Origin of the sequence: Lentibacter sp. (genome assembly GCF_965657785.1) — a bacterium.
GTDB lineage: Bacteria > Pseudomonadota > Alphaproteobacteria > Rhodobacterales > Rhodobacteraceae > Lentibacter.
Map to the genome: position 1 here is coordinate 57,248 of NZ_CBFHPP010000005.1, position 56,324 is coordinate 113,571.

At 60.1% G+C, this 56,324-nt stretch carries 54 protein-coding genes (2 of these 54 running past the window's edge); 19 read left to right on the top strand and 35 right to left on the bottom strand.

Annotated elements, in window-relative coordinates; genetic code table 11:
- Positions 1 to 721 carry the 5' portion of an aspartate aminotransferase family protein gene (locus ACTF58_RS04655; RefSeq protein ID WP_438990912.1) on the bottom strand. It extends 464 nt beyond the left edge of the window, so 721 of the gene's 1,185 nt are visible here — the first part of the coding sequence; the start codon lies at positions 719 to 721; its stop codon lies beyond the left edge, outside the window.
- A 252-nt stretch (positions 722 to 973) separates the two neighbouring features.
- Here ACTF58_RS04655 and ACTF58_RS04660 point away from each other — a divergent pair, with 252 nt between their 5' ends.
- The 3 genes from ACTF58_RS04660 (at position 974) to ACTF58_RS04670 (ending at position 3,415) form a co-directional block, all read left to right on the top strand.
- Entirely contained in the window at positions 974 to 1,873 is a 900-nt protein-coding gene (locus ACTF58_RS04660; RefSeq protein ID WP_438990804.1) for a DMT family transporter, read from the top strand.
- Positions 1,874 to 1,972: 99 nt separating this feature from the next.
- Positions 1,973 to 2,587: a GcrA family cell cycle regulator gene (locus tag ACTF58_RS04665; protein WP_438990805.1), complete on the top strand. Its 615-nt coding sequence runs from the start codon at positions 1,973 to 1,975 to the stop codon at positions 2,585 to 2,587.
- Between the two features lie 111 nt (positions 2,588 to 2,698).
- The gene (locus ACTF58_RS04670) at positions 2,699 to 3,415 is read left to right on the top strand and encodes an NAD(P)-binding domain-containing protein (RefSeq protein WP_438990806.1); all 717 of its coding nucleotides are present in this window, start codon (positions 2,699 to 2,701) and stop codon (positions 3,413 to 3,415) included.
- Here ACTF58_RS04670 and ACTF58_RS04675 read toward each other — a convergent pair.
- Positions 3,390 to 4,019, bottom strand: a complete 630-nt coding sequence (locus tag ACTF58_RS04675) for a sugar transferase (RefSeq protein WP_438990807.1) — start codon at positions 4,017 to 4,019, stop codon at positions 3,390 to 3,392. The genes ACTF58_RS04670 and ACTF58_RS04675 overlap by 26 nt on opposite strands.
- Positions 4,016 to 4,828, bottom strand: a complete 813-nt coding sequence (locus ACTF58_RS04680) for an NAD-dependent epimerase/dehydratase family protein (protein ID WP_438990808.1) — start codon at positions 4,826 to 4,828, stop codon at positions 4,016 to 4,018. The genes ACTF58_RS04675 and ACTF58_RS04680 overlap by 4 nt, the downstream gene beginning before the upstream one ends.
- Before the next feature lie 73 nt (positions 4,829 to 4,901).
- Between ACTF58_RS04680 and ACTF58_RS04685 the strand changes: the two genes are divergently transcribed.
- Entirely contained in the window at positions 4,902 to 6,014 is a 1,113-nt protein-coding gene (locus tag ACTF58_RS04685; RefSeq protein ID WP_438990809.1) for a polysaccharide biosynthesis/export family protein, read from the top strand.
- 72 nt (positions 6,015 to 6,086) lie between these two features.
- Here ACTF58_RS04685 and speB read toward each other — a convergent pair whose 3' ends face one another.
- From speB to ACTF58_RS04705, 4 genes are all read right to left on the bottom strand, one after another.
- The gene (gene speB / locus ACTF58_RS04690) at positions 6,087 to 7,046 is read right to left on the bottom strand and encodes an agmatinase (protein WP_438990810.1); all 960 of its coding nucleotides are present in this window, start codon (positions 7,044 to 7,046) and stop codon (positions 6,087 to 6,089) included.
- Positions 7,043 to 7,876, bottom strand: coding sequence for a C40 family peptidase (locus ACTF58_RS04695; protein WP_438990811.1), 834 nt, complete (start codon positions 7,874 to 7,876; stop codon positions 7,043 to 7,045). The genes speB and ACTF58_RS04695 overlap by 4 nt, the downstream gene beginning before the upstream one ends.
- The gene (locus tag ACTF58_RS04700; protein WP_438990812.1) at positions 7,873 to 9,255 is read right to left on the bottom strand and encodes a leucyl aminopeptidase family protein; all 1,383 of its coding nucleotides are present in this window, start codon (positions 9,253 to 9,255) and stop codon (positions 7,873 to 7,875) included. The genes ACTF58_RS04695 and ACTF58_RS04700 overlap by 4 nt, the downstream gene beginning before the upstream one ends.
- A 77-nt stretch (positions 9,256 to 9,332) precedes the next feature.
- Complete coding sequence (locus ACTF58_RS04705; protein WP_438990813.1) at positions 9,333 to 9,713, bottom strand: hypothetical protein; 381 nt, start codon at positions 9,711 to 9,713, stop codon at positions 9,333 to 9,335.
- Positions 9,714 to 9,868: 155 nt separating this feature from the next.
- Here ACTF58_RS04705 and ACTF58_RS04710 point away from each other — a divergent pair, with 155 nt between their 5' ends.
- The 3 genes from ACTF58_RS04710 to ACTF58_RS04720 are packed head-to-tail and all read left to right on the top strand — an operon-like array spanning position 9,869 to position 11,860.
- Entirely contained in the window at positions 9,869 to 10,516 is a 648-nt protein-coding gene (locus ACTF58_RS04710) for a carbonic anhydrase (RefSeq protein WP_438990814.1), read from the top strand.
- A gap of 54 nt (positions 10,517 to 10,570) precedes the next feature.
- Positions 10,571 to 11,545 (top strand): sodium-dependent bicarbonate transport family permease, encoded by a 975-nt coding sequence (locus tag ACTF58_RS04715; protein WP_438990815.1) that lies wholly within the window; start codon positions 10,571 to 10,573, stop codon positions 11,543 to 11,545.
- A 3-nt stretch (positions 11,546 to 11,548) separates the two neighbouring features.
- Positions 11,549 to 11,860, top strand: a complete 312-nt coding sequence (locus ACTF58_RS04720; protein WP_089892458.1) for a P-II family nitrogen regulator — start codon at positions 11,549 to 11,551, stop codon at positions 11,858 to 11,860.
- A gap of 155 nt (positions 11,861 to 12,015) precedes the next feature.
- On the opposite strand, the gene ACTF58_RS04725 is transcribed toward ACTF58_RS04720, so the two are convergent.
- The 14 genes from ACTF58_RS04725 to ACTF58_RS04790 form a co-directional block, all read right to left on the bottom strand.
- Positions 12,016 to 13,650, bottom strand: coding sequence for a DUF4139 domain-containing protein (locus ACTF58_RS04725; RefSeq protein ID WP_438990816.1), 1,635 nt, complete (start codon positions 13,648 to 13,650; stop codon positions 12,016 to 12,018).
- A gap of 242 nt (positions 13,651 to 13,892) precedes the next feature.
- Positions 13,893 to 14,915 (bottom strand): aspartate-semialdehyde dehydrogenase, encoded by a 1,023-nt coding sequence (locus tag ACTF58_RS04730; protein ID WP_438990817.1) that lies wholly within the window; start codon positions 14,913 to 14,915, stop codon positions 13,893 to 13,895.
- A 109-nt stretch (positions 14,916 to 15,024) separates the two neighbouring features.
- Positions 15,025 to 16,203 (bottom strand): MFS transporter, encoded by a 1,179-nt coding sequence (locus tag ACTF58_RS04735; RefSeq protein ID WP_438990818.1) that lies wholly within the window; start codon positions 16,201 to 16,203, stop codon positions 15,025 to 15,027.
- A 230-nt stretch (positions 16,204 to 16,433) separates the two neighbouring features.
- Positions 16,434 to 17,180, bottom strand: coding sequence for an SDR family oxidoreductase (locus tag ACTF58_RS04740; RefSeq protein WP_438990819.1), 747 nt, complete (start codon positions 17,178 to 17,180; stop codon positions 16,434 to 16,436).
- A gap of 34 nt (positions 17,181 to 17,214) precedes the next feature.
- Complete coding sequence (locus ACTF58_RS04745; RefSeq protein ID WP_438990820.1) at positions 17,215 to 17,982, bottom strand: hypothetical protein; 768 nt, start codon at positions 17,980 to 17,982, stop codon at positions 17,215 to 17,217.
- A 75-nt stretch (positions 17,983 to 18,057) separates the two neighbouring features.
- Positions 18,058 to 19,509: an aldehyde dehydrogenase family protein gene (locus tag ACTF58_RS04750; RefSeq protein ID WP_438990821.1), complete on the bottom strand. Its 1,452-nt coding sequence runs from the start codon at positions 19,507 to 19,509 to the stop codon at positions 18,058 to 18,060.
- 12 nt (positions 19,510 to 19,521) lie between these two features.
- Positions 19,522 to 21,114, bottom strand: coding sequence for an ABC transporter ATP-binding protein (locus ACTF58_RS04755; RefSeq protein WP_438990822.1), 1,593 nt, complete (start codon positions 21,112 to 21,114; stop codon positions 19,522 to 19,524).
- A complete protein-coding gene (locus tag ACTF58_RS04760; RefSeq protein WP_438990823.1) occupies positions 21,111 to 21,926 on the bottom strand; it encodes an ABC transporter permease in 816 nt (271 codons plus the stop codon). Before ACTF58_RS04760 ends, ACTF58_RS04755 begins: the two co-directional genes overlap by 4 nt.
- Positions 21,923 to 22,870 (bottom strand): ABC transporter permease, encoded by a 948-nt coding sequence (locus tag ACTF58_RS04765; RefSeq protein ID WP_438990824.1) that lies wholly within the window; start codon positions 22,868 to 22,870, stop codon positions 21,923 to 21,925. Before ACTF58_RS04765 ends, ACTF58_RS04760 begins: the two co-directional genes overlap by 4 nt.
- Positions 22,871 to 22,970: 100 nt before the next feature.
- Positions 22,971 to 24,446: an ABC transporter substrate-binding protein gene (locus ACTF58_RS04770; RefSeq protein WP_438990825.1), complete on the bottom strand. Its 1,476-nt coding sequence runs from the start codon at positions 24,444 to 24,446 to the stop codon at positions 22,971 to 22,973.
- 272 nt (positions 24,447 to 24,718) lie between these two features.
- Positions 24,719 to 26,008 (bottom strand): acetylornithine deacetylase/succinyl-diaminopimelate desuccinylase family protein, encoded by a 1,290-nt coding sequence (locus ACTF58_RS04775; protein WP_438990826.1) that lies wholly within the window; start codon positions 26,006 to 26,008, stop codon positions 24,719 to 24,721.
- 58 nt (positions 26,009 to 26,066) lie between these two features.
- A complete protein-coding gene (gene rpe / locus ACTF58_RS04780; RefSeq protein WP_438990913.1) occupies positions 26,067 to 26,753 on the bottom strand; it encodes a ribulose-phosphate 3-epimerase in 687 nt (228 codons plus the stop codon).
- Entirely contained in the window at positions 26,743 to 27,798 is a 1,056-nt protein-coding gene (gene fba / locus ACTF58_RS04785; protein ID WP_438990827.1) for a class II fructose-bisphosphate aldolase, read from the bottom strand. The genes rpe and fba overlap by 11 nt, the downstream gene beginning before the upstream one ends.
- Before the next feature lie 252 nt (positions 27,799 to 28,050).
- On the bottom strand, positions 28,051 to 28,989 hold the full coding sequence (locus tag ACTF58_RS04790) for a class 1 fructose-bisphosphatase (protein ID WP_438990828.1): 939 nt from the start codon (positions 28,987 to 28,989) through the stop codon (positions 28,051 to 28,053).
- A 163-nt stretch (positions 28,990 to 29,152) separates the two neighbouring features.
- Between ACTF58_RS04790 and ACTF58_RS04795 the strand changes: the two genes are divergently transcribed.
- From ACTF58_RS04795 to ACTF58_RS04830, 8 genes are all read left to right on the top strand, one after another.
- Positions 29,153 to 30,787 (top strand): long-chain fatty acid--CoA ligase, encoded by a 1,635-nt coding sequence (locus tag ACTF58_RS04795; RefSeq protein WP_438990829.1) that lies wholly within the window; start codon positions 29,153 to 29,155, stop codon positions 30,785 to 30,787.
- Positions 30,787 to 31,605, top strand: a complete 819-nt coding sequence (locus ACTF58_RS04800) for an SDR family oxidoreductase (protein ID WP_438990914.1) — start codon at positions 30,787 to 30,789, stop codon at positions 31,603 to 31,605. Before ACTF58_RS04795 ends, ACTF58_RS04800 begins: the two co-directional genes overlap by 1 nt.
- On the top strand, positions 31,605 to 32,069 hold the full coding sequence (locus ACTF58_RS04805) for a MaoC family dehydratase (RefSeq protein WP_438990830.1): 465 nt from the start codon (positions 31,605 to 31,607) through the stop codon (positions 32,067 to 32,069). Before ACTF58_RS04800 ends, ACTF58_RS04805 begins: the two co-directional genes overlap by 1 nt.
- A complete protein-coding gene (locus ACTF58_RS04810) occupies positions 32,069 to 32,734 on the top strand; it encodes a histidine phosphatase family protein (RefSeq protein WP_438990831.1) in 666 nt (221 codons plus the stop codon). The genes ACTF58_RS04805 and ACTF58_RS04810 overlap by 1 nt, the downstream gene beginning before the upstream one ends.
- A gap of 7 nt (positions 32,735 to 32,741) precedes the next feature.
- Positions 32,742 to 33,773: a phosphotransferase family protein gene (locus ACTF58_RS04815; protein ID WP_438990832.1), complete on the top strand. Its 1,032-nt coding sequence runs from the start codon at positions 32,742 to 32,744 to the stop codon at positions 33,771 to 33,773.
- On the top strand, positions 33,770 to 34,186 hold the full coding sequence (locus ACTF58_RS04820; protein ID WP_438990833.1) for a PaaI family thioesterase: 417 nt from the start codon (positions 33,770 to 33,772) through the stop codon (positions 34,184 to 34,186). The genes ACTF58_RS04815 and ACTF58_RS04820 overlap by 4 nt, the downstream gene beginning before the upstream one ends.
- Positions 34,183 to 35,223 (top strand): NADP-dependent oxidoreductase, encoded by a 1,041-nt coding sequence (locus tag ACTF58_RS04825; RefSeq protein WP_438990834.1) that lies wholly within the window; start codon positions 34,183 to 34,185, stop codon positions 35,221 to 35,223. The genes ACTF58_RS04820 and ACTF58_RS04825 overlap by 4 nt, the downstream gene beginning before the upstream one ends.
- A 249-nt stretch (positions 35,224 to 35,472) precedes the next feature.
- On the top strand, positions 35,473 to 36,870 hold the full coding sequence (locus ACTF58_RS04830; protein WP_438990915.1) for a D-alanyl-D-alanine carboxypeptidase family protein: 1,398 nt from the start codon (positions 35,473 to 35,475) through the stop codon (positions 36,868 to 36,870).
- Between the two features lie 9 nt (positions 36,871 to 36,879).
- Here ACTF58_RS04830 and ccoS read toward each other — a convergent pair whose 3' ends face one another.
- The 8 genes from ccoS to ccoN form a co-directional block, all read right to left on the bottom strand.
- A complete protein-coding gene (gene ccoS / locus ACTF58_RS04835; protein ID WP_438990835.1) occupies positions 36,880 to 37,041 on the bottom strand; it encodes a cbb3-type cytochrome oxidase assembly protein CcoS in 162 nt (53 codons plus the stop codon).
- Positions 37,042 to 37,044: 3 nt separating this feature from the next.
- Positions 37,045 to 39,222, bottom strand: coding sequence for a heavy metal translocating P-type ATPase (locus ACTF58_RS04840; RefSeq protein ID WP_438990836.1), 2,178 nt, complete (start codon positions 39,220 to 39,222; stop codon positions 37,045 to 37,047).
- Between the two features lie 9 nt (positions 39,223 to 39,231).
- Complete coding sequence (locus tag ACTF58_RS04845; protein ID WP_438990837.1) at positions 39,232 to 39,939, bottom strand: FixH family protein; 708 nt, start codon at positions 39,937 to 39,939, stop codon at positions 39,232 to 39,234.
- Positions 39,939 to 41,375, bottom strand: coding sequence for a cytochrome c oxidase accessory protein CcoG (gene ccoG, locus ACTF58_RS04850; protein ID WP_438990838.1), 1,437 nt, complete (start codon positions 41,373 to 41,375; stop codon positions 39,939 to 39,941). The genes ACTF58_RS04845 and ccoG overlap by 1 nt, the downstream gene beginning before the upstream one ends.
- 279 nt (positions 41,376 to 41,654) lie before the next feature.
- Positions 41,655 to 42,530: a cytochrome-c oxidase, cbb3-type subunit III gene (ccoP, locus tag ACTF58_RS04855; protein ID WP_438990839.1), complete on the bottom strand. Its 876-nt coding sequence runs from the start codon at positions 42,528 to 42,530 to the stop codon at positions 41,655 to 41,657.
- A gap of 3 nt (positions 42,531 to 42,533) precedes the next feature.
- Positions 42,534 to 42,734 (bottom strand): cbb3-type cytochrome c oxidase subunit 3, encoded by a 201-nt coding sequence (locus tag ACTF58_RS04860; protein WP_438990840.1) that lies wholly within the window; start codon positions 42,732 to 42,734, stop codon positions 42,534 to 42,536.
- A gap of 12 nt (positions 42,735 to 42,746) precedes the next feature.
- Positions 42,747 to 43,475, bottom strand: a complete 729-nt coding sequence (ccoO, locus tag ACTF58_RS04865) for a cytochrome-c oxidase, cbb3-type subunit II (protein WP_438990841.1) — start codon at positions 43,473 to 43,475, stop codon at positions 42,747 to 42,749.
- A 13-nt stretch (positions 43,476 to 43,488) separates the two neighbouring features.
- Positions 43,489 to 45,093, bottom strand: coding sequence for a cytochrome-c oxidase, cbb3-type subunit I (ccoN, locus tag ACTF58_RS04870; protein ID WP_438990842.1), 1,605 nt, complete (start codon positions 45,091 to 45,093; stop codon positions 43,489 to 43,491).
- Between the two features lie 194 nt (positions 45,094 to 45,287).
- Between ccoN and ACTF58_RS04875 the strand changes: the two genes are divergently transcribed.
- A complete protein-coding gene (locus ACTF58_RS04875; RefSeq protein WP_438990843.1) occupies positions 45,288 to 46,127 on the top strand; it encodes a universal stress protein in 840 nt (279 codons plus the stop codon).
- Positions 46,128 to 46,266: 139 nt separating this feature from the next.
- Here ACTF58_RS04875 and fnrL read toward each other — a convergent pair whose 3' ends face one another.
- Complete coding sequence (gene fnrL, locus ACTF58_RS04880) at positions 46,267 to 47,013, bottom strand: transcriptional regulator FnrL (RefSeq protein ID WP_438990844.1); 747 nt, start codon at positions 47,011 to 47,013, stop codon at positions 46,267 to 46,269.
- 66 nt (positions 47,014 to 47,079) lie between these two features.
- On the opposite strand from fnrL, the gene hemN reads away from it, so the two are divergent.
- A complete protein-coding gene (hemN, locus tag ACTF58_RS04885) occupies positions 47,080 to 48,435 on the top strand; it encodes an oxygen-independent coproporphyrinogen III oxidase (protein WP_438990845.1) in 1,356 nt (451 codons plus the stop codon).
- 134 nt (positions 48,436 to 48,569) lie between these two features.
- On the opposite strand, the gene ACTF58_RS04890 is transcribed toward hemN, so the two are convergent.
- From ACTF58_RS04890 to ACTF58_RS04910, 5 genes are all read right to left on the bottom strand, one after another.
- The gene (locus ACTF58_RS04890) at positions 48,570 to 50,174 is read right to left on the bottom strand and encodes an ABC transporter ATP-binding protein (RefSeq protein WP_438990846.1); all 1,605 of its coding nucleotides are present in this window, start codon (positions 50,172 to 50,174) and stop codon (positions 48,570 to 48,572) included.
- Complete coding sequence (locus ACTF58_RS04895) at positions 50,171 to 51,277, bottom strand: ABC transporter permease (protein ID WP_438990847.1); 1,107 nt, start codon at positions 51,275 to 51,277, stop codon at positions 50,171 to 50,173. The genes ACTF58_RS04890 and ACTF58_RS04895 overlap by 4 nt, the downstream gene beginning before the upstream one ends.
- The gene (locus ACTF58_RS04900) at positions 51,277 to 52,359 is read right to left on the bottom strand and encodes a microcin C ABC transporter permease YejB (RefSeq protein ID WP_438990848.1); all 1,083 of its coding nucleotides are present in this window, start codon (positions 52,357 to 52,359) and stop codon (positions 51,277 to 51,279) included. Before ACTF58_RS04900 ends, ACTF58_RS04895 begins: the two co-directional genes overlap by 1 nt.
- A 4-nt stretch (positions 52,360 to 52,363) precedes the next feature.
- Positions 52,364 to 54,295 carry an extracellular solute-binding protein gene (locus ACTF58_RS04905; RefSeq protein WP_438990849.1) on the bottom strand — a complete coding sequence of 644 codons (1,932 nt, stop codon included), beginning with the start codon at positions 54,293 to 54,295 and terminating at the stop codon, positions 52,364 to 52,366.
- Positions 54,296 to 54,469: 174 nt separating this feature from the next.
- Positions 54,470 to 54,997: a c-type cytochrome gene (locus ACTF58_RS04910; RefSeq protein WP_438990850.1), complete on the bottom strand. Its 528-nt coding sequence runs from the start codon at positions 54,995 to 54,997 to the stop codon at positions 54,470 to 54,472.
- A 121-nt stretch (positions 54,998 to 55,118) separates the two neighbouring features.
- Here ACTF58_RS04910 and ACTF58_RS04915 point away from each other — a divergent pair, with 121 nt between their 5' ends.
- Both ACTF58_RS04915 and rpiB read left to right on the top strand, forming a co-directional pair.
- Complete coding sequence (locus ACTF58_RS04915; protein WP_438990851.1) at positions 55,119 to 55,949, top strand: prephenate dehydratase; 831 nt, start codon at positions 55,119 to 55,121, stop codon at positions 55,947 to 55,949.
- Positions 55,949 to 56,324, top strand: partial view of a ribose 5-phosphate isomerase B gene (gene rpiB / locus ACTF58_RS04920; RefSeq protein ID WP_438990916.1) — the 5' portion only. It continues 74 nt past the right edge of the window; the window shows 376 of its 450 coding nt (coding positions 1-376); it begins with the start codon at positions 55,949 to 55,951; the stop codon falls past the right edge of the window. The genes ACTF58_RS04915 and rpiB overlap by 1 nt, the downstream gene beginning before the upstream one ends.

Sequence of the window (56,324 nt, forward strand, 5' to 3'; positions counted from 1 at the left end):
CCATCATGATATCAGGCTCGATCCCTGACCACTCATGGGCAAAAAGCTTGCCCGTGCGGCCCACACCACATTGCACCTCATCCAGAATGAGCAGCGCGCCCACCTCGTCACACAAGTCGCGCAGCCCCTTGAGGCACTGGTCAGGCAGCGGACGAATACCGCCCTCCCCCTGCACAGGTTCGATCAGGATCGCAGCGGTCGTCTCGCTCACAGCCGCGCGCAAAGCCTCGTGGTCACCCCAAGGCAGATGCGTGAACCCGCCCAGCACAGGCCCGAAGCCCTTGGTCATCTTCTCACTGCCCGCCGCCGCAATCCCTGCGGCCGAACGGCCATGAAACGAGCCTTCAAAGGTGATGATCTCGACCCGTTCGGGCTGGCCCTTCTCATACCAGTATTTGCGCGCCATTTTGACGGCCAGCTCACAGGCCTCTGTGCCCGAGTTCGTAAAAAAGACAGTGTCGGCAAATGTCGCCTCGACAAGCTTCTCCGCCAAAGCCTGCTGCTGCGGGATTTGATAGAGATTGGACAGGTGCCAGAGTTTCCCCGCCTGCTCCGTCAGCGCCCCGACCAACGCGGGGTTGGCATGGCCCAAAGCGTTTACAGCAATCCCTGCCCCAAGGTCCAAAAAGCGTCGCCCGTCCGCTTCCGTCAGCCAGCTGCCCTCGCCTGAGACAAAGCTCAAAGGCGCGCGGTTATAGGTCGGCAGAAGTGAAGGGATCACAGCAGGAGTCATGGTCTTGTCCTTATAAGAAGCCCGATAAGTGCCGAAGCAGGCGGGCATAGTCAACATGGGGGAAGAAAAGAGCGCCTTATGGCCGCGCCCATAGCCGTGCAATCGCCGAGCTTAGGCTCGTCGACGTCGCGCGCAAAAAGAGATCACTGCGGTGCACATAGAGGCCCTTTAGCAGCGCCCCTGCCGCAAGGGAAGCAAAAACAGCTTGCCCCTGCGCGCGGCTCCTCTATCGCTTGCCCCATGAAAGCTCTCGCCCTCCCCAACGCACGCCTCGCCGTCGCGCTCATGCTCATAGCAACCTTCTTTATCGCCAGCTCCACGCTGATGGCCAAGCTCGCCTCCGACCCAGGCTTCGGAACACCGCTGCACCCCCTCCAGATCAGCCATGGCCGCTTTCTCTTCGCCTTTGTTCTGATCACCACAGTGGTGACAGCCACCCGCCAGAAGATTTCGCACCCAAACCTGCGCCTTCACGCCGCCCGCTCCCTACTCGGCTGGAGCGGCGTAACACTGATGTTTGCCGCCGTGGCTTTTGTGCCGATGGCCGATGCCACAGCGATCAGCTTCCTCAACCCCGTGTTTGCGATGGTCTTTGCCATTCCGCTTCTGGGCGAGCGGGTCGGCCCCGTCCGCTGGAGCGCCGCCGCCATTGCCTTTCTGGGGGCGCTGATCCTCCTGCGCCCCTCGCCCGCCAGCTTTGAGGCCGGTGCCCTCTTGGCGCTCGGCGCAGCACTCTTCATGGGCCTTGAGGTGATCCTGATCAAGCGTCTCTCGGGCCGCGAACCGCCGCTGCAAATCCTCTTTGTCAACAATACCATAGGCCTGACCATCGCCAGCCTCGCCGTGCTCCCCGTCTGGCAGATGCCCAGCCCCGCCCAATGGCTCATCCTCGCGGGCGTCGGCTCCGCTATGGCCATGGCCCAGTTCTTCTTTGTAAGCGCCATGGCCCGCGCCGAAGCAAGCTATGTCGCCCCCTTCGCCTTCACCACGCTGATCTTCGCAGCCGCCTATGATGCGGCTCTCTTCGGGGCCTGGCCCGATGCCGTCACAACGCTTGGCGCGCTCACCATTCTCTCAGGCGCAGGCCTGCTGGCGTGGCGCGAAAGCCATCTCAAGGCCGCCACATCACCCCCCAAGTGATTCTGCACCTTGTATCTGCGCCCGTGATGCTTAGAATAGGGCGCTGACCCAAGTTCTGGCCCGCCCCGTGCGCGCGCCCCCCAACCTCAAGGAAACCGGATGTCCTGGACAGACGAACGCGTAGAAGTATTGAAAAAAATGTGGGGCGAAGGCCAGTCGGCCAGCCAGATCGCCAAAGAGCTTGGTGGCGTCACCCGCAACGCCGTGATCGGCAAGGTGCACCGCCTCGGCCTGTCCAACCGCACCACGACAGCGGCAGCCAAGCCCGATGCCAAAGCAGCAGCGCCCACCGCTGCGCCCAAAAAGCCCTCAAAGCCCAAGGCCGCCCCGCCCAAGCCCGCCGCGAAACCCGCCGAGCCAGCCCCCGCGGCTGAGCCTGTTGCCGACGCCGAAGTCGAGGTCGAAGCCAAACCGATCCCCAAAAGCCCTGCCCGCCGCGCCATCATTCCCGCAGGCCAGCCGCTCCCGCCACAACCCTCCCACAACGAGATCAGCGCCGAAGCCCTCGCCAAAGTCAGCGCCATCGAGAAAAAAGCCAAAAAGCTGACCCTGATGGAGCTGACCGAACGCACCTGCAAATGGCCCGTGGGCGATCCTGCAACAGATGATTTCTGGTTCTGTGGCCTCTCCACCCAGGCAGGTAAGCCCTATTGCGAGGCCCACGTCGGCGTCGCCTTCCAGCCCATGTCGTCCCGCCGCGACCGCAAGCGCTGATCTGCTCTTCCTCTTTCTAAAAATATCCTGGGAGAGCGCGAGAGGGCAAAGCCCTCTCGCCCCACCGCGATTTGGCAAAGCCAAAGCGCAATCCCTCGCAAGGAGCGCCTCATGAGCCTCGGATTTCTCGGCACAGGCACAATCGCAACCGCCGTGGTGCACGCCCTCGCCCCTCTCGGCCACCAGATCACAGTCTCCGAGCGCTCCGCGAGCAACGCCGCAGCCCTCAGCGCTGCCTATGACAACGTCACCATCGCCGCCAATGCCGATGTCACCGCCACAGCCGATGTGCTCTTCCTCGGCCTGATGCCCGATACGGCCCGTGAACTGCTCCCCAAGCTACCCTTTCGCGCGGGCCAGCGGGTGATCTCCTTTATTGCCGATCTGCCCTTGAGCGAAGTGCAGGCGCTGATCGGCCCCGCCCAAGCCGAGAGCCTTGTGCTCCCCTTCCCGGCCATAGCCCACACTCGCTCGCCGCTGATCGCCTACCCTGAGTCTGATCTCGTCGCCGAGATTTTCGCCGCTCATGATGTCTTCGCCATGGCCTCCGAGGCCGAGTTCAAAGCCATGCTCTCGGCCCAAGCCGTGCTCTCCCCCGTGGTGCAAATGCTGCTCACTGCCGCCGATTGGGCAGCCACACAGGGCGCCGAGGCGACCAAAGCGCAAGATTTCCTGCGCAGTCTGATCGCCGCCAACCTCACGGCCAGCCCGCTCGCGCCCCTGCTCGCCTCGCTGAGCACAGAAGGCGGCTACAACGCCCGCTTGCGCGCCCATATGGACAGCGCCAACAGCTTCACCGCCCTCAAAAGCGGCCTCGACGCGCTCTAAGCGGCATCCGCTTAAAAACTGTCGCCACCATCAGCTGCAGATCATAGCAAAGCCCCTGCTCGCGCGCATAGATCAAATCAAGCCGCGCCTTCACAGGCACACAGCGGCGCATATAGACAGCCTCGGTCTCCTCAGCACTCTCACAGCCTGACAACAAGACCTCCTCGCGGCGATGAAACGCCAGCGTCGCCAGCCCCGTCACCCCGGGGCGCGTCTTCAAGACCTCGCCATAAAGCTCGGGATAGAGTTCGACATAGCGCCTCAGCGGCGGGCGCGGCCCGACAAAGCTGATATCCCCGCGCAAAATGTTGAGCAATTGTGGCAACTCATCCAGCCGCCTGCGCCTCAGAAAACGGCCCACAGCCGTGATCCGCACGGCCTTATCCCCGCCAGACACGCCCGCATCCCCCTGCGCCGCGCGCATGGTGCGAAACTTCCAGAGCATAAAGGGCCGCTCCACAGCGCGCATCCGCTCGGCGATATAAAAGATATCGCCCCCGTCCGACAGCTTGATCAGCACAGCAATCACAAGAAAAAGCGGCCAAAGCACCAGCAGCAGCAAAACCGCCAGCCCGATGTCCATCGCCCGCTTGCCCCGCCTCATGACCAGCCCCCATAGTCCCGCCAGGCCGCAACCATATCCGCCGCCCGCGCCTCGGGCAGCGATATAATCTGTCCCAAAGCGGTGAGATCAAGCTCAACCCGCGCCACAGCGCCCGCGCGCGGCACAGCCCAGGCGATCTCCCGCTCCGCCGCCATGGCAATCTCGGCCATATCCAAAGCTTTCGGCTGCGCGACATTCAAGACAGCGGGCAAAGCCTCAAGCGGTAGCGCGATCAAAGCCTCAAACACCTGCGCCAGCTCGGGCAGGGCAATATAACTGCGCAGAGGCCCACCGCCTGTGTCAAACCTGTCGATCTGCAAGGGCGCATCCCCTGCCAAAGCCCGAAACAAGCTGTCACAGCCCGCCACATTCGCAAGCCGCACGACACAATTGCCCACAGGCCCGCCGAGCCGCGAAATTCGCGCTTCCATATCGGCCTTGGCCTGCCCGTAAGCGCCCAAAGGCCGCAACGGGTCCGCCTCTGCAAAGCCCGCCGCCCCCGCGCCGTAAACCGCCGCGCTGGAGAGATGCAACACCCGCGCCGCCCCCGTCGCCCGCGCAATCATCACAGCCGCCTCCGCAAGCGCCGTGTTCTGCGCAAGCTGGGCCTCATCGCCCGATGTAACCCCCCAAAGTGCAATCACAGCACTGGCCTCAGGCAAAGGCGCGTCCAAATCGCCTCGCCCGACCCAATGAGGCCGAAAGCCCGCTGGCGGCGCCGCGCGCCACACCCGCGCCAAAGCACGGCCCAGCTTGCCAGTCTTTCCAAGGATCAGAACCGTTTTCAAAAAGTAACCTTCCAATAGCATTGGGGCTTTCTAGCACCCGATATCCTGTGTAAACAAATATAAGTGCCCAAAAAATGTCTTGGGGGAGGATTTCGTGCGCGTGTTTATGCGGTTTTATTTTGTGTTGTTTTTGTCTCTGTCCCTAACGGCCTGCTCGCTGCCCCGTGGCGCGGCGCTCATGCAAGAAGTCGTGCGAGAAACCAAAGCCGACAGCCCCAGCTTTCAAGTGATCGAGGTGACACGCACAGAGCTTGCCACCGTCGCACAATGGCCCCGCGCGGCCAAGCAAACCAAAACATATTGGCCCAAAGCCTCCAAAGGCCCCAATTCCAGCACAATCCGCGCCGGCGACACCGTCGACCTGATCATCTGGGACAGCAACGACAACTCCCTGATCACAAGCCCGGGCCAGAAGTCGACAGAAATGCGCGGCCTGACTGTCTCGCCTTCAGGGGCGATTTTCGTGCCCTATCTCGACGACGTCGTTATCAGCGGCATGACAGCCAATGATGCCCGTCGCAATATCCAGACCCGCCTCACAGATATTTCCCCCTCCGCTCAGGTCCAGCTGATGCTGAGGCAAGGCCTGCAAAACTCGGTTGATCTGGTCTCTGGCGTTACCTCCCCCGGCACCTACCCCTTGCCCAGCCGGAACTACAACATCCTCAGCCTGCTGTCCCAAGGCGGCGGCATAGACAAAACCCTGCGCAACCCGCAGGTGCGCCTCGTGCGCGGCTCAAAGACATATAGCATTCGCGCCGAGGCCCTGCTCTCGGATCACGCGCGCAACATCACCCTCCAAGGCGGTGACACAGTCATCGTGCGCGAAGACGACCGCTATTTTACAGCCCTCGGGGCGACAGGCTCCGAGCGGATCGTCTATTTTGACAAAGAAGAGATCACCGCCATGGAGGCGCTCTCCATGCTCGGCGGCCTCTCGGATGGGCGCGCCAATCTCAAGGCCGTGCTCGTGTTGCGCGAATATTCCACCAAGCAGGTCGGCACAGGGCGCAACAGCCCCGACCTGCCCTATGTGGTCTTCGCCTTTGATCTGACAAATGCCGACGGCCTCTTTGCCGCCCGGAACTTTGACATCGAGCCAGACGATACTGTCCTCGCGACAGAATCCGCCGTCAATGCCGCCCGCGCCCTCTTCGGGCTGATCGGCTCGGCCTTCGGGCTGGCGAATGCCGCCTCAGGCAATTGAGCAAATGATATCCCGCCAAGCCCTCGGCCATAGCGGGATATCTTGTCCTTAAAGGCCGCCTCAGGCCCGTCTTTAGGCCCGATTGGCGGCCATCTGGCACAGCATCTCGAACATAATCGACACCGCCAGAAAAGCCGTTCCGCCACTCGTATCAAACGGTGGCGACACTTCCACCATATCGGCCCCGACAATATTGACCCCGCTCAAGCCCCGCACCACTTGCAGCGCCTGATAGGAGTTCGGCCCGCCCACTTCGGGCGTGCCTGTGCCGGGCGCAAAGGTCGGGTCGACAAAGTCGATATCATAGCTCAAATAGGTCGCGCCTGTGCCCGCAATCTCGCGCGCCTCGGCCATAACATCCTCCACACCGCGCGCATGGAATTCCTCAATCGGAACAATCCTGATGCCCTCGGCGCGGGCAAAATCACGGTCCTCACTGTCATATTGCGTCCCGCGAATCCCGATCTGGATCACCCGCTTGGGGTCAAGCAGGCCCTCTTCACAGGCGCGGCGGAACGGCGTGCCATGGGTATACATCATCCCGTCAAAATACGAGTGATAGAGGTCGGTGTGGCTGTCAAAATGGATCATCCCGACAGGCGCTTTTTCGGCCACCGCGCGCAAAATCGGCAGCGAGGAGAGATGATCGCCCCCCGCCGTCAGCGGCAAGATGCCCGCCGCCACCACGTCTTTATAAAAGGCCGTGATCCGCTGCATCGAGTCCTGAATATCCGCAGGGTTCGGCCCGACATCGCCAAGATCGGCACAGTTCAAGGCCTCAAACGGGCGCACCCCGCTCACAGAATGCTCCGCTCGGATCATGGTTGATGCATCGCGCAACTGGCGCGGCCCGTGGCGCGGACCGGGGCGGTTGGTTGTGCCGCTGTCCCAAGGCACACCAATAATGCCCACATCCACATCCGCCCAGCGCGCATCGCCACGTGGCAGATGTGGCAGCCGCATAAAGGTCGGAATTCCCGCAAACCGTGGCAGATCCATCCCCGACACGGGCTGAAAAAATCTATCGCTCATCTTCGCTCCTTAAGTCTCTTGCGCGCGCTCACTGGCCCGTCGCCCTGCTCTTCTATCCGTCTGATCGCCGCCGCGATCGGCTCATATACCACAGCCATATGATGCGCATTGGCGTGCAAAAGCGTCTCGCTGTCCACAACCCAAGCGATATGACCTTTCCAAAACATAAGGTCCCCCCGCCGCAGCGGCGCATCCGCAGGCAAAGCCTCGCCAAGCGCCGCCTCCTGCAAGTCACTGTCCCCGTCACAGACAATCCCGCAGGCGGCGCACCCCGCCTGAACAAGCCCCGAGCAGTCAATCCCGAAGGCCGAATTCCCGCCCCAAAGGTAAGGCGTGCCAAGCAGGCGCTCGGCCACGCTTACAGGGTCGTTCTCTGGCTCCAGCCCGCGCAAATGCACCAGCGGCACAAAGCCTTCAGGCACTTTCGCAAAGCCCTCCTGCTCGCGCAAAACCCGCAGACGGCTGCCCATGCTCAGGCTGGCGCGCTCGGCGCTCTTCATGTCGGCCTGCGTGTAAATATGCGTCGCCCGCGCGCTGACAACATGGGTCGCCTCCCGCAGCGCGCCAAGGCTCGCCTCAGGCACATATCCGACATAGCCATCCAGCGCACTTTCAACATAGGCCCAGCCGTCACGCTCCTCCAACAGGCTCACAGCCTGCCCCGCCAGAAGCTGGCGGTCACGCCTGCCATCAGGGGCGCGCAACAGATCCACCACAGGCAGCATTATCTGTCTGGCCTCGCCTTCCACAAACTTCGCAGCCTCGACGTGCCCCTTCAGGCGCGCGGCGGCGACCCGTCCGTTGTTTGGCGTTGTGCGGCGGTCGCTCATAGTTTCAGCATCACAGGCAGCGCCTCAAGCAAAGCGCGCGCCGCCATGCCCACGCCGCCCTTGGGCCGCGCTGGCTTGGCCGCTGGGTTCCAGCCATAAACATCAAAATGCGCATAGTTTGTTGCCCCCGCAAAGCGCCGCAGGAACAGCGCCGCCGTGATCGTCCCCGCAAAGCCCCCGCTCGGCGCATTGTCCAGATCGGCAATCCCGGGTTCGATCACCTCCTCATAAGGCTCCCAGAACGGCAACCGCCAAACAGGGTCTTGCGCGCGGGCGGCACCTGCCTCCAAAGCGCTCACAAACGCAGCATCGTCGGAGAAATACGGCGCCAGATCAGGCCCGACAGCCACCCGCGCCGCCCCCGTCAAAGTCGCCATCGAAATCATCAAGTCAGGCGCATCTTCCGCCCCGAAGCTGAGCGCATCCGCCAGCACAAGCCGCCCCTCGGCGTCTGTATTGTTGATCTCAACCGTCAGCCCCTGACGGCTCGTCAGAATATCCCCGGGGCGGAAGGCATTGCCACTCACCGCGTTTTCCACCGCAGGGATAAGCACCCTGAGCTGAAGCTTCAGCCCCAGCGCCATGATCATCTCGGCCAGCCCCAGAACAGTCGCCGCGCCGCCCATATCCTTTTTCATCAAGGCCATGGAGGCCCCGGGCTTCAGGTTCAGCCCGCCCGTGTCAAAGCAAACGCCCTTGCCCACAAGCGTCAGCTTCGGCCCGCTGTCGCCCCAGCGCATCTCGATCAATCGGGGTGGCTCATCGCTCGCACGGCCCACCGTGTGAATGAGCGGGAAGTTTTCCTCCAGCAAAGCTTTGCCGCGTATGACATGAAACTGCGCCCCATGCGCCTCGGCCAAACGCGCGCCCGCCGCCTCAAGCGCCACAGGCCCCATGTCGTTTGCAGGGGTGTTGATCAGATCACGCGTCAGCGCTTCGCCCTTGGCAATCGCCTCAATGCGGGCCGCGTCCACGCCTTCGGGGGCCACAAGCCGCGCCGCAGGTGCCTTTGCCTGCGCATAACGGTCAAACACATACTGCCCCAAAAGCCAGCCCAGCGCCTCCGCTTCAAGGGCTTCGCCCGTAAGGTCGCTCACAAGTCGATAGGTGCCCGCAGGCAGCTTGGCCGCCGCCGCCGCCAGCCCGAACCGCGCCCGCTTGCGCGCTGCCTCCGTGCCATAGCCCGCAAGCGCACACAGCATACGCCCGTCTGGCCGTGGCACGCTCAAGGCCTCGCCCAGCCCCGCGCCAAACCCCGCATGGGTGATCCATGTCTTCGCAGCCTCGCTCTGGCGCGGCAGCCAGTCCTCAAACCCGTCAGGGGACAAGAGATAAAGCGGGGTCGCGTCCGCATCGGCGGGGGCAAATGTCAGGCTCACAGGCAGGCATCCTTTGGCTGGTTTCAAGCCTCAGCCTAAAGCAACTTGTGAACCAGAGGGAACCACATTCTTTCAGCTCATATCGAAAGATCCTGCAACTGCCAGATCTCGGTCAACGAGCCTTCGCCCGTGCGCATCAGCCGCTGCAAGACAGCCGCCAGCGCCACGCTGTCCTGCGCCTCGACACAGCCAACCAGGTCTTCCGCCACAACCGCAAGCCGGATCATCCCGATCTGCTTGGCAATCGCACCCATAGAGCGCACAACCTTGCGCATCTCGCCAATCTGCCCGCTGCGATACAGCCTGTCCGCTTGCGCCAGCTTAACCGCCAGCTCTTCCATCGCGCGGCACACAACGTCTTCCGCTGCCGCATCGCCCAATGCCTCATAAAGCTGTTCCAGCGTGTCGGCATCCAGCTCAACAGGCTCGCTCATCGCCAGCATTCTTACCTCAGTCATCATCTCACCCTTTGGTTCTTGCCCCACGGCAAGGGTCACTATGACAGCCAATCCCTCGAAATTGGTTTATGCCCAAGCGCCTTTTCTCTCGAATTCTTTGACAATGCAGACTATTCAGAGAGGCAAGACAGCCAAACGCAACGGACCAGATCACCATGCACACGACAAAACCCCTGCCCCAATATCTCGTTCAGCGTTTCCAAGGCTGGAAAGCCACCACCTATACAGAAAACGAAAGCTGGTATCGCCGCCTCGCCGACGACGGCCAGCATCCCCGCGCCATGCTGATCACCTGTTGCGACAGCCGTGTGCACGCCACCTCGATCTTTGGTGCCGAGCAGGGCGAGTTCTTCCTGCACCGCAACATCGCCAATCTTGTGCCGCCCTATAAGCCCGATGGCGCCCAACACGGCACCTCCGCCGCGATCGAATACGCCGTGACCGTGCTCAAAGTCGCCCACATCATCATCATGGGCCACTCAAACTGCGGCGGCGTCGCAGGCTGCCTTGATATGTGCGCAGGCCGCGCGCCAGAGCTCGACAAAAAAGAGAGCTTCGTTGGCCGCTGGATGGACATCCTGCGCCCGGGCTATGAGCGCATCAAAAATCTCCCCGAAGACGATCAAACCACCGCGCTCGAAAAAGAGGCCGTGCTCGTCTCGCTGCAAAATCTCAAGACCTTCCCCTTCGTCGCCGACGACGTGGAAAGTGGCAAAATCTCGATTCACGGCCTCTGGCACAATATCGGCGAAGGCCTAATCGAGGAATTTCTTTTCAAAGAAGGCAAATTCTGCAAAATCTAACCCCCGCCACGGCTCAAGACCAGACGCCCCACAGGCCCGAACCCGAGGAACACCATGACCGAAATCCTGAGCTTGGCAGCCGATAATCTGCTGTCCCCGATTGTTCTCTGCTTTGCCCTTGGCCTCGCGGCCTCGCTCGCGAAATCCGATCTCTCCGTCCCCGAGGCCGCCGCCAAAGCGCTCTCGATCTACCTCTTGTTCGCCATCGGCTTCAAAGGCGGCGTCAGCGTCTCGGCCCATGGCGTCGACATGACCCTCGGCATGAGCCTTGTCGCAGGTGTTATTCTCTCGGCGCTGCTGCCGCTCCTCGCCTTCGCGCTCCTGCGCGCCATGTCAGGGCTTGATAGGCTCAACGCCGCCGCCGTCGCAGGCCACTACGGCTCGATCTCGATCGTCACATTCGTCGCCGCCACCTCGGTTCTGGAAAGCTCGGGCATTGCCTCCGAGGGCTATATGGTCGCCGTCGCCGCCGCCATGGAGGCCCCCGCCATTCTCTCCGCCCTCTGGCTCATCTCGCGCGGCGAAGCAGGCCGCATGGACGCCAGCCTCTGGCGCGAAATCATGCTCAACGGCTCAATCGTCCTCTTGGTTGGTGCCTTCTTCATCGGCATGATCACAGGCGAAGACGGCCTCGCCGAAATCTCAAGCTTCGTGGTCGCGCCCTTCAAAGGCGTGCTCTGCCTCTTCCTGCTCGACATGGGCCTCGTCGCGGGCCGCGGCCTCGCCAAAGGCGGCAAGCTTCTGGGGTGGGGCAGCATCGCCTTCGGCGTGCTGATGCCACCCATCGGTGCGGCCCTCGGCCTCGTTGCTGCGCTCCTGCTCGGCCTCAGCTTGGGCGGCACAGTCCTCTTGATGACGCTCTCGGCCTCCGCGAGCTATATCGCCGTGCCCGCCGCCATGCGCGTGGCCCTGCCCGAAGCCAACCCCTCGATCTACCTCACGCTCTCTCTCGGCGTCACCTTCCCGTTCAATCTCGTGCTCGGCATCCCGCTCTACCTCGCGGCCGCCAGCTTTGTCTTCGGAGCCTGATCCATGCAAACCCACAAAGCCAAACGTGTCGAAATCACCATCGAAAAAATCATGCAGTCGCGCCTCTCTGACGCGCTGGTCAAAGCCGATGTCCACGGCTTCACAATCCTGCCGGTCTATGGCGGCTCCGGCCGCTCGGGCCTCTGGGATCGCACAGGTCAGGTCGGCCGCGCCGAAGGCATGGTGCAATTCATCTGTATCGTGCGCGAAGAGCGCCTCGACGCCCTCCTGACAGCCGCCTTCAAAGTGGTCGAAAAACACATCGGCGTGGTCAATATAACCGATTGCGAAGTCCTGCGCGCCGAGCGCTTCTGAGCCCCACCCCAGCGCCAAACCTGATCATCCCCCCACCCCTTTCTTTTTGCCCCAAATATCCCGGGGGGCGCGGGGGGCTGGCCCCCCGCTCTATACGGCGGTGCAGGGCGCGCACCCCGCCGTGACCAAATGTGCCACAGCCACATTCACTCCCGCTATTGCAAGACCTTCCCCTCGGGCCACTCCAGCCCAACCTCAAGCGTCACAGCCTGCTTGGCCCCCGCCAGAAGCTCCAGATCCCAAACAAGCACACCCTGCCGCGCCTCATAATCGGTCTCGCGCGGGCGCGGGCGCGCTTGCCACGCAATCACCAGTTCCTCCTGCTCTGAGTAAGGCACACGGTCAAACAGCGTCACAGGCCAGTCCTGCCCCGTCAGGTTCTCCACTTCAATCACGACCTCCTCGCTCAACGCGCTCGAACGGCTGATCATCCCGCGGTCGCCTGCGTTGCGCGTCACACTCCGTGTCAGGCGCAAGCCGTCAATCGCCCCGAAAGCAATATCCGCCTCTGCCCCCGCAGGGATCACCGCGCTCAAACGGCTCTGCCCCATGAAGCGCCCGTCAAGATAGAGGTTCATAAACGGCGTCGGCAAAATAAGCGCGCCGGTGTCATTGCGAATATGCGCCATAAGAAACCCCGTGGCGTCATACAGCGGTGCCGCCCAAGCCCGCACCTCGGCCTCAGTCTCCTCCTTGCCCAGCGTGATGCGCAAACTGTCAGCGCGGTTGGCCACGCTCACAGCCTCGGGGTAGTCATAGCTCACAGCCAGCCCGTCATATGCCGCCAAAGCCACAGCCTCATCCGCCACACGCATCGGCGCTTCTGCAACGGCCCCAAGACGCGACAGACTATCCATTTCCAGGTGCTTGCTCTGGCGCGGCATCGCTTGGGGCGGGTCGATCACCCCGCGCTGCCAGCCAAAAACCTCGCTCGGCTCGATCTGCCCGCTCGGCCGCACCGTCGAAAGCGTCAGGCGCACATCCGCCCAGTCTTCCCCCGTGTTCTGGCGGATCATCGCACCCCGCTCGATCACAAGCCGCCCTGCCCCCTGATCCAAGCGCATATCATACGTCGGAACCCAGCCCGCGTCATAATGCGTATACGAAAGCGTCACCACGCCCTCCGTCGCCGCCGCCGAGCTGGCCATAAGGCTCAGCTGCACGCCCCCCGCCACCTCTTCGGTCTGAAGCGCCGCCAGCGCCTGCAAGGCCTTCGCCAGCGCAGCGCGGGTCTCACTCAAAGCGCGCTCCGCCGCCTCGGCGCGCAGCTCCGCCTCAAAGCCGCTCTGCCGCGCCGCCAAAATCTCCTCGCCAATCATCACAGCCAGATCGCGCAGCGCAGCGACATCCAGACCAGCCGCCGGCGCGCCCGCGCCCAGCCCGCGTAAAAAGGCAACCCGCGCCTGCGCCGCCTCGCTCTCTAGACCAATCCTTGAGACCTCGGCCTCGCCCCTGCGCAAAACGCCCTCAAGCCGCTCGACCTCGGCCTTGGCCGCCTGGATCTCTTGGTCCACAACCGCGTCTCGCGGCGGCACATAGTCGCTGCGCCCCGTCACGGCTCCAAGCCGCGCCCCCGTCAGCTCAACCCCCACCTGGCTCAAATCAGTCGAGCGCGGCAAACCGGTCAAAACAAGCTCATGCTGCCCCGCTGGCATCTGATAGGGCACCTCCCGCACAATGCTCGCCCCCTGCGGATAAAGCCTGACCGCCGTCACTTCACTGCTCAGCGCAATAATATCCGCACCACAAACCGACGGAAAAAGCCAAAGAACCAGAGCAAAACTGCGCATGGGGAACCTCCTAAATACACCCCCAGAAGACGCCAACACAGACCAAGGCGCAAGCCCACCCTCGCCACCATAGGCAAGACACCGCCTCCCCCACCACCACGCACGCCACCACGCGCGCCCCGCCCCTTCCTCTTTCTCAAAATATCCCGGGGGCGTGGGGGCAGAGCCCCCACAGCATCCCCCTCAAAAGCAAAAAGGGCCAGCCCCTCGGCCAGCCCTCCAGAATACAGCGCCAAAAAGCTTTAGCCCTTCTTCAAGACCTCACGGCCCAACAGCTCGGCAATCTGAACCGCGTTCAAAGCCGCACCCTTGCGCAAGTTGTCAGACACACACCAAAGGTTCAGACCGTTCTCGATCGTGCTGTCTTGGCGAATGCGGCTGATAAAGGTCGCAAAGTCGCCGACACATTCCACAGGGCTGACATAGCCACCGTCTTCGCGCTTATCGATCACCATCACACCGGGCGATTCCCGCAAAATATCGCGTGCCTCGTCTTCGTCGAGGAAGTCCTCAAACTCGATGTTGATCGCTTCGGAGTGCCCGACAAAAACAGGCACGCGCACACAGGTCGCCGTCACTTTGATCGAGGTGTCGATGATCTTCTTAGTCTCTGCGACCATCTTCCACTCTTCTTTGGTGGAGCCGTCGTCCATAAACACATCAATATGCGGAATGACGTTAAAAGCGATCTGCTTGGTGAATTTTTTCGGCGGCTTATTGTCCGTCGGATTGTAGATGCTCTTGGTCTGGTCCCAAAGCTCGTCAATGCCCTCTTTGCCCGCGCCCGACACAGACTGATAGGTGCTCACCACAACCCGCTTGATACGCGCACGGTCGTGCAAAGGCTTCAGCGCCACAACCATCTGCGCGGTCGAGCAGTTCGGGTTGGCGATGATGTTTTTCTTGGCATAGTCATGGATCGCCTCGGGGTTCACCTCAGGCACAATCAAGGGCACCTCGCTGTCATAGCGATAAAGCGATGAGTTATCGATCACAACACAGCCCGCCTTGGCCGCCAGCGGCGCATATGTCTTCGTCGCCTCCGAGCCAACAGCAAACAGCGCCATGTCCCAGCCCGCAAAATCAAACGTGTCCAGATCCGTCGTCTTGAGGGTCTTGTCGCCAAAGCTCACTTCCGTTCCGATAGAACGGCGGCTCGCCAGAACAGCGACTTTATCCACGGGAAACTGGCGCTCCGCGAGGATGTTCAGCATTTCACGACCCACATTGCCAGTGGCGCCGACGACAACAACGTTATAGCCCATCAAAAAGACTCCTTATGTCTAGGACATGGCCCCATAGCGCAGCCAGCCCCCAGAATAAAGAGCCTTCAAGCGTTTCAGGCAAAACCCGCGCGCCGTCCGAGGCCAAAGCTCAATCGGTGCGATCCCGCGCAAAGGCATAAATACCAAGCCCCAGCGCCACCAGCGCGCCATAAAAGACAAAAAGCGCCTGATAAGGCTCGGCCGGGCTCACAGCCCCCTCCGCCACACGCGCATAAAGCCGCCCCGTCAGCATCTGCATGACGCCCACGCCCCCAATGGCAAACAAATTCATCAGCGTGACCCCGCGGCCCACCAGATGGGGCGGGAAAAACGCCCGCCCATGCGCCATCATCAGAGGGAAAGACGCCCCGAAAAACCCGATCAAGCCAAACAGCCCCACCGCCAGCCAAAGGCTCTGCACAGACACAAGCCCAAGCACAAAACATCCAGCCATGGTCAGACCATTGCCCACAAAAATAACCCATTTTCGCGTGCCCAAAATACGGTCCAGCGGCCCGTAAGCAAAAGTCCCCGCAATCATGGCCGCCCCCATCAAGAGCGTGACATTGCCGACAAGCCCGTCGCCGGCGCCAAAAACATCGCGAAAGAAAGGACCAACCCAAAGCCCCCGCGCCCCCGCCGACGGCGCATAATGAAACGTCATCAAAGGGAAAACGAGCCAAAGCGCTGGCATCTTGAGCAAATCAAACAGCGACCCCTTCACATCAGACTCCGCCTGCTCGGGATCACGCACAATAAAGAACAGCCCCACCGCCGTGAGCACACTCACAAGCGCCATGCCCCAAACAACAGCGCGCCAGCCAAAGGCCTCAACAGCCAGCGTGGTCGGCAAGGCCGAGGCCAGATTGCCCACAGAGCCTACCCCCAAAATAACCGCCGCCAAAGTGGCAAAGACAGCCGCAGGGTAGCTGCGCGCAAAAATATAGTAAGACGCCATCAAAACAGGCGAACACCCAACCCCGATCAACAGCATCGCAATCGAAATATGCACAGGCGCGCTCGCCATGGCAAAAACAGCCGCGCCGCCCCCGCCGCCAATCAACAAAAGCCAGGACGCCGTGCGCCGTGGCCCGACCTTGTCCAAAGCCCACCCCACAGGGATCTGCATGAGCGCAAAGGCCAGAAACCAAAGCCCCGACGCCGTCGCAAGGTCCTCAGGGCTCGCCCCCAGATCGCGCTCCAATACTTCGGTCAATACAGCCAAAAATGCCCTGTAAAACTGGCTCAACACATAAGCAAAACACAATAAAATCAAATCAACGCGCATCTCTCATGCCTTTCTGGCTCTTTTTCTTTCTCAAAATATCCCAGGGGGTCTGGGGGACTGGTCCCCCAGTTAAATCTGAGGTCTGGGGGACTGGTCCCCCAGTTAAATCTGGGGTCTGGGGGACTGGTCCCCCAGCTTGGCCTGAGGTCTGGACTTCGCCCTCGCGCTTCAACGGGGGTGTGGGGGCAGCGCCCCCAGCTTGGTCGGATTTTCCAAAGGAAAATTCGATCTCAAATACACCGCCCACCATCCACTTCCATACAGACCCCCGTGATCATGCTCGCCTCATCCGAGCACATAAAACACGCAGCATTGCCCATATCTTCAGGCGTTGAAAACCGCCCCAAAGGAATGGTGCTCAAAAATTTCGCCCGCATTTCGGGGGTGTCCTCGCCCATAAAGCTCGCCAGAAGCGGCGTCTCCCCCGCCACAGGGTTGAGCGCATTCACCCTGACGCCAAAAGGCGCCAGCTCCACAGCCATAGCCTTTGTCGCCGTGTTCATCCAGCCTTTAGAGGCATTGTACCAGTTCAGCTTGGGGCGCGGGCTGACACCCGCGGTAGAGGCCACATTCAGGATCGCCCCGCGCCCCCGCGCCTTCATCTTGGGCGCAAGCGCGCGGGCAAAAAGATAGACCGACTTGCAATTCACCGCAAAAACACGGTCAAACTCTTCCTCGCTGACCTCTTCCATAAGCTTTGGCAAATGGGTGACACCCGCGTTGTTCACAAGAATATCCACCGCGCCAAAGACCTGCTGCGCCGTGGCCACCGTCTCGGCCACATCGCCCGCCTCCGCCACATTCGCCTGATGCCCGAACGACCCCGCGCCCAGCTCTTCGGCCATGCCCATAGCCCCGTCGTGGTTCAGGTCCACAATCATAACCTGCGCCCCCTCGGCCACAAACTTGCGCGCAATCCCTGCGCCAAAGCCGCTCGCGCCGCCTGTGACAATCGCTGTTTTCCCCTCTAGCCGCATAGCATTTCCTCCCATGGTTTTATGTCCCTAATTCCTATTCACCGACCGATAGCGTCAAGAGCGCCGCGTGGCGCGCCCGAGGCTCCATAGTCATCACAACATCCAAAAAGAACCGCCCCGCCACACAGGCGCGCACCGCACTCACCCGATCGATCCGCTCAAAATCAGCCAGCGCCGCCTGTGCGGCAGGGTCCGCCGCCGCCGCCGCGCTCAAGGCCGCGCCAATCTCGGCGCGTGTCTGCGCGCGCAGCGCAGGCTCAAGCCGCTTTGGCGGGCGTGTCGCACCCAGTCGCGCCGCCTTATACTGGATTCGGTAATATTCTCTCAAAGCGGGCGTGTTGAGCCGTGCCGCCGCCTCGGCGGTGCGCTTGGCAATCGCCTCAGGCCCAAGACGGTTCTTGAAAATAAGCCCGCAACTGCGCAGAGACAGCGCCCCCATCACAACCCGCTCCACCTCCAGAAAATACTGCAACTCTCGCGGCGCAAGATGGCCCATCCCGCGCGCCAGAAGCGGCTGGATCAGCCCTTGGGCGGCCTTTGCCGTCTGCCAGTCGCCGCGCCCCGCCGCCAAAATCCGCTCCGCAATATGGCTGGCAATCGCATCATCCCCCAACATCCGCGCCATCTGCGCAACAGCCAGATCAAGGTTTTCGCCCTCATAACCACTCTGCGCCACAGAGGCGCGAATCTCGGGCAGAGCCGAAATCCCGCCCAAAAGACGCAGAATTTCGGCCTTGCTCGGCCCCTCTTGAGCAAAGCTCCCCTGCCCCAAAAGCCCAAGCGCCAAAGTCAGAGAAGCCATAAGTCTGCGCATCATCCGCCCCGTGTGATCAGGGGAGGATCATTGCCCGCCTGCGCGGCAATGAAAAGCCCGAACTCAGCCATGAAAAGCCGCAACTGTTTTCAGCGTGGTGAAGCCATAGAGCGCCTCAAAGCCCTTCTCGCGCCCGTGGCCCGACTTGCCCACACCGCCAAAGGGCAGCTCCACACCGCCCCCCGCGCCGTAATTGTTGAGAAAGACCTGCCCCGCGCGAATGGCCTTCGCCAGCCGCATCTGCCGCGCGCCGTTCTGGCTCCAGACCGAGGCCACAAGCCCATAGTCCGTGCCATTGGCAATCGCGACCGCTTCGGCCTCGTCCTCAAACGGAATGATCACCTGCACAGGGCCAAAAATCTCGTCGCGCGCCAAAGCGTGCCCCGCGCTCACCCCCGCAAACAGCCTCGGCGCCACATAGCTCCCGCCCTCGGGCGCATCCTGCAAAACGCCCTCGGCAACAGTCTCAAGGTCCGCCCCCTGCGCGAGAAACCCGTTCACAATTGCCTTCTGCTTGGCCGAAATCAGCGGCCCCACATCCAGATCAGACAGCGCCTGCCCCACGCGCAGCCCGGCATAGCGCTCAGCCATCCGCGCCGTCACCTCGTCATAAATCTTGCGCTGCACCAGAATGCGCGAAGACGCCGAGCAGGTCTGCCCCGCGTTCTGAATGCCTGCGTTCACAAGAAATGGCAGCGCCGCGTCCAAATCCGCATCCTCAAAGACAAGCTGCGGGCTCTTCCCGCCCAGCTCCAGCGTCACAGGCTTCACGTGCCGCGCCGCCGCCGCCTGTATCATACTCCCCGTCGCCACCGATCCGGTGAAGGAAATATGGTCAATCCCGTCATGCCCGCTCAAAGCCGCCCCCGCCTCACTGCCAAGGCCCGGAACCACGTTCAAAACCCCGTCAGGCAGCCCCGCTTTCTTGGCAAGGTCGGCAAAAGCCAGCGCCGTGAGGCAGGCGTCTTCCGCAGGCTTCAGAACGCAGCAGTTCCCCGCCGCCAAAGCCGCGCCAACAGAGCGCCCGATGATCTGCATCGGATAATTCCAAGGCACGATATGCGCCGTCACCCCATGTGGCTCGCGCAGCGTATAAACGGTGTAACCGTCGAGATAAGGGATGCTCTCCCCCATAAGCTTATCCGCCGCGCCACCATAAAACTCACAATAACGCGCCAGCGCCAGCGCATCGGCCCGCGCCTGCTTGAGTGGCTTGCCCACATCCAGCGCCTCAAGCCGCGCGAGCGCCTCCACGCGCCCCTCCACAAGCTTGCCAAGCCGCATCAGGATGCGCCCGCGCTCCGCCGCAGGAGTGCGAGCCCAGCCGCCCTCAAAGGCCCGCCGCGCCGAAGCGATCGCCGCGTCAACATCGGCCTCTTGCCCCCGTGCAATCTCGCCGATCTGCGCCCCCGTCGAAGGGTTCATCAGTGGCAGGGTCTGCCCCCCCAGAGGCGCAACCCATGCCCCGTCAATCAAACATTTCGCGGGGTCAAACCCCAAATCCTCAAGGCTCATCTCGCTCTCCTCTCACGCGCTGCGTGTCTTCGGAAGCTGCGGCACAGCGCCGATCAGCTCTTTGGTATAGGCGTGTTCGGGGCGCGCAAAAATATCCGCCGTCGCACCCTCTTCCACAATCTCCCCCGCCTGCATCACAAGGCAGCGGTCGGTCACATTCTTCACCACACTCAAATCATGGCTGATAAACAAATAGGTCAGCCCGAAGCGCGCCCCGAGGTCGGCAAGCAAGTCGAGTATCTGCGCGCGGATCGACACATCCAAAGCGCTCACCGCCTCATCGAGAATGATCAGCTCAGGCCTGATCATCAGTGCGCGCGCAATCGCGATCCGCTGCCGCTGCCCGCCCGAAAACTCGTGGATATACTTGCCCGCGTCCGCCCCACTCAGGCCCACCTTCTCCAGCGCCTCGCTGATCGCCGCCTCACGGGCGCGCCCCAGAGGCGCATCATCAAGCAGATGAAACGGCTCGCTCACAAGCCGCCCCACCGTCCAGCGCGGGTTAAAGCTCCCGTAAGGATCCTGAAACACCACCTGCATCTTGCGCCGCACCGCGCGGTTGGGGGTTTTGCCGCCAAAGACAGGTTCCCCATCGAGCAAAATCTCGCCCCCCTGCACCTCCTCAAGCCCGAGGATCGCCCGTGTCAAAGTGCTCTTGCCACAGCCGCTCTCGCCCACAAGCCCAAGGCTCTCGCCCCGACGGATGTCAAAGCTCACGCCCTTCACAGCTCGAAAATGCGGCGCAGGGCCAAACAGGCCCTCGCGCGGCAAAACATAGTCTCGCACCACATTTCGCAGGCTCAAAAGCGGCGCCTCCAAAACCTGCGCCGCGCGCGCGGGCGCATGGTCCGACGCCGCCAGAAGCGCGCGCGAATAGGGGTGGCTCATGCTGGCAAAAATAGCAGGGCTCGCGCCACGCTCCACAACCTCGCCGCGCCGCATGATCACAATCTCGTCGGCCATATCCGCCACAACAGCCAAGTCATGCGTGATCAGCAAAAGCCCCATCCCGTCTTCCCGCGCCAGCCGCTTCAAGAGCCGCAGAATCTCCGCCTGCGTCGTCACATCAAGCGCCGTTGTCGGCTCATCCGCAATCAGAAGCTTCGGCTGCAAAGCAATCGCCATCGCGATCACAACCCGCTGCCGCTGCCCGCCCGAAAGCTCATGTGGATAGCGGCTGAGCGGGAAGCGCTCTTCAGGCAGCTCGCAGCGGCGCAAAGCCTCGCGCGCCCGCTTCATAGCCTCGCGGCGGCTCACCCTCTCATGGATCAGAACCGTCTCCGCCACCTGCGCACCAATCGTCTGGATCGGGTTGAGCGCCGTCATCGGCTCCTGAAACACCATGCCCACTTCATTGCCACGCAAGCCACACAAAGCGCCCTCGTCAAGCGCCAGCATCTCATACCCACCGAGCGCCACACGCCCCGTCGCCTTGGCCCCCTCGGGCAAAAGCTGCATCACAGCCAGCGCCGTCATAGACTTGCCCGAGCCAGACTCGCCAATCACCCCGACAATCTGCCCCGCCTCCACAGTGAGCGACACCTCACGCAAAATCTCGGTGCCATGAATGCTCACACAGAGCTTCTCAACGCTCAAAAGGCTCATCGCTTCGCCCTCCGCAAGCGTGGGTCAAGCCAGTCGCGCAAGCCGTCGCCCATCAGGTTGAGGCCCAAAACCGTAAGCAAAATCGCAAGGCCAGGGAAGATTGCCAGATGCGGCTTGAAGCTGAACATCGTCTGGCTCTCCGCCAGCATCCTGCCCCAGCTCGGCGTCGGCGGCTGCGCCCCAAGCCCGACATAGCTCAGCCCCGCCTCGGCCAGAATCCCAAGCGAAAACTGGATCGTCCCCTGCACAATTAGCAGGTTGGTCACATTCGGCAAAATATGCTCAAAACTGATCCGCGCCGCCCCCTTGCCCGACACCCGCGCCGCCAAAACGTAATCGCGCGTCCAGAGGCTCAAGGCGGCTCCGCGCACCAGCCGCGCAAACACAGGAATGTTGAATATCCCGATGGCAATAATAGCGTTAAAAGCACTTGCGCCAAACACCGCCGTAATCAGGATCGCAATCAGCAAGGACGGAAAGGCAAAGACAAGATCATTGCCGCGCATGATCACCTCGTCCAGAAGCGTCCCCGTGCGCGCCGCCGCCGCCAGCCCGAGCGGAACCCCAAGCAACATCCCGATCCCCACAGCGACAACCGCCACAGCAATCGAAGTGCGCGCGCCCACCATGATCATGGAAAAGATATCGCGCCCGAAATGGTCTGTTCCAAAGAAATGCGCGCCGCTCGGCGGCTTCAGCTTGTTGGGGATATCAAGACCCAAAACGTCATAAGGCGTCCAAACAAAACTCACGAGCGCCGCCAGCACAAACACCCCCGAAAGCGCGGCCCCGATGACAAGCGAGCGGCTCATGCCCGCACCCGCAAACGCGGATCAACCACGGCGTAGGCCACATCAACAAGAAAGTTCACGACAATCACAGCAAAGACCAGAAGCATCACCACACTCTCGACAACAATAAGGTCGCGCGCCGCGATAGACTGAAACACAAGCCGCCCGAGGCCGGGCAAAAAGAACACATTTTCAATGATAATCGCCCCCGCCATCAGGAAGGAAAACTGCAAGCCAATGATCGTCAGCACAGGGATCAAAGCATTGCGCAAGGCGTGCCGCCACAAGGCCTGACGGCGGCTCAGCCCCTTGGCCCGCGCGGTGCGAATGTAATCCTCTCCCAATGTGTCCAAAAGCGAAGAACGCATCACCCGCGCCAAGATACTCGCCTGCGGCAAAGCCAGCGCAATCGCGGGCAAGGTCAGGCTCTTCAGCCCCGCGCCAAAGCCTGCGTCCCAGCCCGCGAAGCCGCCCGCGCTAAACCAGCGCAGGTTGATCGCAAAGACCAATACCATCAACATCGCAAACCAGAAATTCGGGATCGCAACCCCAAGCTGCGTCACCCCCATCACCAGACTGTCCGCCAGCCGCCCCCTCTGGCTCGCCGCCCAAATCCCCGCAGGAAAGGCAATCAGCGTCGAAAGCGTCAGCGCATAAACAGCCAGCGGCAGGCTGATCCACATCCGCTCGCCAATCATCTCGGCAACAGGCGTGCGATAGGTGTAAGACGTGCCAAAATCGCCGCGCAGCATCCCGCCAACCCAGCTCACATAGCGCTCAAACAAGCTCCCATTCAGCCCCAGCTGCTCGCGCAGTGCCGCCAAAGTGTCTTCCGCCGCATTGAGGCCAAGCATATAAGCCGCAGGGTCGCCCGGCACGACCTCGACAAACAGAAAAATCACACCCGAGGCCACGACAAGCGAGATCACAAGCGACACAAGCCGCCTGAAAACAAATCTCAGCATAAGCCCCGCCCGCTCATTCGCGCCTCACCCTGTCTTTCTTTTTGCTCTAAATATCCAATCCGGCGCCCGCAAAATGCGCAGACGCCAGATCGTCAAGAGATCACTCGGCCCAAGACACGCCAGTCATGTCGTTGGCCTGCGTCGGTGCATTCTCCCAAAGCCCGCGAACCCCCGCCTTGGCAATGGTCGGGATCGCAAGCTGGAAGAGATAGCCGTTCACATAATCCCCCGAAATCTTGCGCTGCATCTGCTCCAGAAGGGCCGAGCGCTTGGCAGGGTCCGCCTCGGCCTCAAGGGCTGTGTTCATGGCTTGGAAATCCGCATCATCATACTGGAAGTAGTAATCAGGCCGCGCATAAATCCCGATGTCCATAGGCTCGGTGTGGCTCACAATCGTGAGGCCATAATCCTTGCCCTTGAACACTTCTTCAAGCCACTGCGCCCACTCCAAATTGCTGATCTCGGTCTGGATACCAACCTCGCGCAGCTGCGCCGCAATGATCTCTCCGCCACGGCGCGCATAAGAGGGCGGCGGCAGCTTCAGCGTTGTGGTGAAGCCCTCGGCAAAGCCCGCCTCCGCCAGCAGCGCCTTGGCCTTCTCAGGGTCATAAGCGCTGTCCGCCGTCAGATCGACATAGTCAGGGTTGTGTGGCGCAAAATGGGTGCCAATCGGCGTCCCAAGGCCAAACATCGCCCCGTCAATAATAGCCTGACGGTCAATCGCATGCGCCAGCGCCTCACGCACCGTCACATTGTCAAAGGGCGGCATCTTGTTGTTTGTGGACAGGATCGTTTCGCCCTCGGTGTTCCCGACAATCACTTGAAAGCGCGGATCCGCCTCAAACTGCGGCACATTCTCAGGCGCAGGATAGCCCGCAAACACATCCACATCTTCCGCCATCACAGCCGCAAAAGCCGCCGTCGGATCGGAGATAAACTTGAAAGTCACCTGATCAAGCTTGGCCGGCGTGCCCCAATAGTCAGCGTTCTTCTCAAGCGTGATATTGTCGCCCTGCACCCAATTGGCAAATTTGAAAGCGCCCGTGCCCACAGGGGCCTGCTTGATGTTTTCAATGCTCTCAGGCGCCACAATCACAGCATCGCCCCACGCCAGATTGAACAGAAGCGAGCCGTTGGGCGCACTCAGGGTGATCTTCACAGTGCCCGCATCCTCTGCCTCAACATCGGCAATGCTCGCAAACAGCGCCTTCTGCGCATTGGCGCTGTCCTCGGCCCGCGCCCGATCAAGGCTAAACTTGACGTCTTCTGCGTCCATCGTCGTGCCGTCATGGAAGGTCACCCCCTCAGCCAGCTTGAAAGTATAGACCAGCCCGTCGTCTGAAATCTCCCAGCTCCGCGCGAGGCCAGGGATGATCGAGCCATCCGAGGCAAACCGCGTCAGCCCCTCAAAGACGTTGGAATAAAGCACACTATCAATCGCGCCCGCAGCGGCGCTCGTCGGGTCAAGATGCGGCGGTTCAAGCTGCATGGCGAGCGTGATGTCGCTCTTGGCCGTCGCCCCTGTCGCCACCATCATGGCCACCGCGCTCACTGTCGCAAATTTCAATAGTGTCATGCCGTCTCTCCCTTTGCTCAGGCCAATCAGTCCACAGCCCGTTTGTGCAAGTTTGCCCCCGAAAGGAACGACTCTTCAAGTGCTAACTCGATATCGCCCGCAGGCTGCGCAGTCTTTGCGCACCTCACCAGACCACCGCCCGCAGCATTAAGTTAATTTCTGTTCACAGTTTCGCTGTTCAGGGGGTGCACGCATGGTGCACGCCCGGTGCACACAAAACACCCCCCTAGAATCAGCACTTTTAGAGGCCGTTAACCAAGCGGTGCGCTGCGTTAACTTTCGCGACCGTGAAGCAGGTCCAAAAGGCTCCTCGCCATCACCTGCGCACTCTGCACCATATCGTCGATCCCGACATATTCATCAGGCTTATGCGCAAGGTCGAGAATACCCGGCCCATAGGCAATACAGTTCTTCAGACGGCCAATACGGTCAATGTGTTTTTGGTCATAAGTCCCTGGAGACACAACATAATCCGCCTCTTTCCCCATGATATCGCTGATCGCACGCGCAACAGACTGCACCACAGGCGCGCTTTTTTCGGTCATGCTCGGCAAAACGCGTTGCAGCTCGCGCACATTAAACGTGAAGTTCTCCCGCTCGGATTGAACATGGCGCAAAAGCCCGTGGATCTCCTCCTGCACCTCGTCAATATCCTCCTCGATCAAGAACCGGCGATCAATCACCATGCGGCAGCTGTCAGGCACGCAAGGGCTTGGTAAACCAGTATAATCAGGGTCTTGCTCGGCCTCCCCGCCATGGATCGAGTTGATGTTCATGGTGCTCTGTTTCGCCCCTTCAGGCACAACAGGCATATCGGTGCGCTTCTGCGCCAAAGCGGGAAAAAGCGAGCGCTCCATCTCGCTCACCACGGCCCCCATATGGCGCACGGCACAATCGCCAAGAAAGGGCATGGAGCCATGGGCAATCTCGCCATACGTCTCGATTTCCGCCCACCAGACGCCCCTGTGCCCAAGACAAATACGGTCGTGCCCCAGAGGTTCGGGGATGATGACATGGTGCACTTTCTCGGGGTTGAAATAGCCTTTTTCGGCCAGATACGCCACGCCGCCAAAGCCGCCGCTCTCCTCGTCAGCCGTGCCCGATATCTCGATAGCCCCAGCAAAATCAGGGCAAATCGCGATAAAAGCTTCCGCCGCTACGATACTCGCGGCCAGCCCGCCTTTCATGTCACAGGCCCCGCGCCCGTAGACCTTTCCGTCGATGACTTCGCCGCCAAACGGGTCCGTCGTCCAGCCGCGCCCGACTTCGACAATGTCGATATGGGAGTTGAAGTGCACACACTCGCCCGCGCGCGGCCCCTCTTTGCGCGCCACAATGTTCCAGCGCGGATAGCGATCCGAATCACCCAAAGCGCCCTTGGCGCGGATGAGTTCCGTGTGGAAACCATTCTTTAACAATCGACGGTCAAGATACTCACATATCTCGCGATAGTTTTCCCCCGGCGGATTCAAAGTCGGTATTTTTATGAGGTCACAACACAGCTCAACAAGGTCATCCCGCCGCGCGGCAATCTCTACGCTCAATCGGTCAGCAAGGCTCATAGCGCGTCTCCTTAGAGGCGCACTATGCGAAGCCCGCTGACCATGTTCAAGAGCCGCCTTACAGCGCGGCCTCGGCCGCCGCTTTGATCGCGCGGATGTTTTGCCCATAAACCTCGGGCTGGCTCACCGAGCCGCCACGAAACACTGCCGACCCAGCAACAAGCACATCCGCGCCCGCTTCGGCCATCAGAGGTGCGGTATTTACGTCCATGCCACCGTCAATCTCGATATGAATTTCACGGTCCCCGATCATCTCGCGAAGCGCGCGCACCTTGCCGGTCATGTCGATATACTTCTGCCCGCCAAAGCCGGGGTTTACTGTCATAACGCAAATTAAGTCTGTTAAATCAAGGAGATGCGCAACCGCCTCCGCAGGCGTCCCGGGGTTCAGCGCCACACCGGCCTTCATTCCAGCGCCCTTAATCGCCTGCAAGGTGCGGTGAATATGCGGCCCCGCCTCGATATGCGCCGTGAGCACATCCGCCCCCGCATCGGCATAAGCGTCGATATATTGATCCACAGGCGAGATCATGAGGTGAACATCCATCACGGTCTTCACGTGCGGGCGGAACGCCTTCACAGCCATCGGCCCAAAAGTGAGGTTCGGCACAAAATGCCCGTCCATCACATCAATATGGACCCAATCCGCCCCCTGCGCCTCAATCGCCTGAATTTCTTGGCCAAAGTTGGCAAAATCCGCGCTCAGAATAGACGGCGCAATCTTGATATGACGCTCAAACATCAAGCGCTCCACTGTCATAGCGTTTCGCCATTGCATCCATGCTCAGCGGGGTAATCTTGCCCGCGTTGCCCGCCGTCCCAAAGCGCTCAAAACGGTCCAGACAGACCGCTTCCATCGCCTCCATCGCAGGGATCATAAACTTGCGCGGGTCAAATTCCTTGGGGCTTTCCTTGGCAATTTTGCGCCACGTGCCGGTGATCGCCATGCGGTTGTCCGTATCGATATTGACCTTGCGCACACCCGACTTGATGCCGCGCTCGATCTCTTCCACAGGCACGCCATATGTCTGCGGCATTTCCCCGCCATATTCGTTGATAAGGTCTTGAAGATATTGCGGAACACTCGATGACCCGTGCATCACAAGATGCACATTCGGGATCTTCGCATGGATCTCTTCAATCCGCTTGATCGCAAGGGTCTCGCCCGTTGGCTTCTTGGAGAATTTATAGGCGCCATGGCTCGTGCCACAAGCAATCGCCAGCGCATCAACCTGCGTGAGTTTGACAAATTCCGCCGCCTCGTCAGGGTCGGTCAAAAGCTGGTCTTCGCTCAGCTTGCCGCTCGCGCCCGAGCCGTCTTCCTCGGCGGCTTCGCCTGTCTCAAGGCTGCCCAAAACGCCGAGCTCGCCCTCCACAGAGGCCCCCACCCAATGCGCCATCTGCGCCACTTTCTTGGTGATATCGACGTTATACGCCCAGTCCGCAGGCGTCTTCATATCCGCCTCCAAAGAACCATCCATCATCACCGAGGTAAAGCCATGCTTGATCGCCGAAAGACAGGTCTGCTCGTTGTTGCCGTGGTCCTGATGCATACACAGCGGAATAGCAGGGTACATCTCGGCCAGCGCCCGAATGATATGCGCCAGCATCACATCGCCCGCATAGGCCCGCGCCCCGCGGCTCGCCTGCATAATCACAGGCGCATTCGCCTTTTCGGCCGCCTTCATAATGGCGAGCCCCTGCTCCATATTGTTGATGTTAAATGCCGGCACGCCGTAGTCGTTTTCGGCGGCATGATCGAGCAATTGGCGGAGCGTGATAAGAGCCATCAGGAACCTCGTGATGATGAAATGCAGAGTTGCACCCGCCTTACCACGCCTCCATGCAAAAGGACCAGCCCGTTAGCGAAAACACCCTGCCACAAAGCCTCTGTTGTTTCTTTTTGCTTTAAATATCCTAGGGGGTCTGGGGGACTAGTCCCCCAGTTAAACCTATGGTCTGGGGGAGGGGTTCCCCAGCTTGCCCTGGGGTCTGGGGGCAGCGCCCCCAGCCGGTCGAATGGCCCGAAGGGCCATCCGAAATCAGGCCTCGTAATGCGCCTTGACGCGCAAGACTTCCTCGTTTGAACCAAAAATAAAAGGTGTGCGCGCGTGCAGATCAGGTGCCGTCTTGTCCAAAATCCGCGTTGTTCCATCATGCGCAGCGCCGCCTGCCTGCTCGATCAAAAAGGCGATCGGCGCACATTCATAAAGCATCCGCAGCCGTCCGTTTTCATAGCCCTTGCGCGCATCTGCTGGATAAAGAAACACACCACCCCGCGTGAGAATACGGTGGGTTTCCGCCACAAGGCTCGCCACCCAGCGCATATTCATGTTCTTCACTTTTGCCCCCGTCTCGCCAGCCTCACATTCTTCAATATAAGCCTTCGCGCCAGCGACCCAGTGGCGACGGTTGCTCGCATTGATCGCATATTCCTTCGTCGCCACAGGGATCTGCTTTCGCCTCTCCACAAGCACAAATGCCCCCGTCTCAGGGTCCATCGCATAGATCAGAACACCATCGCCAAAGGTCACAGCCATGCCCGTTTGCGGCCCAAAGACAATATAACCGCCCGCCACCTGCTCGCGCGCGGGGCGCAAGAAGCTCTCCTCGGCGCCGTCCTTGGCCTCAAAAATAGAGAAGATCGTGCCAATCGAAACATTCACATCAATGTTGGAGGAGCCATCCAGCGGATCAATCGCCAGCGCATATTTGCCTGCACCAAGGTCAAGCACGCCTTCTTGTTCCTCAGAGGCGTAATAGCGCACAGCCGTATCGCGCAGCGCCGCCTCAAACATCTCGTCTGCCATCACATCAAGCGCTTTTTGCCCGTCACCATCACTGTTTTCGCCCACTTCTTCACTGAGCGACGCGCCCAAAGCCCCCCGCGCAATGATCGCGGCAACGTCACGCCCGACACGGGTCAACGCCTCCATCACAGGCAGCAAATCGGCGGGGATATGATCGGGCGAAAGAGGCATGGACTGATTCCTTTAAACTGTCTGCTCTCCCTATCACAGATTTCTGACAGGATTTGAATCCCCCACACCGTCGCAACGTCACAGGCGCAACAGGCGTGAAACAGGCTTGGAGTTCGCCCCGTCTCACGGTTAGGCTTGCACAAAACAACGGGAGGAGGCCCCAATGAAGGGCATGATGATGCAGCAAGCGCTGCTGATCAGTGATATCTTGACCTATGCCGCCGATGCACATGGCGACAGCGAGATCATATCAGTGCGCCCCGAAGGCGATCTTCACCGCCAAACCTACCGCGAGACAGCGGCCCGCGTCGCCCGACTTGCCCATGCGCTCAAGGCGCAAGGCGTCGATACGGGTGATCGCGTGGCCACTCTGGCATGGAACGGCTACCGCCATTTCGAGCTTTACTATGGCGTTTCAGGGATCGGCGCTGTCGTGCACACGATCAATCCGCGCCTCTCCCCCGAACAGCTGATCTATATCGTCAACCACGCCGCCGATAAGATGCTTTTCACCGATGTCACATTTGTGCCGCTTCTGGAGGCCGTGAAAGATCAGCTTCCTCAAGGCCTCACCTATGTGGTGATGACAGACCACGCCCATATGCCCGAGAATACACTCGGCGCACTCTGCTATGAAGAGCTTCTCCAAGGCCAGCCAGAGCATATCGACTGGCCCCAGCTCGACGAAAACACAGCCGCCGCGCTGTGTTATACCTCTGGCACAACAGGCAACCCGAAGGGCGCGCTTTATTCGCACCGCTCCACAGTGCTGCACGCGCTGTTCGTGACGCTCGTCTTGGGCGCAGGCTATCCACCCGCTTCCAGAATTCTTCCCGTCGTGCCCCAGTTTCACGTCAACGCTTGGGGCCTGCCCTACGCCGCGCCGCTCATGGGGCATTCCCTTGTCATGCCAGGCGCAGCGCTCGATGGCCCCAGCCTCTTTGCTCTCATGGACAAGGAGAAGGTTTTCTCCGCTTGGGGCGTGCCCACAGTCTGGCAAGGCCTGATGGCCGAGATCAAGGCACAGGGCCATAAGCCCGAAGGCTTCTCAGAGGTCGTGGTCGGCGGCTCGGCCGCGCCACGCTCGATGATCGAGGGGTTTGAGACTATGGGCGTCGATGTCGTTCACGCTTGGGGCATGACCGAGATGAGCCCGATCGGCACCCATGGCAAAATGCCCGAGTGGATCAAGGCCAAAGGCTTCAAGGAGCAGATCGACAAGAAGTCTCTCCAAGGCCGCCGTATCTTTGGCGTTGATCTCAAAATAAACGACGAAGACGGCAACCGCCTGCCCCATGACGGCCTCGCCGCAGGCGAGCTGTTCGTGCGCGGCAACGGGATCATCTCGGGCTACTTTGAGAACGAAGAGGCCAGCAAAGCTGCCTTTGACGCCGAGGGTTGGTTTGGCACGGGCGATATCGCCAGCATTGACGAGCATGGCTTCCTCAACATTCAGGACCGCGCCAAAGACTTGGTTAAGTCGGGCGGCGAATGGATCAGCTCGATTGATCTGGAGAACACAGCTATCTCCCACGAGGCTATCGCCAGCTGCGCCGTCATTGCGATAGCCCACCCCAAATGGGACGAACGCCCCGTGCTGGTTGCCGTGCCCGCAGGCGAGGCGCGGCCCAGCCTTGAGGAGTTGCACGCCCATATGGCCGAGCATTTTGCCAAATGGCAGCTGCCCGATGATCTGGTCTGGGTCGAGGCCCTCCCCCTCACCGCCACAGGCAAGGTGAGCAAACTCACCCTGCGAAAACAATTTGAAGACTATACACTGCCGGAGCTGCGCACATGATGACCCCGTCAAATCTCTTTGATCTCACAGGCAAGGTCGCCCTTGTTACAGGCGGTGCCACAGGTATTGGCCGCATGGCCGCCGAGGGCCTTGTCGCCGCAGGTGCGCGGGTTCTGGTCGCCTCGCGCAAAGCCGAAGCCTGCGAGGCCGTCGCCGCCGAGCTGAACGCCATGGGCTATTCAGGCACAGCCGAAGGCTTTGGCGGCGATGTCGCCACCGAAGAGGGCATCAATACTCTGGTGGCTGAGGTGCAGAGCCGCACAGATACACTTCACATCCTGATGAACAATGCAGGCCGCTCTTGGGGCGCGCCAATGGGCCAGCACCCCTATGACGCTTGGGACAAACTCCTCAAACTCAATGTCCAAGGTATGTTCCACCTGACACAATCGCTTCTGCCCCTGCTTCTGAAAGCCGCCAGCCCTGAAGACCCCGCCCGCGTGGTCAATGTCGGCTCTGTCATGGGCGAGGTGCCCAAAGGCACAGCGACATATTCCTACGCCGTCTCCAAAGGGGCAGTGCACCACATGACCCGCGTGCTCTCAAACGACCTTGCACCCAAGTTCATCACAGTGAATGCCATCGCACCTGGCCCCTTCCCCTCCAAGATGACAGACTTCGCGCTTGGCTCTGAAGAGGGCCGCGCCCAATCGGCCAAAGGCGTGCCTTTGGGCCGCGTCGGCAGCCCAGAAGATATCGCAGGCGCGCTCCAGTTCCTCTGCTCGCGCGCAGGCGCATACGTGAGCGGCGCAATCCTGCCACTCTCTGGCGGGATGCAATCCGCCGCGCCAATCTCGATCTTCAACGAGGATCTCTAGTGCCCAGCCAACTGTCAGTAGACGAGATGCAGGCGCAGCTCGGCCAAAAGGTCGGCACAAGCCGCTGGTATGAGATGAGCGCCGCGCGCATCAAGGCCTTTGCCGATGTGACTGAAGACTGGCAGCCCATCCACCTTGATGACGCCGCAGGCGCAGCCAGCCCCTTTGGCAGCACAATTGCGCATGGCTTTCTGACGCTCTCGCTGCTCTCTGCCATGGCCTATGAAATGCCTGCCCTGCAAGGGGAAGCAATCGGGGTCAACTACGGCTTTGAAAAGGTCCGCTTTCTCTCGCCTGTCCCCACAGGCGCGCGCCTGCGCGGGCATTTTACCTTGGCCGAAATGTCGGCGCGGGAGGACGGCGGATATATGCTGACCTATGATGTCAGTGTCGAAATCGACGGCCAAACCAAGCCTGCCCTCGCCGCCCGCTGGCTTGGCCTGCGCTATCTGGAGCGCGCTTAATGCCCACGCTTATTCTCATTCGCCATGCCCAAGCCAGCTTTGGCGCTGCTAATTATGACGAGCTTTCCCCGCTCGGCCACGAGCAGTCCCGCGCGCTCGGGCAGGCGCTGAAGACGCTTGGCATTGCCCCCGATGCCGTCTGCCTTGGCGCGCAAAAGCGCCACCGCCAAACATTGGAGGGGATCAACGCGGCCCTTGGCCACAGCGCCCCGCCGCGCATCCTGTCAGGCTTCAACGAGTTTGACTTTGGCGGCCTTCTTGAGGCGCGCTATGCGGGCCGCACCCGCCCTGACAACCTGCACACAGAGCGCCGTGCGCATTTCAAAGCACTGCGCGAAACGGTATTGGAGTGGCAGCAAGGTGAAATCAGCGATCCGCCCGAAAGCTACTCCGCCTTCGCCGCCCGCGTCCGTGCCGCACGCACCGAGGCCATGAGCCAAGGCCACGAGACTGTGCTTGTCGTCTCCTCAGGCGGAGCCATAGGCCAGACTGTGAGCGACGTCATGGGCGCGCCCGTCGACGCCATGATCCGGCTGCAACTCCAGATCAAGAACTGCGCCATGACGCGGCTCATCGTGACGCCCCGTGCCGAACACCTGAGCACTTTCAACGAAACACCCCATATCACCGCCGCCAACGAAGCGCGGCTGCTGACCTATAGCTGAGGCCAAAATGACGGACGCAAACACACTTGATACAGAGGCGGTCAGCCAGTGGCTCAGCGCGCATCTCGACAGCTTCTCAGGCCCGCTGACAGCCGAGAAATTCGCCCAAGGCCAGTCTAACCCGACCTATCTCTTGAAAACCTCCACGCGCCATTACGTTCTGCGCCGCAAGCCTGCGGGGGTGCTGCTCAAGTCTGCTCACGCCGTCGAGCGCGAGTTTCGTGTGCAAAAGGCGCTGGCGGGTTCGGCTGTGCCTGTCGCGCAAATGCACCTACTCTGTGAAGACGCAAGCGTGATCGGCTCTCCCTTTTACGTGATGGAGGCGATCAAAGGCCGCAGCTTTGCCGAGCCGACCCTCAAAAGCCTCGCGCCCCCCGCGCGCTATGCCGTCCTTGACGAGATGAACCGCGTGCTCGCCGCCATCCACGATGTGGACATCCATGCCGCGGGCCTCGCCGATTATGGCCCCGAAGGCAATTATTACGCCCGCCAGATTGGCCGCTGGGCCAAACAATACGACGCCAGCCAGACCGCCGATATCCCCGATATGACCGCGCTGATCGACTGGCTGCAAAACAACATCCCCGAAGACGACGGCCAGCGCACGCTTGTCCACGGCGACTACCGCATCGACAACCTACTCTTCGCCCCAGACAGCGCCCAGATCAGCGCTGTGCTGGATTGGGAGCTGTCAACCATAGGTCACCCCTACGCCGATCTTGCCGCCGTGATCATGCAATGGTCCATGCCGCAAGGCGCCGAGGGGCGCGGCCTTCTGGGCATTGATCGTGCCGCCCACGGCTTGATCTCCGACGAAGCGTTTATCGCCGCCTATTGCGCGCGCCGCGGCCTTTCAGGCATAGACAATTTCGGCTTCTATCTGGCCTTCTCCTACTTCCGCATGGGGGCAATCCTGCAAGGCGTGCTCAAACGCGCGCTCGATGGCAACGCCTCCTCTCCTGACCAAGCCAAGCGCCTCGGCGCTTACGTTCCCGCCTTTGCCGAAGCGGGCCTCAAAGCCGCAAGGACCGTGACATGACCTCACTCATAGAAGCCCCCTACCCCTTTCAGGAAACGCTCGGCTTTACCGTCACCGACTGGTCTGACGGGGCCTGCACCCTGCACCAGCCCCTGCATGACCATCTCGGCAACCGTTACCGCATCCTGCATGGCGGCGTTCATGCCACCCTGCTTGACACCGCCATGGGCTTTGCCGTCGCCTATACAGGCGACCCCGCGCTGCGCCAGCTCGTCATGACCCTCTCACTCAACGTCAATTACCTCGGCGTTGCCACGGGCGAAGCTGTCATTGCTACGGGCCGCAAAACGGGCGGAGGCCGCAAAACAGCCTTCGCCGCAGGCGAGCTTCACGACAGCACTGGCGCGCTGGTCGCCACAGCCACAGCCGTCTTCCGCTATCGCGGCACAGAACAAAGGACAGAAACCAAATGAGCGACATGGTGCAACAAATGACTCTCGCCGCCCGCCCCGTCGGCGCGCCTAAGGACAGCGACTTTGCCTTGGTAGAGCGGCCCCTGCCAACGCCCGCCGAAGGCGAAGTGCTGGTGCGGCTTCACGCCTTCTCGCTTGATCCTTATATGCGCGGCCGCATGGATGACGCCAAAAGCTACGCCGCCCCCGTGCCCATCGGCGGCGTCATGGAAGCTGGCGGCGTGGGCGAGGTCATAGCCTCCCGCTCCCCCCATTTTGTTGTCGGCGATATGGCGTTTGGTATGTTTGGCTGGGCCAGCCACGGCTGCCTCCCCGCCAACCAGCTGCGCAAGCTCGACAACAGCCTGCCCGCCACAACAGCCCTTGGTGTCCTCGGGATGCCAGGCTTCACAGGCTGGTATGGCCTCACAGAGCTGGGCCGCCCCAAAGCAGGCGAAACGCTTGTGGTTGCTGCCGCCACTGGCCCCGTCGGCTCCATGGTCGGCCAGATCGCCAAGGCGCGCGGCCTACGCACCGTCGCCATCGCGGGCGGGGCTGACAAATGCGCCCTCGCGCTGGACAAATTCGGCTTTGACGCCGCAATCGACCATCGCGCCCATACTGACGCCAGCAGCCTGCGCAAAGCCATTGCCGAAGCCGCGCCCAAAGGCATCGACATCTATTTTGAAAATGTCGGCGGCAAGGTCTTTGAAGCCGTGCTGCCTCTGATGAACACTTTCGGGCGCATTCCCGTCTGCGGGATGATCTCGGGCTACAACGCTGGCGCCCTCGGCGGCGGAGCTGTGACAGAGGGGCCAGACAGGCTCCCCACGCTCTGGCGCTCTGTTCTGGTCAAGCAAATGTCGGTCAACGGCTTCATCATTTCAAACCACTATGAACACTATCCCGCCTTCCTCAACGAGGTCGCACCGCAGGTCGCCACAGGCACGCTCGCCTACCTTGAAGACATCACCGAAGGGCTGGAAAATGCCTCCCGTGCCTTCATGGCGCTTCTGGAAGGGGGCAACATCGGCAAGCAGATCATCAAACTGACCTGACAAAATCAGCCTTGGGCTCTGCCTGTGCAAACATGGCAGAGCCAGCCATATTTCCGCCACAATGCTTCATTTAGGGGCAACTAGAGCGCAGGCAACTAAATGTGCCTAAAATTCGTGGCATCCTTCCCAAAATGAAAACTTTATTCAATAGCCGCGATATGTTAGCCTTTCCTCAATAAATTCGTCAGTCGAGCAAATCGGCGGCACCTGAGGCAGAAAAAGGCAAAAGCTGTGAGACAGTGTATCTCCATGGCCCGTTTGGGTCCTATCTTCTTTGCATGGCTATTGATGCTGGCTGCGCTGCCAATGGCCGCGATTGCCGCGCCCTATGCCGCCCTCGTCATGGACGCACGCACAGGCGAAGTGCTTCATTCCGAAAACGCCGATACGCGGCTCCACCCCGCCTCCCTCACCAAAATGATGACGCTCTACATTGCCTTTGAAGCAATCGAAAAAGGCGAAATCAGCCTTGATACAAAAATCCGTGTCTCCAAGAACGCCGCCTCCGAGCCGCCCTCAAAGCTCGGCCTGCGGGCCGGCCAGCACATCACGCTGCGCCACTGTATCCGCGCCGCGGCGATCAAATCCGCCAATGATTGCGCCACAGCCATCGGCGAGGCCATCTCTGGCTCCGAAGCGAAGTTTGCCCGCCGCATGAACCGCACAGCGCTTGCCCTCGGCATGACCCGCACAACGTTTAAAAACGCCCACGGCCTCACCGAGAGCGGCCATATGTCCACCGCCCGAGACATGACGCTGCTTGGCCGACACGTGCTCTATGACTACCCCGAATATTACAACCTCTTCTCGCGCCGCACAGCCGACGCAGGCATCCGCGAAGTCGCCAACACCAACCGCCGCCTCCTCGCCGCCTATAAAGGTGCCGACGGGATCAAAACAGGCTACACCCGCGCCGCTGGCTTCAATCTTGTGTCCTCGGCCCAGCGCGGCAACGAACGCATTATCGCAACGGTCTTTGGTGGTCGCTCCACAGCCACACGCAACGCCCGCATCGCCGAGCTGCTCGATCTTGGCTTTCGCAAAGCCCCGAGCCGCGCCCGCCTGAACAAGCCCGACACGCCCGAATATGGCCTCGAAACAGGCCCGATTCTTGCCGACAACAACGGCAAATCAGGCAAAACCATCCGCCTCGTGACCGCCGTCAAAACAAGCCTGCGCCCGCAGATGCGCCCGCGTGAAGAGCCAGCGCCTGTGCTCGTCGCCATGAAAGACGACATCAAGGCCGCCCTCCTGGAAGCCCAAGCCGCAAGCGCTGTCACACGCGCAACCCCCAGCCCGACAGCAAGACCCACCGATCTGGTCCTTGCCTCGGTCCAAAGCGCCATCAAACCCCGCCCCAGCGCACGGGCACAGCCCCGCGAGGTCGTCACGCGCCTCTCTGGTGAGGGCGGCAAGCATTGGGGGATCAATGTGGGCCGCTTCAATTCGCGCTACCACGCCGAGCGCGCCCTGCTCAAAACAGCCCTCAACGAGATGGAAACACTCGACGGCTCGCTGCGCAGTGTCGTGAAACGTCCTCAAGGCTTTGAAGCCAACTTCAACGGCCTCACACGCGAGCGCGCCGAGACAGCCTGCCGCCGCCTTCAGGCGCGCAATGTGACCTGCTTCATGATGGGTCCAGGCTAAGCCGACGCCCTAATCCTGCTTGGGCTTGTCGTCATAGGCATCAGACAAAATCCGCTGCGCGTCCCCTTCGGGATCGTCATATTGGTTGGTCTTCAGCGTAAAAATAAAAAAGCCAAGCCCAACGCCGCCCAAGATCAAAGAGATCGGGATCAGATAACTCAGAATATTCAAATTCTATCCTCTCAGGCGCAGTGCATTGAGCGAAACTGTAATCGAAGACGCCGACATTGCCAAAGCCGCAATCAGAGGCGTCGCCATCCCCGCCACAGCCAGCGGCACCGCGATAATATTATAAACTGTCGCGATCTGGAAGTTCTCCTTGATACGGCGCACAGCCGAGCGCGCCGTTTCGGTGGCTTGCGCGATGGGTTCAAGATTGCCGCCCAACAGCACAATATCACTGGCCACACGCGCCGCGTCCAAAGCGCTCGCAGGCGAGATCGAAACGTGAGCCGCCGTGAGCGCCGCCGTGTCGTTCAGCCCGTCCCCCACCATCAAGACATGATGGCCCTCCGCCGCCAGCGCCGCAATGCGCTCGGCCTTTTCGCGCGGCAGAGCTTCCCCGATCCATGTCTCAATGCCGAGCCGCTCTGCCATCGCCTGAACCGCAAGCCGCGTATCCCCTGACATCAGGATCACATCTTTGCCCGCCGCCTTGAGCGCGCGCACGGCCTCTTCGGCCCCTGCGCGCAAACTGTCAGCAAATTCAAACGCCACAGCTGCGCCTTCGCCGCGTTGCAGCCAGCTGCTGGTCTGCTCGCCCGCTTCGGCGCCGACCCATGCCGCGCGGCCAAGGCGCACGCGCTGCCCCTCAAGCACCCCTTCCGCTCCATAACCCGGAACTTCGCTCTGCGCACTCAGCACCACAGGCGTCACACCCGACGCCTTGCCTGCAGCCCAGATCGCGCGCGCAAGCGGGTGCGACGAGCCTTCCGCAAGCGCCATAGCCAGCGCCATATCTTGTCGCGAGATCGCCGCGCCATTGGTCAGCTCGGGGGTGCCCTCCGTCAGCGTGCCTGTTTTGTCAAAAACAACAGTATCCACCTGCGCCAACCGCTCCATCGCGGTTTCATGCTTGATCAGCATTCCCTTGCGAAACAGCTTGCCGCTTGCCGCCGTGGTCACAGCAGGCACAGCAAGCCCAAGCGCACAGGGGCAGGTGATAATCAGAACCGCCGCCGCGATATTGAGCGCAACCCGCATATCGCCCGCATAAAGCAACCAGCCAAGAAACGCCAAAGCCGACAGAATATGAACCCCCGGCGCATAGAGCTTCGCCGCCCCGTCTGCCAGCGAGGTGTATTTTGAGCGCCCCGATTCAGCAATTGCCACCAAATCTGCCATACGGTGCAGCGAGGTTTCCTCGCCCACCGCAGTGGCGCGCAGTTTCAATGGCCCTGTCAGGTTCACTTCGCCCGCCGACACGGCTTGGCCCACGCCCGCAAAAACGGGCAGGCTTTCCCCTGTGAGCAACGAACGGTCCAGCTCGCTCTGTCCCTCAACGATTTCGCCGTCCACAGGCATACGCCCGCCAGGGCGCACCAGAATAATATCGCCAAGCCGTAGCTCCGCTGTCGGTAGCTCGCGCTCTTCCCCGTCAATCAGCAGCGTCACCCGCGGCACCTCCAGCGCGGCAAGCTCCTCCGCCGCCGAGCGCGCAATCGCGCGGGTGCGGTGGTCAAGATACCGCCCCGCAAGCAGGAAAAACGTGAGCGCCAGAGCCGCATCAAAGTAAGCGTGCTCGCCCGAAAGCGTTGTTTCCCAAAGCGAGGTGACAACAGCCAGCACAATCGCCAGCGTGATCGGTACATCCATATTCAGATGCCCGTGCTTCAGAACGCTCCAAGCGCTCTTGTAAAACGGCTGCCCCGAAAACAGAACTGTCGGCAGGGTAATCGCCGCCGATATCCAGTGAAACATATCCCGCGTGGCGTCCGCCGCCCCCGACCAGACCGACACGCTCAAAAGCATGACGTTCATCGCGGCAAAGCCCGCCACCGCGAGCCGCATCAAAAGCTCGCGGCCCGCCTTGTCGGTCTCGGTCGCGCTTAGCGTGCCCGCGTCCAGCTCATGCGCCTCATACCCGATCTCGCCCAACACTTGCACAAGCTGCTGCGCGCTCACGTCCTTCTCGGCCTCAATCGTCGCACGCTTCAGCGTCAGGTTGACCCGCGCACTCTTAACGCCGGGCTCCGCCGCAAGCCGCCGCTCCACTGCCGAAATACAGGCGGCGCAATGAATGGTCGGCAAAGACAAAGCAAGCCGCGCATCCTTTTGCGCGGCACGTTCGGCCAAGTCTTCCGCAGCAGGCGCCGCAGAACAGGCAGGACAAGCTGAGATACCAGTGCTCACGGCGGCTCCTTACTTCTTCACACGCAAGACAAGACGGCGGCTATAAAGTGTGCCGTCCTCGGCTGTTGCACTCATACGAATGTTCCAGTTGCCCGGCGCAAGGTCCACAGGCGCGACAAAAGCTGTGCCATCATGGGTAAACTCAAGCACCTGATCATCCTTGATCTGGGTTGCACGCCCCAAGACCGCGTTCATTTCGGTCGGATAAACAGGCGCGCCGTCGGGTCCGTTCATCACAAGCCGCAAGACACCGCCCTCGGCAACGGCGCTCACCTCCCAGCCCAAAGCCTCCTGCGCGGCCTTGCGCACGTCGAAGTTCTGACTGGCCACATAAGAGTTCTTCACTTCCAGCCCCGGAAAGGTCGCGACAGCATTGTAAGCCAGCGCCAGATTGACCGAAATGATCGTGGTAAAGGCCAGGAGCACAGTCACAAACATATGCCCCCCCATAAACTGGCCCACACGCGTCACGGATGTGCCAATCACAGTGCCCGCGGCAATACCCCAGAACATGATCGCCAGAAAGAACGGAAGGATCATCCAGGAATATTCCCCAAAGGACACGCCCAGCGTGATCAGCACTTTGTTGAGCTGAAGGCCAAGCCAGTATCCGCCGTATAATCCAACGAGGTTGGCAGCGACCCCGAGAAGAAACAAAGCGGCAAAATAGAGAAAGCCTTTTCCGTCTGATTTAGGTATTGCAACAGCAGCGCTCATCAGTTCGCCCTTCCATTAAAAATAGTGTCTTTATATGCGCGTTCACCAGAGGTGATATCTTCCGCCCAGATACGGATGTCCACACGCTCGCTCTCGGCAGGCTTTGAGCCTGGAGGCGCCACAACATAGGTCCGCACAAGATAAGTGCTGTCCGCAGGCACAGTCACAGTCTCGTAAGGGTTGCCCTCAAGCTGCAAGCGCACAGCTGGGTCGCCCTTCACAGTCACACGGAAAGGCCTGTCTTCCCCATGTTTGTTGAGCAGGCGGATTTCGTAAACGTTGCGGATCGAGCCGTCCGACAGCGTTACATAAGTCGGGTTGCGCACAGGCGCGACCGTCATTTCGATATCGGAGCGGATAAACAGCGCCACCACAAGCAAGATGCCGACGATTGACCAAAGCGTTGTGTAAAGGATCGTGCGGGGGCGCAAAACGTGCTTCCAGATCGGCTTCGGATCCATCCCCGCACGCTCGTTGGTTTCGTCTGTGAGCGCGATATAGTCGATCAGGCCACGTGGCTTGCCGATCTTGTCCATCACCTCGTCGCAGGCATCAATACACAGCGCACAGGTGATGCACTCCATCTGTTGCCCGTGGCGAATGTCGATCCCCATAGGGCAAACGTTCACACAGGCCATACAGTCGATACAGTCGCCATTGTCAGGCGAAACAGTGCCTTTGTGCAGCTTGCCGCGCGGCTCCCCGCGCCACTCGCGATAGGCCACCGTCAGCGTGTCTTCATCAATCATGGCAGCCTGAATACGCGGCCACGGGCAGGCATAAATACAAATCTGCTCGCGCGCAAAACCACCAAAGAAAAAAGTCGTCCCCGTCAAAATAAGGATCGTTGTATAGGCCACAGGATGTGCCGTGCCTTGAACCAGATTGCCAAGCAATGTCGGCGCATCAGTAAAATAAAACACCCAGGCCCCGCCCGTTGCCAGCGCAATCAGGAACCAGCTCACCCATTTGGTCAGCCGCATCCGAACCTTGGTAAAGTCCCAGTTTTTCTGGCGGTGCAAGCGCAGCCGCGCGTTGCGGTCGCCCTCGATCCAGCGCTCCACCAAGATAAACAGATCGGTCCAGACCGTCTGAGGGCAGGCATAGCCACACCACACGCGCCCCAAGGCCGAGGTAAACAGAAACAACCCCAACCCCGCCATCACAAGAAGACCCGCAACAAAGTAGAACTCATGGGGCCAAATCTCGATCCAAAGAAAATAGAAACGGCGGCTCGCCAAGTCGATCAGAACAGCCTGATCAGGCAGGCTTGGCCCTCGGTCCCAGCGGATCCATGGCGTGAGATAATAGATGCCCAAGGCAACAATCATGATCAACCACTTGAGATTGCGGAACTTGCCATAGACCTTTTTGGGAAAAATAGGCTCGCGCGCGGCGTAGAGGCTCGGCGGGGTGTTGATATCAGAATCAGACACGGACTCACTCCGTTAGATGGGTTTCTTCCCTATGTTTCTCGCAGTCTGGGCCACGTTCCTCTTTGACCTGAATCAAATTTATATTTTTGACGTATCTTTTATGCGCTTTTCACAAAGCACAGGCAAAACCGCGCCAAAGACCGCTCCAAAAGACAAAAAAGCCGAAGGATTTCTCCCTCGGCCTTTCGTTTAAATAGAGACACCGGACTTCCAGGAAACGCGCGAACAGGACGGAAGCGCCGGTGTCTCTTCCAAGGGCGCGAACGCCCTCAGAACTTGTTATTCACCACCACCAAGCTGGTGAACATATGTTGCCACGGCGCGGATCTGTGCCTCGGAGAGGCGCTCGTTCCAGTCCGGCATCACACCAAAGCGTGAGTTGTGAACCGTCTCGCTGATCGCCGCATAATCGCCGCCATAGAGCCAGATCGCATCCGCAAGGTTCGGCGCGCCTTGTGAGCGGTCGCCCGAGCCGTCTTCCATGTGACAGGCCGCGCAATTGTCTTCAAAGATAACGGCACCAGCCTCTACCAATGAGGGGTCTTTGGGCGGGTTCACATTCGGCGTCAGAGACATCACATAGTTGACGACTTGTTCGATCTCTTCTTCTTCCAGAAGCTCGTCGCGGCCATAGGCTGGCATCTCCGAATAACGTGAATCATCGTCTGTCTCGCTGCGAATGCCGTGCAGAAGCGTCAGATGGATGTCTTCCATCGTGCCGCCCCAGAGCCAGTCATCATCCTGCAGGTTCGGGTAGCCGACAGCGCCCGCACCGTTGGTCTGGTGACACTGGGCACACCATGTCTTGAAGACAGCCGCGCCCGCTGACTTGGCATAGCCTTCCAGCTCGGGATCTGTTGCAATCGAGGCCAACTCGACCGAGGCGAGCTTTTCGTTGATCGCCGCGTTCTGTGCCTCGACCTTGGCAATATCCGCCGCCACTTCGGCGCGCGTCGAATAGCCCAAGTAGCCAGCCGTCGCAGACTTAATCCCCGGCCAGGCTGGATAAGCAATGGAATACCAGATCGCCCAAACGATACAGGCATAGAAAATCCAGAGCCACCAGCGCGGCAGAGGGTTGTTGAACTCTTCAATACCATCCCAGCTGTGGCCGGTGGTTGAAGGATCTTCTTTTTTCACAGGTTGTTTTGCCATGTCTTAGGCCTCCTTTTCGCCGCCAGAAGTCTGGGCTGGCGCAGGCTTGTCTTCATGCCGGAACGGAATGTTCGCCACATCGCTGTAGGTCTTGCTCGCCCCCGGGCGAAACATCACCCAGAGGATCATCAGGACAAAGAAGGTGAACAAAGCCAAAAGCATCCAGCTGTCTGCAAATTGCCGCAAGAGTGAATAGGTTTCCATAGTGACCCCTCCTTAGCGGCTTGCATCGGCAGTGAAGGTCGAGAAGTCGACCAGCGTGCCAAGCATTTGAAGATAAGCAATCAGCGCATCCGCTTCCGAAACACCGGGCTGGCCGTCAAAGTTACGCACATTGACGTTTTCACCATAGCGCTCAAGCAAGCCGTCATAGTCGCTGTCAGGGTCGGCCTGCGCAAGGAAGTCGGCCTGCGCACTCGCCACCATCTCTTCGTTATACGGCACACCCACAAAAGCGTGTGTCTTCAGAAGATCGCCCATATATTCGCCCTCGAGCATCTTGTTTTCGAGGAAGCCATATTTGGGCATGACAGATTCAGGCACAACAGATTGCGGATCGCGCAAGTGGTCAACGTGCCACTCGTCCGAGTAACGGTTGCCAACGCGGGCAAGGTCTGGCCCCGTCCGCTTTGAGCCCCACTGGAACGGGTGGTCATACTGTGACTCCGCCGCCAGTGAATAATGGCCGTAGCGCTCCACTTCGTCGCGCATCGGGCGGATCATCTGGCTGTGGCAGACATAGCAGCCCTCGCGGATATAGACATCCCGCCCTGCCAGCTCGAGAGGCGTGTAAGGGCGCATACCCTCCACATCCTCAATGGTGTTTTCGAGCCAGAAGAGCGGTGCAATCTGCACAATCCCGCCAACAGTCACAACAAGGAAGGCAAAGATCGCAAGAAGCGTAACGTTGCGTTCAAGGACGCCGTGTTTGTCAAGAATAGCCATTCTCTATCCCTCCTTATTCTGCTGGGACGAGCTGGTTCGTGGCATCGACTGCCGGCGAACGTTTGACCGTCATCCAGAGGTTGTAACACATGATGACTGCACCAGCGAGGAACAGGGTTCCGCCCAAGCCACGCACAACATACATCGGGAACTTCGCACTCACCGTGTCCGCGAACGAGTTCACAAGGAAACCGTTGGCATCAACTTCGCGCCACATCAGGCCTTCCATGATACCCGTCACCCACATCGAGGCCGCGTAAAGAATGATCCCGATTGTGGCGAGCCAGAAGTGCCAGCTCACAAGACGCAAGCTATAAAGGCGCTCACGGTTCCAGAGCTTGGGCACAAGGAAGTAAAGCGCGCCAAAGGTGATCATACCGTTCCAGCCGAGCGCACCTGAGTGCACGTGGCCGATTGTCCAGTCAGTGTAGTGTGACAGAGAGTTCACAGCACGGATCGACATCATCGGACCTTCAAATGTGGACATCCCGTAGAAGCCCACCGAGATAACCATCATACGGATGATCGGATCGGTGCGCAGCTTGTCCCACGCGCCAGAGAGCGTCATCAGACCGTTGATCATCCCGCCCCATGACGGCATCCAGAGCACGATCGAGAACACCATACCCAGCGTCGAGGCCCAGTCAGGCAAGGCTGTGTAGTGAAGGTGGTGTGGACCCGCCCAGATATAGATGAAGATCAGAGCCCAGAAGTGGATGATCGACAGCTTGTATGAGAAGACAGGGCGCTCGGCCTGCTTTGGAATGAAGTAATACATCATGCCAAGGAAACCCGCTGTGAGAAAGAAGCCCACGGCGTTATGGCCATACCACCACTGTGTCATCGCATCCTGCACACCCGAGAACACCTGAACCGACTTGGAGCCGAAGATGCTGACAGGGATGCTCAGGTTGTTGACAACATGAAGCATCGCAACGGTGATGATGAAGCTGAGGTAAAACCAGTTGGCCACATAAATATGCGGCTCCTTGCGCTTGACGAGCGTGCCGACAAAAACCGCAAGATAGGCGAGCCAGACAATGGTCAGCCACCAATCCACATACCATTCAGGTTCTGCGTATTCTTTTGATTGCGTCGCGCCGAGCACATAGCCCGTGGCTGCCAGAACGATCATCAGCTGGAAGCCCCAGAAGACAAACCACGCCAGATTGCCGCCCCAAAGGCGCGCCGCGCTTGTGCGCTGCACCACATAGAACGACGTCGCAATCAGCGCGTTGCCGCCAAAGGCAAAAATAACCGCGCTTGTGTGCAACGGCCGCAAGCGCCCAAAGTTGGCAAAGCCCTGCGCCCACTCGAAGTTGAGCGCTGGAAACGCCAGCTGAAACGCGATTGTGACCCCAACAAGGAAGCCGACAACGCCCCAAAGCGCCGTCGCAATCACGCCAGCGCGCACCACGCCGTCCATATATTCGCCGGAAAGATCGACCGTGCTGGCCGGCTCCCCTGTTCTGCGCAATGTCCAGATGAAAAGTCCACCTGCAACGAGCGCTACCGTCAACGCGTTGACCAAATAAGCCAGGTCACGCGCATAGTTGGTCGCAATCAGCGCAAAAAGCGCAATGATTCCGAGCACAACCAGCTTGATGTAGTTACCCATGTTTCGTCCCTTCGTCTTACCCGCGCACGATTCTTTCGCGCATCAGGGCGATTTTCCTGGGTCCGTTTTCCTCCGAGCAGCAGATAGCTGCCTTGATCTGCATCAAGAAGCCTCTCCAAATTTGTTGATCTGGTTCAAAGAAAAATGGCCCGCCAAAGCCTAGGGTGAAGCCGAATTTCACGGCGGAGGAAAAAATGTCCTTTAAAACAATCTTTACAGCCCTGTCTCAGGACAGCCTTGCAAAGCCTATGCTCGCCCATGCGGGCTCAATGGCGCGCACCTATGACGCTCACCTTGAGGCGCTCTGCCTCGGCGTCGACCGCAGCCAGACCGGCTATTACTACGCCGGTGCCAATGCGATGATCCTTCAGGAAGTCATCGAAAAAGCCAGTGACGAGGGCCTCGCCCTCAAAGCGCTCACTGAGGCCGAACTGGGCCATACAGAGCTGCGCTGGAGCTGTGACCATGGCGTCGCTCAACTCCCCGACATCGGCCGTCACGTGGCCGCACGCGCCCGCTTTGCCGATATCGCCGTGCTGCCGACGCCCTATGGCGAAGACCGCGGACAGGAACAGGAAGCGCTGGTGGAGGCCTGCCTCTTTGAGGCGCGTGTGCCTGTGCTCGTTGTGCCCGAAAAGCGGCCCCCCTCTGGCCCCTATGAAACAGTGATCATCGGCTGGAACGAAAGCGACGAAGCCCTCGGCGCGATCCGCGCGGCCCTGCCGATCCTGAGACAGGCCAAAAACGTGCACGTCGTCGTGATCGACCCGCCCAAACACGGCCCAAACCGCTCTGATCCCGGCGGGCTGCTCTCTGTCTGGCTGGCGCGCCATGATGTCCATGTGGAAATTGACGTCCTGTCAAAAACCATGCCGCGTGTGTCTGATGTGCTCCTGCGCCACGCCAGCGATCTGGGTGCCGATCTGATCGTCATGGGCGCCTATGGCCACTCGCGTTTTCGCGAAGCCATCCTCGGCGGTGCCACCCGCTATATGCTGGAGCAGTCCAAGCTGCCTGTCTTGATGGCGCATTAAAGACGGTTTCGGATTGCACTTCGTGCACTCCGACCCGCTGGGGGACCAGTCCCCCAGACCCCAGCCAAGCTGGGGGACCAGTCCCCCAGACCCCCTGGGATATTTTTAGAAAGAAAAAGGGCCAGCCGTCAAAAGACGGTCAGCTCAGCATACCACCGTCTGAATCATCGCCCGCTTCTTCGGAGAGGCGGTCAAAATCTGGCACAATCACATGGCGCTTGCCGACAAGGTCGATGACGCCGTCGCGTTTGAGGGCATTGACCTGACGGCTCACGGTTTCAAGAGTGAGGCCGAGGTAATCCGCCATCGCTTCCCGCGTCAGTGGCACATCAAACTCAAGCGGTCCATCCACGCCCGCGAGATTGAGCGTCGCATCGCGGCGGGCGATGATGCTCAGCAGGCTGGCAATCTTTTCACGCGCCGTTTTGCGGCCCAAAACAAGCATCCACTCGCGCGCGGCGTCAAGCTCGTCAAGTGTCATTTCGAGCAGGCGCTGCGCAATATGCGGCGTCCGTATCATCATGTCTTCAAACGGTTTTTTGCGAAAACAGCACATGACCAGATCGCTCGTGGCCACCACATCATAGGCCGCAGACTCGCGCCCCGGACGGCCGACAAAATCAGACGGAAGCAACAGGCCCACCATCTGTGTGCGCCCGTCTTCCATGGTTTGGGTCAGGGAGGCCACGCCTTTGACCACGGAGCCGACAAATTCCATACGATCCCCAGACCAGACAATCGTCTGGCCCGCCTCATAGGAGCGATAATACTTGATTTCTTCAAGCCGTGTCAGCTCGTCGCTCTCGCAACGCGCACAGACCGCCCTATGTCTGATCGGGCATTCTCCACAGTCGCGTGGCACATCAATCGTTACTGTTTTTTGCATATCGTCACTTCGCGCGTTTGATCTGTATCAATGTGAATACAGGCTCTTTCTTCTAAATCTAGCCCCATGATGACAAAAACTCAACTTGCCAGTCTGGGGCTATTTGACGCGAAAGTGCCGCGTTATACAAGCTATCCGACAGCCCCCCAATTCACCCCTGCTCTCACTGGCGATATGTTCTCCCGCTGGATCACCCTCATCCCCGAGGGAAGCGCCATTTCGCTCTACATCCATGTCCCCTTCTGCCGCAGGCTCTGCTGGTTCTGTGCCTGCCGCACCCAAGGCACGCAAAAAGACGCGCCCGTGCGCGCCTATCTTGAGGTTCTCAAGGCTGAGCTGGCCTTGCTCAAGGAAACGCTCCCCAAGGGCGTAAGCCTGTCCCGCCTGCACTGGGGCGGCGGCACGCCCACGCTCCTCACTGCCGATATGATGCGCGACCTTGCCGCCGAGATCGCCTCGGTGGCGCCTTTTGCGCCAGATTACGAATTCTCCGTCGAGATCGACCCCAACGAAATCGACAGCACACGCCTTGATGCGCTCGCTGCCGCAGGGATGAACCGCGCCTCCATCGGCGTGCAGGATTTTGACGACCAGATCCAGCAGGCCATCGGCCGCATCCAGAGCTTTGAGGCCACCCGCGACGCAATCGACATGATCCGCGCCCATGGCGTGGAAAGCCTCAACGCCGATATCCTCTTTGGCCTGCCGCACCAGTCCCAAGCTCGGATCACAGAAAGCGTGCAAAAGCTTCTGGCGCTCTCGCCTGATCGTGTTGCGCTTTATGGCTACGCTCATGTGCCCTGGATGGCCAAACGCCAACAGATGATCCCCTCAGAGGCCCTTCCCACGCCCGAAGAGCGGCTTGATCTCTTTGAAACCGCGCGCAAGCTCTTTGTCTGGGACGGCTACGCCGAAATCGGGATTGACCATTTCGCCCGCCCCGAAGACGGGCTGACCCGCGCCCAAAAGGCAGGCACCCTGCGCCGCAACTTTCAGGGCTATACCGATGACACAAGCGATGTGCTCGTTGGCCTTGGCGCCTCCTCGATCTCGCGCTTCCCGCAAGGCTATGCCCAAAACGCACCAGCCACTTCGGCCCATACCAAGGCAATTTCCGAAGGCCGTTTTTCAACCTCGCGTGGCCATGTCTTCTCCGCCGAGGACAAGCTGCGCAGCCGTATCATTGAAATGATCATGTGTGATTTTCGCGTGTCCTCTGCCGCGCTTCTGGCAGAACACGATATCGCGCCCGCCGCACTGGCAGCGATGCTCGCCGAGGCCAACAAACGCTTTGGCAACCGCCTCAAAACAAGCGCTGACGGCCTCTATATCCCCGAAGAGATGCGCCCGCTCACCCGCCTCATAGCCCGCGCCTTTGACGCCTATGATCTAAGCAAAGCAGGCCATAGCTCGGCGATCTGAGAAGCCCTTTTTCTTTCTCCAAATATCCCAGCACAGCGCGCGCCAAGCAGGGCTCTCCCTGCAAGAGGGGCGGGGCTAAAACGGGCCGAGCGCAGCGAGGCCCCCCGCGATGCGCGCCAGCGCAGCGCAACAGCTTATCCGGCCGCGCCACCCGCCTTCAGCTCGAGCGCCGCGCTCAAGAGCGTCTTGGCATAGTCGGTCCGGGGTCGCTCAAACAGCTCTTCCGCCGTGCCCGCCTCCACGATATCGCCTTGACGCATCACAATCATCTTGTGGCTCATTGCGCGCACCACGTTGAGATCGTGGCTGATAAAGAGATAGGCCAGCCCGTATTTGCGCTGAAGCGCGCGCAACAGATCGACAATCTGCACCTGCACCGTCATATCAAGCGCGCTCGTCGGTTCATCCAGGACAACAAGCTTGGGCCGCAATATCATTGCCCGCGCAATCGCGATCCGCTGGCGCTGCCCGCCAGAGAATTCATGCGGATAGCGGTCCATCGTGGCAGGGTCGAGTCCGACCTCTTCCATCACCTCAGAGACAAGCTCACGCGCGCTCTTGCCCTCAGGCTTGCCATGCACGCCAAGCCCCTCGGCAATGATCTCGGCACAGCTCATCCGTGGGCTGAGCGAGCCAAACGGGTCCTGAAACACAATCTGCATCTCGCGGCGCAAGTGGCGCAGTTTCTTGGTGCTCCAGCGGCGCACATCCTCGCCCTGATAGGTGATCCCGCCCTCCGAGCCGATCAGCCGCATGATCGCCAGCGCCAGCGTGGTCTTGCCAGACCCGCTCTCGCCGACAATGCCCAGCGTCTCGCCCGCACGCACAGACAGGCTCGCCTCGTTTACGGCCTTCACATGGCCTGTGGTGCGCTTCATCAACCCCGACTTGATCGGAAACCAGACCCGGAGCTTATCGGCCGCCACAATCTCTCTTGCGCCCGAGGGCACAGGCGCCGGAACGCCCACAGCCCGCGCCGCCAGAAGCTTTTTGGTATACTCATGCTGAGGCGCATCAAACACGGCCTTGGCCGGCCCCTGCTCGACAATCTCACCGTCCTTCATGACACAGACGGTGTCGGCAAAGCGCTGCACAACCCCCAGATCATGGGTGATAAACAAAAGCCCCATGTTCTCGCTTTCCTTCAGCTCGTTGAGAAGCTCAAGGATCTGCGCCTGAATGGTCACATCCAGCGCCGTGGTCGGCTCATCGGCAATCAGAATGTCAGGCTTGTTCGCCAGCGCCATAGCAATCATCACGCGCTGCCGCTGACCGCCGCTTAGCTCGTGAGGGTAGGCGCTGAGGCGGCGTGCCGCATCCCGAATGCCGACCTTTTCCAAAAGCTCCAGAATACGCGCCCGCGCCGTTGTCCGCGTGAGGCCCTGATGCAGCTCAAGGCTCTCGCCAAGCTGCTTTTCAATCGTGTGCAAGGGGTTGAGCGAGGTCATCGGCTCCTGAAAGATAAAGCTGATATCGTTGCCGCGCACTTGCCGCAAAAGCCTGTCTTTCGCTCCGATCATTTCCTGCCCGTCGTAGGTGACAGAGCCGCCCACTTCGGCGCTCTCGCCAAGCAAAGCCACCGTGCTCAAAGCGCTCACAGACTTGCCAGAGCCGCTCTCCCCCACAAGCGCAACAGTCTCCCCGCGCCCGACAGAAAAGCTCACCCCTTTGACAGCCTGATTGGCCTTGCCGTCTTGGCGGAAGGTCACTGTGAGGCCCTTGACGTTTAGCAAACTCATCGGAAAGTCTTTCTCGGGTCAAACGCGTCGCGCACGCCTTCAAAGATGAAAACCAGCAGCGACAGCATGACGGCAAAAGTGAAAAACGCGGTAAAGGCCAGCCATGGCGCCTCAAGGTTCTGCTTTGCCTGAAGCGTCAGCTCGCCAAGGCTCGGCGCACTCGAGGGCAGGCCAAAGCCGAGATAATCCAGCGCCGCCAAGGACGAGATCGTCCCCGTCACAATAAACGGCAGCATGGTCAGCGTCGCGACCATCGCATTGGGCAGCATATGACGAAACATGATCGTTGTGTTGCCCACACCCAGCGCCTTTGCGGCGCGCACATACTCAAGGTTGCGCGCCCGCAAGAACTCAGCCCGCACAACGCCCACAAGCGACATCCAGCCAAACAGCACCATCAGAAACACCAATAGCCAGAACGAGCGCCCCAGAATGGCAAACATAATGATGATCACATAGAGCTGCGGCGTTGAGGTCCAGATTTCGATGATCCGCTGAAAAACAAGGTCAATCCAGCCGCCAAAATACCCCTGCACAGCCCCCGCCGCGACCCCGATGATCGAGGCCAGACCCGTCACAATCAGGGTAAACAGGATCGAGAGGCGGAAGCCGTGAATGACCCGCGCCATCACATCGCGCTTGGTTGCGTCGGTGCCAAGCCAGTTCTCGCCATTGGGCGGCAAAGGCGCAGCCCCGGGGCGCTCGACAGCCGTATCAAACGAATAAGGGATAAGCGGCCAAAGCGCCCAGCCCTTCTCAAAGCCCTCGACGGCAAATGTGCCCGCAGCAATCTCTTCAAGGATGCCGTCAGGGTCGTCAAAGCAGTCTTCCAGCCCGCCCGAGGCGATCAGACAGCGCACCTCAGGGTCGCGATACACCGCCTCGGTCTGAAAATCCCCGCCAAACTCCGTCTCTGGATAAAAGTTCCAGATCGGCGCATAATATTGGCCGCGATAGTTCACCAGAATGGGTTTGTCATAGGCCAGAAACTCGGCAAACAAGCTCATCACAAACAGAACCGAAAAGACCCAAAGGCTCCAAAGCGCGCGGCGGTTGGCCTTGAAATTACGCCAACGGCGCGCATTGATCGGCGAAAGAGCCATTATCCCTCCCTCCGTTCAAAGTCGATCCGCGGATCAACAAGCACATACATGAGGTCCGAGATGATCCCGACCACAAGGCTGATCAGCCCGAAGATAAACAGCGTCCCAAAGACGATAGGATAATCCCGCGCCACAGCCGCCTCAAAACCAAGCCGCCCGAGACCATCCAGCGAAAAGATCGTCTCAATGATCAGCGACGCGCCAAAAAACACCCCGATAAACACCGCAGGAAACCCCGCAATGACGATCAGCATGGCATTGCGAAACACGTGCCCATAAAGCACCGCCCGCTCGCTGAGCCCCTTGGCCCGCGCGGTCATCACATATTGCTTTTTCATCTCGTCCAGAAAGCTGTTCTTCGTGAGAAGCGTCAGCGTCGCAAAGCCCGCGATGCTAGAAGCCAGCACAGGCAGCGTAATGTGCCACGCATAATCCTTGACCTTGCCCCAAGCGCTTAAGCTCTCAAAGTCGTCGCTGGTCAGCCCACGCAGCGGGAAAATCTGCCAATAAGAGCCGCCCGCAAACAGCGTCAGCAAAAGGATCGCAAACAAAAATCCGGGGATCGCATAGCCCGCAATAATCGCGCCACTTGTCCAAGTGTCAAAGGGCGTCCCGTCCTTCACAGCCTTGCGGATACCGAGCGGGATCGAGATCATATATGCAATCAAAGTCGACCAAAGCCCAAGCGTGATCGACACAGGCAGCTTCTCCTTGATCAGCTCGATCACAGTCGCCGAGCGGAAATAACTCTCGCCAAAATCAAACCGCATATAATTGCCAAGCATCAGGAAAAACCGCTCCAGAGGCGGCTTGTCAAAGCCGAACTCGCGCTCAAGCTCGGCGATAAACTCGGGCGGCAAGCCCCGCGCCCCGACATATTCGCTCGCGCCCGTGCCCAGCGTGCTTTCCGAGCCGTCCTGCCCCGCAAAGCTGCCAAAGACATTGCCCTCGCCCTGTGCGCGCGCAATCGCCTGCTCCACAGGCCCCCCCGGAACAAACTGGGTGAGCGCAAAGTTGATCAGCATAATGCCAAACAGCGTTGGAATAATCAGCAGCAAGCGCCGCAGGACATAAGCACCCATAAGGTTACCTCAGCGCCCCCTGCTCTTTCAGCTTGGCGCCCTTGTCGGCGTCATACCACCAGAAATCAAGCGTGCCCAAAGCAAACGGCGGGATCGTTTCTGGCCGCCCGTATTGGTCCCAATACGCGACCCAGTGATCGGCGACATACCCCGTCGGGATCAGGAAAAACTCGTGCCGCAGCACACGGTCCAGCGCGCGCAGCATCATGTCTTCTTCCTCTTGCGTCTCGCTCAAAAGCGCCTTCTCGATGATCTCGTCCACAACAGGACTGGCAAGCGAGGCGGGGTTAAACAAAAGCTTCGCCGCCTCCGAGCCAAAGCGCTGCTGAAGCCCTGTGCCCACACCAAACAGCGCAGGATAGCCATCCAGCACCAGATCATAATCATGGTCGCGCTCGCGCGAGGTATATTGCGACGGGTCAACCACTTCAAAAGTCGCATCAATCCCCATCACTTGCAGATTACTGACAAAATTCTCCGCCAAGGCCTTGTTGGTCGGCGTGTCAGACGAGTTGAACAAAAGGTTCAGGCTCAAAAGCGCACCGTCCGCATTACGCCGCTTGCCATCATCGCCCACAGCCCAGCCCGCCGCGTCCAGAAGCTTCATCGCCGCGCGCAGATTGCGGCGATCATTCAGGCGCTCTTTCTGCGAGGTGTGCGGCATACGCGGCGCACCGGTCAGAACCTCGGGGTCAGGCTGCGCCGCAAGCCCCTGCAAAAGCGCAAGCTCCGCGCCCTCTGGTGCGCCCTTGGCCTCATATTTCGTGCCCGTGCTGAAAGACTGCTGCTGGCGTTGCAGCCCGTAAAGCAGCGAGGCGTTTGTCCACTCAAAGTTAAAGCCAAGCGCCACAGCGTCGCGCACGCGGCGGTCTTTGAGAACTTCACGATCAAGGTTCATGATAATGCCCGTATTGGCTGGCGGCATCCCGTCAGGGATTTCTTCCAGCTTCACAAAAGCATCATTCACCGCAGGAAAGTCATATGACGTAGCCCAGCGCTTCGGGTCGCTCTCGCTGCGATAGGTCACAGACCCCGCCTTAAATGCCTCAAAAGCCGCCGTCGCATCGGCAAAATACTCGATACGAATGCTGTCAAAGTTGTGCCGGCCCTTATTGATCGGCAGATCATTGCCCCAATAGTCGGGGTTGCGCTTATAGATCACCGAGCGGTTCACATCGACACGGTCGATCACATAAGGCCCCGAGCCAGGAGAGACTTCAAGGCGGCTCTCGTCCAGCCGCGCGCCGCTCTCTTCATACCATTTTTTGGACCACGCAGGCACAAACCCCACTTGGTCAATCAGCGAGCGCCGCGAGATGCCCTCGGCAAAGTAAAACTTGATGGTGTGGTCGTCGATCACCTCAACCTTGGGAATGCGCTTGCGCACCGCATCGGCATAAGACTTCAGCCCCTGATCCAGCAAAAGATTGTGGCTAAAGGCGATATCATGCGCTGTCACAGGGCTGCCGTCCGAAAACTTGGCCTCAGGGCGCATATGAAAAACAACCCAGCTCTTGTCCTTGGGGTATTCAAGCGTATGGGCGAGCAGGCCGTAGTATTCCCCGTCCACATCCGCAGGCAGCGCCCCCGAGCCGGCCAGAACCGAGCCCAAAAGCGATTCGTATCCAACGGTAGACAGCGCCGCAGCACGGCCCTTGCGGGTGTAAGGGTTCATGCTGTCAAACGTGCCCGCCACCGCGATAGAGATTTCCCCGCCCTTGGGCGCATCAGGGTTCACATAGCTAAAATGTGTGTAATCCTCTGGGTAGCTCAGCTTGCCAAAGTAAGAATAGCCGTGGCTCTTGATGATTTCGCTCTCCGCGCGCAGCACAAGCGCCGAGGCCGCCAGAAATACAAAGCTCACAAGCGCCAGAGACGCTATATCTCTGATCTGCCCTGCGGCCACCGCTGCCGCGCCTCTGCGTGATCCCGTCATACCAATGCCTCCCAAAGCCAAACAAACCCGTCAGGCCTTATTTATAGTTGTCCCACCCTAGTTTCCAAGACCCATGACATTCAAGTTGAGAATTCGTGATAGGCCACTCCACAAAGCAAAACCGCCAGCCCGTTTCGGGGCTGGCGGCTTCAAACTCTGGTCTGTCGTTCAGTCTCAGTCGTCGAGGCTGTCGAGATAGGCAATCACATCCGCACGATCAGATGATTTCTTGAGGCCCGAGAAGCTCATGCTTGTGCCGGGCGTCGTTTTCCTGGGGTTCTCAAGGAAGGCATAGAGGTTTTCAGGGGTCCATTCCGCGCCGATCTGCTCAAGCGCTCCGGAGTAGCCAAAGCCCTCAGCTGAGTCGATTGCGCGCCCGACAACACCGTGAAGGTAGGGGCCTGTCGCGTTCGCGCCAGCTTCAATCTTGTGGCAAGCCGAGCATTTCTTGAAGACTTTCGCGCCAGACGCAACATCGGCAGCAGCCATGATGGTTGCAAAATCGGGGCCTTCTTCTTCAACTTCGGCTTCGGCTGTCTCTTCAACTTCAATCAGATAGCCCGCAACGTGCTCTTCGCCGTACGCGCCATGACCGCCGCCAACAGTGTAAAGCGCATCTGCGCCCCACTTGGCAAACAGGAACAACAAAAGCGCGCCACAAACCGCGCCGAGGATTTTGGTGGATGTCATTGTATCAAACATGGGCCAGATTCCGTTTGGTAGCTTTTGGCGGTTTCTATCCGCTTCCACTCCCTTTACGCAAGGTGTAGTTTCTGCGGCCAAACGCCCCTATTCACTCGGGGTGCATCAAAAAGGTTAAAATATGTCTGAACGGATCGCATTTCAGGGCGAATTGGGCGCCTACAGCCACGAAGCCTGCACAACAGCACGCCCCGAGGCTGTGCCTGTGCCCTGTGCCTCCTTTGAAGCCGCCATCGAGGCGGTCAAATCAGGCGCGGCCGATTTTGGCATGCTCCCTGTCGAGAATACGACCTATGGCCGCGTCGCCGACAATCACCGGCTGATCCCTGATTGTGGCCTGTTCATCGTGGATGAGGCCTTCGTGCGGGTGCGCATCGCGCTCATGGCCAATGCGGGCGTGCCGCTCGCGGCTGTCAAAAGCGTGCGCGCACACCCCGTTTTGCTGCCCCAGTCCGCCACCTTTCTGAAACAGCACGGGATCGCGCCGATCTCGGCGGCTGATAGCGCAGGTGCCGCCGCCGAGCTGGCCGCCTCTGGCGCACAAGACCAAGGCGTGCTCGCCTCCGAGCTGGCCGCAGACATTCATGGCCTCACAGTTCTGGCCTCCGATATCGAAGACCACGGCCACAACACCACCCGCTTTGTCATCATGGGCCGCGAAGCCGACCTGTCGCGCCGTGGACAACTCAACATGATGACAACCTTCGTCTTTGAAGTGCGCAACATCCCCGCCGCGCTCTACAAAGCCATGGGCGGCTTCGCCACCAACGGCGTCAACATGACCAAGCTCGAAAGCTACATGGTCGACGGCTCCTTCACCGCGACCCGCTTTTACGCCGACATCGACGGCCACCCAGAAGACCCCAACGTCAAACTGGCGCTGGAAGAACTCGACTATTTCACATCCTACATCCAAATCATCGGCGTCTACCCCGCCGACCGCGAAAGATAATTCCCATGACCAAACGCATCGCCCTCTCAAGTGACCACGCCGCCATCGAATTGCGCCAAGCCATTGCCGCGCACATCACGGCTCAGGGCTATGAGGCCGTCGATATCGGGCCAACAACGCCCGAAAGCACCCACTACCCCAAGCACGGCCAAGCCGCCGCAGAGCTTGTCGCCTCAGGCGATTGTGATCTCGGCATCATCCTCTGTGGCACAGGTCAAGGCATCATGATGGCCGCCAATAAAGTCAAAGGCATCCGCTGCGGCGTCTGCTCCGAAACCTTCTCGGCCCGCATGATCCGCGCACATAACAACGCCAATATGCTCTCCATCGGCGAGCGCGTCACAGGCGCGGGCCTCGCCCTTGAGATCGTTGACG

Bases quoted from the DNA above. Each gene is read 5' to 3' on its own strand.
- ACTF58_RS04890 (WP_438990846.1), bottom strand. From the start codon at position 50,174: ATGAGTTTGCTAAACGTCAAGGGCCTCACAGTGACCTTCCGCCAAGAC.
- ACTF58_RS04825 (WP_438990834.1), top strand. From the start codon at position 34,183: ATGAGCGACATGGTGCAACAAATGACTCTCGCCGCCCGCCCCGTCGGC.
- ACTF58_RS04670 (WP_438990806.1), top strand. From the start codon at position 2,699: ATGAGCCTCGGATTTCTCGGCACAGGCACAATCGCAACCGCCGTGGTG.
- ACTF58_RS04665 (WP_438990805.1), top strand. From the start codon at position 1,973: ATGTCCTGGACAGACGAACGCGTAGAAGTATTGAAAAAAATGTGGGGC.
- ACTF58_RS04755 (WP_438990822.1), bottom strand. From the start codon at position 21,114: ATGAGCCTTTTGAGCGTTGAGAAGCTCTGTGTGAGCATTCATGGCACC.
- ACTF58_RS04905 (WP_438990849.1), bottom strand. From the start codon at position 54,295: ATGACGGGATCACGCAGAGGCGCGGCAGCGGTGGCCGCAGGGCAGATC.
- ACTF58_RS04830 (WP_438990915.1), top strand. From the start codon at position 35,473: ATGGCCCGTTTGGGTCCTATCTTCTTTGCATGGCTATTGATGCTGGCT.
- ccoP (WP_438990839.1), bottom strand. From the start codon at position 42,530: ATGGCAAAACAACCTGTGAAAAAAGAAGATCCTTCAACCACCGGCCAC.
- ACTF58_RS04915 (WP_438990851.1), top strand. From the start codon at position 55,119: ATGTCTGAACGGATCGCATTTCAGGGCGAATTGGGCGCCTACAGCCAC.
- ACTF58_RS04695 (WP_438990811.1), bottom strand. From the start codon at position 7,876: ATGAGCGACCGCCGCACAACGCCAAACAACGGACGGGTCGCCGCCGCG.
- ccoO (WP_438990841.1), bottom strand. From the start codon at position 43,475: ATGGCTATTCTTGACAAACACGGCGTCCTTGAACGCAACGTTACGCTT.
- ACTF58_RS04720 (WP_089892458.1), top strand. From the start codon at position 11,549: ATGCAAACCCACAAAGCCAAACGTGTCGAAATCACCATCGAAAAAATC.
- ACTF58_RS04715 (WP_438990815.1), top strand. From the start codon at position 10,571: ATGACCGAAATCCTGAGCTTGGCAGCCGATAATCTGCTGTCCCCGATT.
- ACTF58_RS04790 (WP_438990828.1), bottom strand. From the start codon at position 28,989: ATGCCTCTTTCGCCCGATCATATCCCCGCCGATTTGCTGCCTGTGATG.
- ACTF58_RS04895 (WP_438990847.1), bottom strand. From the start codon at position 51,277: ATGGCTCTTTCGCCGATCAATGCGCGCCGTTGGCGTAATTTCAAGGCC.
- ACTF58_RS04740 (WP_438990819.1), bottom strand. From the start codon at position 17,180: ATGCGGCTAGAGGGGAAAACAGCGATTGTCACAGGCGGCGCGAGCGGC.
- ACTF58_RS04760 (WP_438990823.1), bottom strand. From the start codon at position 21,926: ATGAGCCGCTCGCTTGTCATCGGGGCCGCGCTTTCGGGGGTGTTTGTG.
- ACTF58_RS04795 (WP_438990829.1), top strand. From the start codon at position 29,153: ATGAAGGGCATGATGATGCAGCAAGCGCTGCTGATCAGTGATATCTTG.
- ACTF58_RS04680 (WP_438990808.1), bottom strand. From the start codon at position 4,828: ATGCTATTGGAAGGTTACTTTTTGAAAACGGTTCTGATCCTTGGAAAG.
- ACTF58_RS04875 (WP_438990843.1), top strand. From the start codon at position 45,288: ATGTCCTTTAAAACAATCTTTACAGCCCTGTCTCAGGACAGCCTTGCA.
- fnrL (WP_438990844.1), bottom strand. From the start codon at position 47,013: ATGCAAAAAACAGTAACGATTGATGTGCCACGCGACTGTGGAGAATGC.
- ACTF58_RS04775 (WP_438990826.1), bottom strand. From the start codon at position 26,008: ATGAGCCTTGCTGACCGATTGAGCGTAGAGATTGCCGCGCGGCGGGAT.
- ccoN (WP_438990842.1), bottom strand. From the start codon at position 45,093: ATGGGTAACTACATCAAGCTGGTTGTGCTCGGAATCATTGCGCTTTTT.
- ACTF58_RS04765 (WP_438990824.1), bottom strand. From the start codon at position 22,870: ATGCTGAGATTTGTTTTCAGGCGGCTTGTGTCGCTTGTGATCTCGCTT.
- ACTF58_RS04820 (WP_438990833.1), top strand. From the start codon at position 33,770: ATGACCTCACTCATAGAAGCCCCCTACCCCTTTCAGGAAACGCTCGGC.
- ACTF58_RS04900 (WP_438990848.1), bottom strand. From the start codon at position 52,359: ATGGGTGCTTATGTCCTGCGGCGCTTGCTGCTGATTATTCCAACGCTG.
- fba (WP_438990827.1), bottom strand. From the start codon at position 27,798: ATGGCTCTTATCACGCTCCGCCAATTGCTCGATCATGCCGCCGAAAAC.
- ACTF58_RS04910 (WP_438990850.1), bottom strand. From the start codon at position 54,997: ATGTTTGATACAATGACATCCACCAAAATCCTCGGCGCGGTTTGTGGC.
- ACTF58_RS04675 (WP_438990807.1), bottom strand. From the start codon at position 4,019: ATGAGGCGGGGCAAGCGGGCGATGGACATCGGGCTGGCGGTTTTGCTG.
- ACTF58_RS04750 (WP_438990821.1), bottom strand. From the start codon at position 19,509: ATGAGCCTTGAGGATTTGGGGTTTGACCCCGCGAAATGTTTGATTGAC.
- speB (WP_438990810.1), bottom strand. From the start codon at position 7,046: ATGAGCGATAGATTTTTTCAGCCCGTGTCGGGGATGGATCTGCCACGG.
- ACTF58_RS04815 (WP_438990832.1), top strand. From the start codon at position 32,742: ATGACGGACGCAAACACACTTGATACAGAGGCGGTCAGCCAGTGGCTC.
- ACTF58_RS04705 (WP_438990813.1), bottom strand. From the start codon at position 9,713: ATGACTGAGGTAAGAATGCTGGCGATGAGCGAGCCTGTTGAGCTGGAT.
- ACTF58_RS04770 (WP_438990825.1), bottom strand. From the start codon at position 24,446: ATGACACTATTGAAATTTGCGACAGTGAGCGCGGTGGCCATGATGGTG.
- ACTF58_RS04810 (WP_438990831.1), top strand. From the start codon at position 32,069: ATGCCCACGCTTATTCTCATTCGCCATGCCCAAGCCAGCTTTGGCGCT.
- ACTF58_RS04800 (WP_438990914.1), top strand. From the start codon at position 30,787: ATGACCCCGTCAAATCTCTTTGATCTCACAGGCAAGGTCGCCCTTGTT.
- hemN (WP_438990845.1), top strand. From the start codon at position 47,080: ATGATGACAAAAACTCAACTTGCCAGTCTGGGGCTATTTGACGCGAAA.
- ACTF58_RS04660 (WP_438990804.1), top strand. From the start codon at position 974: ATGAAAGCTCTCGCCCTCCCCAACGCACGCCTCGCCGTCGCGCTCATG.
- ACTF58_RS04860 (WP_438990840.1), bottom strand. From the start codon at position 42,734: ATGGAAACCTATTCACTCTTGCGGCAATTTGCAGACAGCTGGATGCTT.
- ACTF58_RS04745 (WP_438990820.1), bottom strand. From the start codon at position 17,982: ATGGCTTCTCTGACTTTGGCGCTTGGGCTTTTGGGGCAGGGGAGCTTT.
- ACTF58_RS04845 (WP_438990837.1), bottom strand. From the start codon at position 39,939: ATGAGCGCTGCTGTTGCAATACCTAAATCAGACGGAAAAGGCTTTCTC.
- ACTF58_RS04725 (WP_438990816.1), bottom strand. From the start codon at position 13,650: ATGCGCAGTTTTGCTCTGGTTCTTTGGCTTTTTCCGTCGGTTTGTGGT.
- ACTF58_RS04735 (WP_438990818.1), bottom strand. From the start codon at position 16,203: ATGCGCGTTGATTTGATTTTATTGTGTTTTGCTTATGTGTTGAGCCAG.
- ACTF58_RS04710 (WP_438990814.1), top strand. From the start codon at position 9,869: ATGCACACGACAAAACCCCTGCCCCAATATCTCGTTCAGCGTTTCCAA.
- ACTF58_RS04730 (WP_438990817.1), bottom strand. From the start codon at position 14,915: ATGGGCTATAACGTTGTTGTCGTCGGCGCCACTGGCAATGTGGGTCGT.